At 60.7% G+C, this 55,837-nt stretch carries 56 protein-coding genes and 2 tRNA genes (1 of these 58 cut by a window edge); 43 read left to right on the forward strand and 15 right to left on the reverse strand.

Annotated elements, in window-relative coordinates; genetic code table 11:
* The 15 genes from MAMT_RS09835 to argH form a co-directional block, all read left to right on the forward strand.
* Positions 1–220 (forward strand): roadblock/LC7 domain-containing protein (locus MAMT_RS09835; RefSeq protein WP_178087068.1); only part of this gene is annotated, 220 nt, incomplete at its 5' end.
* Positions 221–240: 20 nt separating this feature from the next.
* Positions 241–828 (forward strand): protoglobin domain-containing protein, encoded by a 588-nt coding sequence (locus MAMT_RS09840; protein ID WP_142660862.1) that lies wholly within the window; start codon positions 241–243, stop codon positions 826–828.
* Positions 829–1,047: 219 nt separating this feature from the next.
* The gene (locus tag MAMT_RS09845; RefSeq protein ID WP_142660863.1) at positions 1,048–1,635 is read left to right on the forward strand and encodes a protoglobin domain-containing protein; all 588 of its coding nucleotides are present in this window, start codon (positions 1,048–1,050) and stop codon (positions 1,633–1,635) included.
* 97 nt (positions 1,636–1,732) lie between these two features.
* A complete protein-coding gene (locus MAMT_RS09850; protein WP_142660864.1) occupies positions 1,733–2,572 on the forward strand; it encodes a F0F1 ATP synthase subunit A in 840 nt (279 codons plus the stop codon).
* Between the two features lie 78 nt (positions 2,573–2,650).
* Positions 2,651–2,860 (forward strand): ATP synthase subunit C-like protein, encoded by a 210-nt coding sequence (locus tag MAMT_RS09855; protein ID WP_024808426.1) that lies wholly within the window; start codon positions 2,651–2,653, stop codon positions 2,858–2,860.
* A 6-nt stretch (positions 2,861–2,866) separates the two neighbouring features.
* The gene (gene atpF, locus MAMT_RS09860) at positions 2,867–3,412 is read left to right on the forward strand and encodes a F0F1 ATP synthase subunit B (RefSeq protein WP_142660865.1); all 546 of its coding nucleotides are present in this window, start codon (positions 2,867–2,869) and stop codon (positions 3,410–3,412) included.
* 16 nt (positions 3,413–3,428) lie between these two features.
* Positions 3,429–3,821 carry a F0F1 ATP synthase subunit delta gene (locus tag MAMT_RS09865; protein ID WP_142660866.1) on the forward strand — a complete coding sequence of 131 codons (393 nt, stop codon included), beginning with the start codon at positions 3,429–3,431 and terminating at the stop codon, positions 3,819–3,821.
* Between the two features lie 45 nt (positions 3,822–3,866).
* Entirely contained in the window at positions 3,867–5,417 is a 1,551-nt protein-coding gene (atpA, locus tag MAMT_RS09870) for a F0F1 ATP synthase subunit alpha (protein ID WP_142660867.1), read from the forward strand.
* Positions 5,418–5,447: 30 nt separating this feature from the next.
* Positions 5,448–6,320, forward strand: a complete 873-nt coding sequence (atpG, locus tag MAMT_RS09875) for an ATP synthase F1 subunit gamma (protein WP_142660868.1) — start codon at positions 5,448–5,450, stop codon at positions 6,318–6,320.
* A 28-nt stretch (positions 6,321–6,348) separates the two neighbouring features.
* Positions 6,349–7,761 (forward strand): F0F1 ATP synthase subunit beta, encoded by a 1,413-nt coding sequence (gene atpD / locus MAMT_RS09880; RefSeq protein WP_142660869.1) that lies wholly within the window; start codon positions 6,349–6,351, stop codon positions 7,759–7,761.
* Positions 7,758–8,171, forward strand: a complete 414-nt coding sequence (gene atpC / locus MAMT_RS09885; RefSeq protein WP_142660870.1) for an ATP synthase F1 subunit epsilon — start codon at positions 7,758–7,760, stop codon at positions 8,169–8,171. Before atpD ends, atpC begins: the two co-directional genes overlap by 4 nt.
* Before the next feature lie 6 nt (positions 8,172–8,177).
* Entirely contained in the window at positions 8,178–8,501 is a 324-nt protein-coding gene (locus tag MAMT_RS09890) for a DUF971 domain-containing protein (RefSeq protein ID WP_142660871.1), read from the forward strand.
* A gap of 81 nt (positions 8,502–8,582) precedes the next feature.
* Positions 8,583–9,545, forward strand: coding sequence for a tRNA lysidine(34) synthetase TilS (gene tilS, locus MAMT_RS09895; protein WP_178087069.1), 963 nt, complete (start codon positions 8,583–8,585; stop codon positions 9,543–9,545).
* A 29-nt stretch (positions 9,546–9,574) separates the two neighbouring features.
* On the forward strand, positions 9,575–10,264 hold the full coding sequence (locus MAMT_RS09900) for a pseudouridine synthase (RefSeq protein WP_246186641.1): 690 nt from the start codon (positions 9,575–9,577) through the stop codon (positions 10,262–10,264).
* On the forward strand, positions 10,261–11,646 hold the full coding sequence (argH, locus tag MAMT_RS09905; protein ID WP_142660874.1) for an argininosuccinate lyase: 1,386 nt from the start codon (positions 10,261–10,263) through the stop codon (positions 11,644–11,646). Before MAMT_RS09900 ends, argH begins: the two co-directional genes overlap by 4 nt.
* Positions 11,647–11,684: 38 nt before the next feature.
* Here the strand turns inward: argH and MAMT_RS09910 are convergent, their stop codons facing one another.
* Positions 11,685–13,400, reverse strand: a complete 1,716-nt coding sequence (locus MAMT_RS09910) for a cytochrome c biogenesis protein (RefSeq protein ID WP_142660875.1) — start codon at positions 13,398–13,400, stop codon at positions 11,685–11,687.
* A gap of 197 nt (positions 13,401–13,597) precedes the next feature.
* On the opposite strand from MAMT_RS09910, the gene MAMT_RS09915 reads away from it, so the two are divergent.
* Genes MAMT_RS09915 through MAMT_RS09925 form a run of 3 tightly spaced genes read left to right on the forward strand, consistent with a single transcriptional unit; the run spans position 13,598 to position 16,252 of the window.
* Positions 13,598–14,857: a bifunctional 3,4-dihydroxy-2-butanone-4-phosphate synthase/GTP cyclohydrolase II gene (locus MAMT_RS09915; protein WP_142660876.1), complete on the forward strand. Its 1,260-nt coding sequence runs from the start codon at positions 13,598–13,600 to the stop codon at positions 14,855–14,857.
* The gene (locus MAMT_RS09920) at positions 14,850–15,614 is read left to right on the forward strand and encodes a hypothetical protein (RefSeq protein WP_142660877.1); all 765 of its coding nucleotides are present in this window, start codon (positions 14,850–14,852) and stop codon (positions 15,612–15,614) included. Before MAMT_RS09915 ends, MAMT_RS09920 begins: the two co-directional genes overlap by 8 nt.
* The gene (locus MAMT_RS09925) at positions 15,602–16,252 is read left to right on the forward strand and encodes a hypothetical protein (RefSeq protein WP_246186642.1); all 651 of its coding nucleotides are present in this window, start codon (positions 15,602–15,604) and stop codon (positions 16,250–16,252) included. The genes MAMT_RS09920 and MAMT_RS09925 overlap by 13 nt, the downstream gene beginning before the upstream one ends.
* A 21-nt stretch (positions 16,253–16,273) precedes the next feature.
* On the opposite strand, the gene MAMT_RS09930 is transcribed toward MAMT_RS09925, so the two are convergent.
* The 4 genes from MAMT_RS09930 to MAMT_RS09945 form a co-directional block, all read right to left on the reverse strand.
* Positions 16,274–16,765, reverse strand: a complete 492-nt coding sequence (locus MAMT_RS09930) for a DUF1318 domain-containing protein (RefSeq protein ID WP_142660878.1) — start codon at positions 16,763–16,765, stop codon at positions 16,274–16,276.
* A 41-nt stretch (positions 16,766–16,806) separates the two neighbouring features.
* Positions 16,807–17,370: an NUDIX hydrolase gene (locus MAMT_RS09935; RefSeq protein ID WP_142660879.1), complete on the reverse strand. Its 564-nt coding sequence runs from the start codon at positions 17,368–17,370 to the stop codon at positions 16,807–16,809.
* A 90-nt stretch (positions 17,371–17,460) separates the two neighbouring features.
* Positions 17,461–18,987, reverse strand: a complete 1,527-nt coding sequence (locus MAMT_RS09940) for a CHASE2 domain-containing protein (protein WP_142660880.1) — start codon at positions 18,985–18,987, stop codon at positions 17,461–17,463.
* Positions 18,977–19,606 (reverse strand): J domain-containing protein, encoded by a 630-nt coding sequence (locus MAMT_RS09945; RefSeq protein ID WP_178087070.1) that lies wholly within the window; start codon positions 19,604–19,606, stop codon positions 18,977–18,979. The genes MAMT_RS09940 and MAMT_RS09945 overlap by 11 nt, the downstream gene beginning before the upstream one ends.
* Positions 19,607–20,148: 542 nt before the next feature.
* Here MAMT_RS09945 and MAMT_RS09950 point away from each other — a divergent pair.
* The 8 genes from MAMT_RS09950 to MAMT_RS09985 all read left to right on the forward strand — a co-directional run bounded on the left by MAMT_RS09950 (position 20,149) and on the right by MAMT_RS09985 (position 29,793).
* Positions 20,149–20,889: a MotA/TolQ/ExbB proton channel family protein gene (locus MAMT_RS09950; RefSeq protein ID WP_142660882.1), complete on the forward strand. Its 741-nt coding sequence runs from the start codon at positions 20,149–20,151 to the stop codon at positions 20,887–20,889.
* Complete coding sequence (locus MAMT_RS09955; RefSeq protein ID WP_142660883.1) at positions 20,886–21,323, forward strand: ExbD/TolR family protein; 438 nt, start codon at positions 20,886–20,888, stop codon at positions 21,321–21,323. The genes MAMT_RS09950 and MAMT_RS09955 overlap by 4 nt, the downstream gene beginning before the upstream one ends.
* 35 nt (positions 21,324–21,358) lie before the next feature.
* Positions 21,359–22,216 carry a TonB family protein gene (locus tag MAMT_RS09960; RefSeq protein ID WP_178087071.1) on the forward strand — a complete coding sequence of 286 codons (858 nt, stop codon included), beginning with the start codon at positions 21,359–21,361 and terminating at the stop codon, positions 22,214–22,216.
* A gap of 61 nt (positions 22,217–22,277) precedes the next feature.
* The gene (locus MAMT_RS09965; protein ID WP_246186643.1) at positions 22,278–23,384 is read left to right on the forward strand and encodes a beta-propeller domain-containing protein; all 1,107 of its coding nucleotides are present in this window, start codon (positions 22,278–22,280) and stop codon (positions 23,382–23,384) included.
* A 6-nt stretch (positions 23,385–23,390) separates the two neighbouring features.
* Complete coding sequence (locus tag MAMT_RS09970) at positions 23,391–23,936, forward strand: OmpA family protein (RefSeq protein ID WP_142660885.1); 546 nt, start codon at positions 23,391–23,393, stop codon at positions 23,934–23,936.
* An 82-nt stretch (positions 23,937–24,018) separates the two neighbouring features.
* On the forward strand, positions 24,019–25,392 hold the full coding sequence (locus MAMT_RS09975) for a replication-associated recombination protein A (RefSeq protein ID WP_246186644.1): 1,374 nt from the start codon (positions 24,019–24,021) through the stop codon (positions 25,390–25,392).
* A gap of 187 nt (positions 25,393–25,579) precedes the next feature.
* Positions 25,580–27,232, forward strand: a complete 1,653-nt coding sequence (locus tag MAMT_RS09980; protein ID WP_178087072.1) for a VWA domain-containing protein — start codon at positions 25,580–25,582, stop codon at positions 27,230–27,232.
* 2 nt (positions 27,233–27,234) lie between these two features.
* Entirely contained in the window at positions 27,235–29,793 is a 2,559-nt protein-coding gene (locus tag MAMT_RS09985) for a BatD family protein (protein WP_178087073.1), read from the forward strand.
* 29 nt (positions 29,794–29,822) lie between these two features.
* Here MAMT_RS09985 and MAMT_RS09990 read toward each other — a convergent pair whose 3' ends face one another.
* Positions 29,823–30,956 carry a hypothetical protein gene (locus MAMT_RS09990; protein WP_142660888.1) on the reverse strand — a complete coding sequence of 378 codons (1,134 nt, stop codon included), beginning with the start codon at positions 30,954–30,956 and terminating at the stop codon, positions 29,823–29,825.
* 91 nt (positions 30,957–31,047) lie between these two features.
* On the opposite strand from MAMT_RS09990, the gene MAMT_RS09995 reads away from it, so the two are divergent.
* The gene (locus MAMT_RS09995; protein ID WP_142660889.1) at positions 31,048–31,899 is read left to right on the forward strand and encodes a L,D-transpeptidase; all 852 of its coding nucleotides are present in this window, start codon (positions 31,048–31,050) and stop codon (positions 31,897–31,899) included.
* 134 nt (positions 31,900–32,033) lie between these two features.
* A complete protein-coding gene (locus MAMT_RS10000; RefSeq protein WP_142660890.1) occupies positions 32,034–32,186 on the forward strand; it encodes a small basic protein in 153 nt (50 codons plus the stop codon).
* 114 nt (positions 32,187–32,300) lie between these two features.
* Here MAMT_RS10000 and MAMT_RS10005 read toward each other — a convergent pair whose 3' ends face one another.
* Both MAMT_RS10005 and MAMT_RS10010 read right to left on the reverse strand, forming a co-directional pair.
* Complete coding sequence (locus tag MAMT_RS10005) at positions 32,301–33,278, reverse strand: ChaN family lipoprotein (RefSeq protein WP_142660891.1); 978 nt, start codon at positions 33,276–33,278, stop codon at positions 32,301–32,303.
* Positions 33,275–34,420 (reverse strand): hypothetical protein, encoded by a 1,146-nt coding sequence (locus MAMT_RS10010; protein WP_142660892.1) that lies wholly within the window; start codon positions 34,418–34,420, stop codon positions 33,275–33,277. Before MAMT_RS10010 ends, MAMT_RS10005 begins: the two co-directional genes overlap by 4 nt.
* 164 nt (positions 34,421–34,584) lie before the next feature.
* Between MAMT_RS10010 and MAMT_RS10015 the strand changes: the two genes are divergently transcribed.
* The 3 genes from MAMT_RS10015 to MAMT_RS10025 all read left to right on the forward strand — a co-directional run bounded on the left by MAMT_RS10015 (position 34,585) and on the right by MAMT_RS10025 (position 39,169).
* Positions 34,585–37,812 carry an efflux RND transporter permease subunit gene (locus MAMT_RS10015; protein ID WP_142660893.1) on the forward strand — a complete coding sequence of 1,076 codons (3,228 nt, stop codon included), beginning with the start codon at positions 34,585–34,587 and terminating at the stop codon, positions 37,810–37,812.
* Between the two features lie 17 nt (positions 37,813–37,829).
* On the forward strand, positions 37,830–39,065 hold the full coding sequence (locus tag MAMT_RS10020) for an efflux RND transporter periplasmic adaptor subunit (protein ID WP_142660894.1): 1,236 nt from the start codon (positions 37,830–37,832) through the stop codon (positions 39,063–39,065).
* Positions 39,066–39,095: 30 nt separating this feature from the next.
* Positions 39,096–39,169: transfer RNA gene (locus tag MAMT_RS10025), tRNA-Ile, on the forward strand.
* Positions 39,170–39,234: 65 nt separating this feature from the next.
* Here the strand turns inward: MAMT_RS10025 and MAMT_RS10030 are convergent.
* Entirely contained in the window at positions 39,235–39,813 is a 579-nt protein-coding gene (locus MAMT_RS10030; protein ID WP_142660895.1) for a BsuPI-related putative proteinase inhibitor, read from the reverse strand.
* A 109-nt stretch (positions 39,814–39,922) separates the two neighbouring features.
* Here MAMT_RS10030 and pgsA point away from each other — a divergent pair, with 109 nt between their 5' ends.
* The 3 genes from pgsA (at position 39,923) to MAMT_RS10045 (ending at position 41,605) form a co-directional block, all read left to right on the forward strand.
* A complete protein-coding gene (gene pgsA, locus MAMT_RS10035) occupies positions 39,923–40,591 on the forward strand; it encodes a CDP-diacylglycerol--glycerol-3-phosphate 3-phosphatidyltransferase (RefSeq protein ID WP_142660896.1) in 669 nt (222 codons plus the stop codon).
* The gene (locus tag MAMT_RS10040) at positions 40,539–41,126 is read left to right on the forward strand and encodes a DUF1802 family protein (RefSeq protein ID WP_178087074.1); all 588 of its coding nucleotides are present in this window, start codon (positions 40,539–40,541) and stop codon (positions 41,124–41,126) included. The genes pgsA and MAMT_RS10040 overlap by 53 nt, the downstream gene beginning before the upstream one ends.
* 104 nt (positions 41,127–41,230) lie before the next feature.
* Complete coding sequence (locus MAMT_RS10045) at positions 41,231–41,605, forward strand: lipid-A-disaccharide synthase N-terminal domain-containing protein (RefSeq protein WP_142660898.1); 375 nt, start codon at positions 41,231–41,233, stop codon at positions 41,603–41,605.
* A gap of 34 nt (positions 41,606–41,639) precedes the next feature.
* Here the strand turns inward: MAMT_RS10045 and MAMT_RS10050 are convergent, their stop codons facing one another.
* The gene (locus MAMT_RS10050; protein WP_142660899.1) at positions 41,640–42,659 is read right to left on the reverse strand and encodes an aldo/keto reductase; all 1,020 of its coding nucleotides are present in this window, start codon (positions 42,657–42,659) and stop codon (positions 41,640–41,642) included.
* 79 nt (positions 42,660–42,738) lie between these two features.
* On the opposite strand from MAMT_RS10050, the gene MAMT_RS10055 reads away from it, so the two are divergent.
* The 9 genes from MAMT_RS10055 to tal all read left to right on the forward strand — a co-directional run bounded on the left by MAMT_RS10055 (position 42,739) and on the right by tal (position 52,431).
* On the forward strand, positions 42,739–43,260 hold the full coding sequence (locus MAMT_RS10055) for a NuoI/complex I 23 kDa subunit family protein (RefSeq protein ID WP_142660900.1): 522 nt from the start codon (positions 42,739–42,741) through the stop codon (positions 43,258–43,260).
* Positions 43,261–43,358: 98 nt separating this feature from the next.
* Positions 43,359–43,850, forward strand: a complete 492-nt coding sequence (locus MAMT_RS10060) for an NADH-quinone oxidoreductase subunit J (RefSeq protein WP_142660901.1) — start codon at positions 43,359–43,361, stop codon at positions 43,848–43,850.
* Between the two features lie 19 nt (positions 43,851–43,869).
* Positions 43,870–44,178 carry an NADH-quinone oxidoreductase subunit NuoK gene (gene nuoK, locus MAMT_RS10065; RefSeq protein ID WP_142660902.1) on the forward strand — a complete coding sequence of 103 codons (309 nt, stop codon included), beginning with the start codon at positions 43,870–43,872 and terminating at the stop codon, positions 44,176–44,178.
* A 6-nt stretch (positions 44,179–44,184) separates the two neighbouring features.
* Positions 44,185–45,960 (forward strand): NADH-quinone oxidoreductase subunit L, encoded by a 1,776-nt coding sequence (gene nuoL / locus MAMT_RS10070; protein WP_142660903.1) that lies wholly within the window; start codon positions 44,185–44,187, stop codon positions 45,958–45,960.
* Between the two features lie 50 nt (positions 45,961–46,010).
* Complete coding sequence (locus MAMT_RS10075; RefSeq protein ID WP_142660904.1) at positions 46,011–47,474, forward strand: complex I subunit 4 family protein; 1,464 nt, start codon at positions 46,011–46,013, stop codon at positions 47,472–47,474.
* A gap of 31 nt (positions 47,475–47,505) precedes the next feature.
* Positions 47,506–48,942, forward strand: coding sequence for an NADH-quinone oxidoreductase subunit N (locus MAMT_RS10080; RefSeq protein WP_142660905.1), 1,437 nt, complete (start codon positions 47,506–47,508; stop codon positions 48,940–48,942).
* 28 nt (positions 48,943–48,970) lie between these two features.
* Positions 48,971–49,042 (forward strand) — tRNA-Val (locus MAMT_RS10085).
* Between the two features lie 87 nt (positions 49,043–49,129).
* Positions 49,130–51,169, forward strand: coding sequence for a sodium-translocating pyrophosphatase (locus tag MAMT_RS10090; protein WP_178087077.1), 2,040 nt, complete (start codon positions 49,130–49,132; stop codon positions 51,167–51,169).
* A gap of 176 nt (positions 51,170–51,345) precedes the next feature.
* Positions 51,346–52,431, forward strand: coding sequence for a transaldolase (gene tal / locus MAMT_RS10095; RefSeq protein ID WP_142660907.1), 1,086 nt, complete (start codon positions 51,346–51,348; stop codon positions 52,429–52,431).
* 39 nt (positions 52,432–52,470) lie between these two features.
* Here tal and MAMT_RS10100 read toward each other — a convergent pair whose 3' ends face one another.
* The 5 genes from MAMT_RS10100 to MAMT_RS10120 form a co-directional block, all read right to left on the reverse strand.
* Positions 52,471–53,295, reverse strand: coding sequence for an inositol monophosphatase family protein (locus MAMT_RS10100; RefSeq protein WP_246186645.1), 825 nt, complete (start codon positions 53,293–53,295; stop codon positions 52,471–52,473).
* Between the two features lie 279 nt (positions 53,296–53,574).
* The gene (locus MAMT_RS10105) at positions 53,575–54,120 is read right to left on the reverse strand and encodes a hypothetical protein (protein WP_142660909.1); all 546 of its coding nucleotides are present in this window, start codon (positions 54,118–54,120) and stop codon (positions 53,575–53,577) included.
* Positions 54,121–54,197: 77 nt separating this feature from the next.
* On the reverse strand, positions 54,198–54,992 hold the full coding sequence (locus MAMT_RS10110; RefSeq protein WP_142660910.1) for a hypothetical protein: 795 nt from the start codon (positions 54,990–54,992) through the stop codon (positions 54,198–54,200).
* A gap of 5 nt (positions 54,993–54,997) precedes the next feature.
* On the reverse strand, positions 54,998–55,777 hold the full coding sequence (locus tag MAMT_RS10115) for a TIGR00282 family metallophosphoesterase (RefSeq protein WP_142660911.1): 780 nt from the start codon (positions 55,775–55,777) through the stop codon (positions 54,998–55,000).
* Positions 55,774–55,837, reverse strand: the 3' end of a protein-coding gene (locus tag MAMT_RS10120; RefSeq protein WP_142660912.1) for an RNA recognition motif domain-containing protein. Its footprint extends 296 nt past the window's final position; the window shows 64 of its 360 coding nt (coding positions 297–360); its start codon lies beyond the right edge, outside the window — the gene reads right to left on this strand; it ends in the stop codon at positions 55,774–55,776. Before MAMT_RS10120 ends, MAMT_RS10115 begins: the two co-directional genes overlap by 4 nt.

The raw sequence follows: 55,837 nt of genomic DNA on the forward strand, positions 1-55,837 counted from the left end.
AACCGCCCTGGGGCTCGGGCGGCGGATTTGCGAAACGTTCGGTGGCGGGGAATTCCGGGAAACGAGCGTCTCGGGAGATCAGGGCCAGATGTATATCTACTCGGCGGGCTCCAAAGCGGTCCTGGGAGTGGTGGCGCGCCTCGGAGCTAATGTCGGGCTGATCCACCTCGAGGCGCGGGATGTAGCCAGCCAGGTCAGCCAGGTCCTGGAGCACCGATAGGTCGGGCTGGAGGGCATCGAATGGCCGCTAACCTCACTGGCGTCACCGATGCGGTTTTCGCGCATCTTCCTCCGGCCGCTCGGTTTTCGAACGAGGATGGAGCCTTCCTCATCGGGCATGCATCGGAGTTGGCCGCTCTCGAAGACCAGTTGGTTCAAGGATTCTACGACATCCTGTTTGCCCATTCCGAAACCGCCCGCATTCTCAGCGGAGGCGAGCGGACGGAACGGGAGATGGCTCTCCGCCATTGGTGGCGACGCACGCTCGAAGGTCCCTTCGACGCGCACTACTGGGAATGGCAGGCGGCGGTGGGCTTGATTCACGTTCGCGTCGGGGTGACCAACCCGATGATGATCGGCATGTGGGGCTGGCTCTTGAATGCTCTCCAAGGAGCCCTTGTCGAGAAGCTCAATCTTCCGCCTGAGGAGGCCGGCCGTCTGATGGAAGTCTTTCACCGTCTGGCGGCCACCGTGCAGGCTGTGATTGCCGAGAGCTACCTCCAGAATTATCTGGCCGTCCTTGCTAATTCGACCGGGATGTCCCCGGAGCTCATCCATCGCCTGGTCGCGGTCGAGCTCGCCGGGCTCGACCCGTCCGCGCGGGGATAGAAACGCCCAGGCGCTTCCGGCATGGAGGCTGCCGGTATTCTCTTGAAGTTTTCTTTGCGCCGGTGGCGTGGCTCCGCTACAAGACGAACCGTGATGCTGTTTCTACGATTGCAGCCGGGGCCTGCCTCGGGAACGCCGTCCCCCTCCATCGGGCAGAGTAGCGGTGTAGCGCCTTCCCTGGACTCGAAGAGCGCTCGGCATGTCTCGGGAGACTGATCGATGTCGACCTCCCTCGCGGAAATCACCGAATCGATCTTAGCGCAACTTCCGCCCTCCACCCGTTTTTCGAGCGAGGACGAGGCTCTCCTTTTGCGTCTGGCGCCCGCCTTGGCTCCCCTGGAAGACCTTCTGGCGAAGGGATTCTACGACACCCTCTTCGCCCATCCTCCAACCTCCGCCGTCTTCAGTTCAGGCGAGCGGGCGGAGCGGGAGATGGCTCTCCGGCGCTGGTGGCGGCGTACGCTCGAAGGTCCTTTCGATGCCCGCTACTGGCAGTGGCAGGCAGCCGTGGGCTTGATCCACATTCGGCGCGGCGTGAGCAATCCGATGATGTTGGCCATGTGGGGCTGGATCCTCAATGCCTTGCAGGGTGCTCTCCTCGAGAGGGTCAAGCTCCCTCCGCAGGAGGTGGCCCGCCCGATGGAAGCCCTGCATCGACTGGCCGCGACCGTGCAGGCCCTGACGGCCGAAAGCTACCTTCATCACTATCTGCTCGCGCTCTCTCACTCCACGGGGGTCTCGATCGACCTAGTCCACCGGCTGGTCGCCGTCGAGCTCGCCTCATTCGACCCTTCCGCTCACGGGTAGAAAGGAACTTCTCGCAGCCTCTGGATCTTCGCTTGCCCATTTTTGTCTCATTTTTTCTTTGCATCGACTCCTCTCCTCCCCTAAAGGAGGAAGCTCAATGTTTTTCCTAGCGACGGCCGAGGCTAGCAGCCATCCACCGCTTGTTCATCCTGCGGCTCCCACCCTTTTCTCTCTGGGTCCGCTCCCGATCACGGCATCAATGGTGCAGTGCTGGGTGATTCTTCTGCTTCTTTTTCTCGTGATCCGCCTGGGAACCACCCGCCTGCAGATGGTGCCTTCGGGCCTGCAGAACGCGATCGAGGCTTCCGTCGAGGGCTTGGAGCGTCTCACGCGAGGTCTGCTGGAGCCCAAGGTTGCCGACTGGTGCTTTCCCCTCGTCGCCACCTACTTCATCTTTATCGCCGTCTCGAATCTGACCGGCTTAATTCCCGGCGTCGGCACGATCGGCTTTGGGCTAGCGAAGCCGGGCTCGCACCTGCCGTACTCCGTCGAGCACCCCCACATCTCCCTTCTTCGTCCTCCGACCTCGGATGCCAACATGACGAGTGCCATGGCCGTGATCTACTTCTTTGTGAGTCTCTACTGGGCTCTCAAGTATCACCACGGCCCTTGGGGGCTTCTCGTTCATATCTTCGGGGTGAAGGGCGGCATGAAGGGGTGGATTCTGATCCCGCTCGCCGTCCTCTTTTTCGCGGTCGGCCTGATGGAAGCGCTGTCGATCGTGATTCGTTCGATTGCCCTGGCCATGCGACTCTACGGCAACATCTACGGGGGCGAGTCGGTGCTTGTGCTCATGACCGGTATGTTGGGGGGCCTTGCGGCCGTTCCGTTTTACTTCTTCGAATTCGCGGTGGCGCTGATCCAAGCCTTGATCTTTACGCTTCTTGCGATCGTCTTCACGGGCACTCTTTGCTCCCACGAGGAGTCCCACAAGTGAGATGCTTTCAGGCCGCGGCGTCGGCCCGAATCCTGAACCAGACAAAACCAGGCAGTAGAAACTAGGAGAGTGACTCGTATGATGTTCCTTGCGGAAATGAGTGGAAATATCGCAGTAGGTCTTGCGGCCACCGGTGGGGCGATCGGGGTCGGCTTGGCCGCCTTGGGCGCAGCCGGTGCGATCGGCCGCAATCCCGGCTCGTTCGGCCTCGTCTTTACGACCGCGCTTCTGGGCATGGCGCTTTCGGAAGGGTTGGCGATTCTGGTCTTCTTCGTCGTGGGAAGGTAATCATCGATGGGGGACGCACTCGTTCAGCTCGGAATCGACTGGCCCAGGTTCATCGCCCAGACGATCAACTTCGCGATCGTTCTCTGGGTCTTGAACCGGTTCGCCTTTCGACCGGTTCTGCGGCTTCTCGAAGAGCGCCGGGCGCGCATCGCGGAAAGCCTGCAAAACGCCGAGCGCATCCAGAAGGAGCTTGCGGCGGCCGAAGAGGCGCGAAGGGAGATCCTGCAAAAAGCGAATGCGCAGGCTTCCCAACTCATCGCCGATGCCGAGCAGACGGCTCGGCTGCAGGGAGAGAGGCTGCTCAAGGAAGCGACAGAGGAATCCGAGCGCATTTTGGAGAAGGCTCGGGCGCGGACGGAGCAGGAGCAGCGGGAGAGCCGTGCCGTCGTTCGCCGTGAGGTAGGAGAGCTCGTGCTCGCCCTTACCGCGAAGGTCTCCGGGAAAGTGCTTTCCGCCGAGGACCAGGAGCGGCTCCGAGCAGAGACCGTGGCGCAACTTTCTTCTCCCAATCGCGGCGACACTCTGCCCGCCGCGGACGCCCAAAGGAACTGAAGGGAAGCGTTTCGACGTGAAGATTTCCCGGCAGGCGCGACGCAAAGCAAAGATCCTCTTCCGGCTCTGCCTGGATGGCGAGGCCCTGGATCCGGGGCGGGTGCGGCAAGTCGTGGCGGCGCTTCTCGATCAGAAGCCGCGCGGCTATCTTCCGATCCTGCAGCGCCTTCGCCGGTTGATCGCCTACCGGGTCGCCGAAAACACCCTCTCCATCGAGAGCGCGGCCCCTCTGCCGGACGAGGGCCGCTCGCTCTTTTCCGAGCTGGAAGCCCGCTACGGCGCCGCGCTCGAAAAGCGCTACTCGGTCCGTCCGCAGCTGATCGGCGGCATGCGCATCCAGAAAGGGAGCACAGTCTGGGACGGTTCCATCTTCCAGAGGTTGCAAAGATTGGAATCTTCGTTAGCCTAAGAATCGTTCCGTTTCTATCACCCAACCCACATCACTTTCACTACCATGAGCACCTTACTCGAAGAGATCGAAAATCGGATCGCCGACCTGCGGCGGGAAGTCGCCAAGACCGATGTGGGCACCGTCCGGGAAACGGGCGACGGCGTCGTGAAAATTGAAGGGCTCGGCAATGTGGGCATGAACGAGATCCTGGAATTCCCCGAGCGGCGGGACTCCTTCGGCCAGCCGATCCGCGCCCTGGCTCTTAATCTCGAGGAGACGGAGGTCGGCGGGGTGATTCTCGGGGAGTTCACCGAGATCCGCGAGGGAGACCCGGTGCGCTCGACAGGGAAGCTGCTTCATGTCCCTGTGGGAAAGGAACTTCTTGGGCGGGTGCTCAGCCCCTTGGGCCAGCCCCTGGACGGAAAGGGCCCTATCGAGTCGGCGACCTTCTATCCGGTGGAGAGGATTGCGCCCGGAATCATCCGGCGCCGCTCCGTCAGTCAGCCCGTCCAGACCGGGATTGCCGCAATTGACAGCATGATCCCCATCGGCCGCGGGCAGCGGGAGCTGATCATTGGCGATCGCGCCACGGGCAAAACCACGATCGCGGTCGACACGATCCTCAATCAGGCCCGGATCAATCGCGCCAATGAGGGAAATCCCGGCTACCGGCCGCTCTACTCGATCTATGTCGCCATCGGCCAGAAAAACGCCAACGTCGCGCGTGTGCTCGATGTCCTCGATTCCCATGACGCCCTTGCCCATACGATCGTCGTCGTCGCGGCGGCTTCCGAGCCGGTGACGCTCCAATATCTCGCGCCCTTCGCGGGTGCGTCCATGGGCGAGTGGTTCATGGAGAACGGCATGGATGCCCTCGTCGTCTTCGACGATCTCTCGAAGCATGCGGTCGCCTATCGCCAGCTTTCCCTGGTCCTGAAGCGTCCTTCCGGGCGTGAAGCCTATCCGGGCGATGTCTTTTACCTCCACTCCCGCCTTTTGGAGAGAGCGGCGCGCACGAGCGAGCGGTACGGCAATGGAAGCTTGACGGCCCTACCGATCATCGAGACCCAGGCCGGAGATGTCTCCGCTTATATCCCGACGAATGTCATCTCGATCACCGACGGTCAGATCTATCTGGAGACCGATCTCTTCTATCAAGGCATTCGGCCGGCGATCAGCGTGGGGCTTTCCGTCTCGCGGGTCGGCTCGGCGGCGCAGATCAAAGCGATCAAGCAGGTGGCCGGCAAAGTGAAGCTCGAACTCGCCCAGTTCCGCGAACTGGCCGCCTTTGCTCAATTTGCCTCGGACCTGGATCCCGCGACCAAGGCCAAGCTCGACCGCGGCGCGAGGATCGTGGAAATCTTCAAGCAACCCCAGTACAACCCTATCTCAATCGAAGTCCAGGCGGCCACTCTCTGGGGCGTGCAGAACAACTTCTTCGATGCGGTGCCGGTGCCGCAGCTCAAGGCGTTTCAGGAAAAGCTCGTCCAATTTCTCCAAAGCCGGTATCCGGCGGTCCTCGAGGAGATTCGTCAAAAAGGCGCCTTCGATGAGGGGATCACGAAGTCGCTCAAGGGGGCATTCGAAAACTTCACGCAAACCTATACCGCGTAGGCGCTCGACCCGCTTTCCGCCACTCTCCCCATGGCCAGCACCCGCGAAATTCGAAGAAGAATCCGGTCGGTCAAGAACACCGCCCAGATCACGAAAGCGATGCAGATGGTCGCCGCCTCCAAGATGCGACGAGCCCAGCTACGTGCTCTCGAAGGCAGGCCCTATCATAAGCTTCTGGAGGAGATCGCGCAGAGCCTCGTTCCGCAGGCGAATCAACTCCGGCATCCTCTGCTCAACCCGCGTCCGGTCCGCCGGCGCGCGGTGCTCGTGATCGCGACCGATAAGGGACTTTGCGGCTCACTGAATACCAACCTCTTCCGAGAGATTTTCCATCGGCATGCACCCGACCGGGTTTATGTCAGCGTCGGCCGAAAGGCGAGGAGCTTTCTTGCCAACTTGCCGAACCCCACGGGGGCGACGCTGCTTGCCGCCGATTTCGAGTTGCGCGACAACCTGACGTTCCGGGAAAGCAAGCGGATCAGCCGCTTCCTTCTGGACAAATTTGCGAGCGGAGAGATCGATGCAATCGAGATCGCGCATTCCCACTTCGTCAACGCCCTGGTGCAGACGACCGAGATTCGCCCGCTGGTCCCACTTGCGCGGGAAAGCCTCTCCCAGGGCCAGCCTGCAGCGGCGGCGCCGGCGGTGCCGGACAATTTCGAGCCTTCGCCGGAAGAGCTCCTCGATGCGCTTTTGCCCTTTTTCGTCGACTGGAACATCTATCTGGCGATTCTGGATAGCCTTGCCTCGGAGCATAGCGCCCGCATGATCGCGATGAAGAATGCGACCGAAAACGCGAAGCAGTTGGTTGGCGATCTGACGCTCGAGTACAATCGGGCGCGCCAAGAAGGAATCACCCGCGAGCTCTTAGAAATCGCCACGGCGCAGATTGCGCTCGAGTGAGGCTCTGCGCGGAGAGGAGAAATCGTTCATGAGTACAGGTAAAATTGTCCAAGTCATCGGTCCGGTCGTGGACCTCGAATTCCCGGAAGCGGAGGTTCCCGCGATTTACAACGCCCTGTTGGTCCGCTTCACACGGGAGGATGCTCCCGTCGAGCTCACGCTCGAAACGCAGCAGCATCTGGGCGAAGGGTGGGTTCGGGCCGTGGCTATGTCGAGCACCGATGGGCTCCGTCGGGGCATGGAAGCGGAAGACACGGGAGCGCCCATTTCGGTGCCTGTGGGACCTGCGGTCCTCGGGCGGATTTTCAACGTGCTGGGGGAGCCGGTCGATGAGCGCGGTCCCGTGGCCGCGACGAAGCATTACCCGATTCATCGACGAGCACCCGATCTGGCGGCCCAGAGCACCAAGGCTGCGATTTTGGAGACCGGGATCAAGGTCATCGACTTGATCTGCCCCTTTCTTCGGGGCGGGAAGGCGGGCGCCTTCGGGGGCGCAGGCGTCGGCAAGACCGTCGTGATCATGGAGTTGATCAATAACATCGCTAAGGCGCACGGAGGCTTTTCGGTCTTTGCCGGCGTGGGCGAAAGGACTCGTGAGGGAAACGACCTCTACAACGAGATGGCGGAGGCGAAGGTCATCAACTTGGAAAATCTCTCCGAATCCAAGGTTGCCCTGGTTTACGGGCAGATGAACGAGCCGCCCGGAGCCCGGCTGCGGGTCGGTCTCTCCGCTCTCTCGATGGCGGAATATTTCCGGGACGAGATGAATCAAGACGTCCTTCTCTTCATCGACAACATCTTCCGATTCTCCCAGGCCGGCTCCGAGGTCTCCGCTCTCTTGGGCCGCACGCCGAGCGCCGTCGGCTACCAGCCGACTCTCGCCTCGGAAATGGGAGCGCTGCAGGAGCGCATCACTTCGACCCGAAGCGGCTCGATCACCTCGTTTCAAGCGGTCTACGTCCCTGCGGACGACCTCACCGACCCCGCGCCGGCGAATACGTTCGCTCACCTCGATTCGACGATCGTCCTGGAGCGGTCGATCGCCGAGCAGGGGATTTATCCTGCCGTCGATCCGCTTGCCTCGACCTCGAAGGCGCTTACGGCGGACATCGTGGGAGAGGACCATTATGGTGTGGCCCGAGGCGTGCAGCGCGTTCTTCAACGCTATAAGGACTTGCAGGACATCATTGCGATCCTTGGCATGGACGAACTCTCCCCCGAGGACAAGCAGACGGTCTTCCGGGCCCGCAAGATTCAGCGTTTCCTAAGCCAGCCCTTCCATGTCGCGGAGATCTTCACCGGGACCAAGGGGGAATATGTTCCCGTAGCCGAAACCATTCGGGGGTTTCGCGAAATTCTCGACGGAAAGCACGACGAGGTGCCCGAGGGGAATTTCTACATGAAGGGCACGATGGACCAGGTTGTGGCGAGCGGGAAATGAGTCAGCTCCAGGTCCATATCGTCACTCCGGAAGGGGTGCGCTTTGCGCAGGACGCAGAAATGGTAACTCTTCCCGGAGTGGAAGGAGAAATGGGCGTCTTTGCGAATCACGAGCCCTTGATCACGCGCATCGTGCCGGGAGAGCTTGTGCTTCAAACGGGGGAAGAGCGAAAGGTCCTCGCGGTCGGAGAAGGCTTTGTCCGGATTTCCGCGGACCGCGTCGTGCTTCTGTGCGACATGGCCCTTTACGAAGAGGAGATCGAGGAGGCCAAAGTCGCGGAAGCGGTCGAGCGGGCGCAGCAGGCCTTGCGCCAAAAAGAGCTTGGCGAAGAGGAGCAAGCGGCCACGGCTGCTCTCCTGGCCCGGTCTCTCGCTCAACTCAAGGTGAAACGCCGGCGCCGCCCGGCCTAACTGCTCGTGCCCTCCTCGCTCGCTCTTGCGGATGCTCAGACCATCGGCACCGAACTGGCGATCCGATGGGTGGATGGCAGGGAAAGTTACCTCCCTTTGGAGCTTCTTCGGCGCAACTGTCCTTGCGCCCTTTGTCAGGGGGAAAGCACCGCGACGGCGACCTTTGCTCCCAAGCAGACGAACTATTCCCCGGCAAGCTTTGTCGTGCGCTCCCTCCAGCCGGTCGGAGGATATGCGCTCCAGATCGTCTGGGCGGACGGCCACGCAACGGGCATTTATCCCTACTCCTATCTACTCTCGCTTGCCGAAGAAGAGCCTCCCTCGGGATGAAGGTTTCCCGGGGCCTTCGCCCGACCTGGGGCGTTGCCTTGCGTCCTTTCCCGACTCCCTCTATGCTGCTCTCTACAATCCGTGCACCCGGCTAATCCTGCCTCTCCCGTTCTCGATCGGATTCACTCCGCCGTAGCAGAGCTTCCCGTCCGGCTTCTCGCCGCGGTTTCCGGAGGGCTCGACTCCTGTGTACTCCTTGATTCGCTGGTTCTAGCCGGGAAGAAGCCGATCGTTCTTCACCTGGACCACGGGTGGCGTCCAGAGAGTGGGGAGGATGCGGTCTTCGTCGGGCGGCTTGCGGCCTCCTACGGGCTTCCTTTCCTGGAAGAAAAGGCCGCCTCGGGCGGATTGGGTTCGGAGGCGATGGCGAGGAAGCGGCGATATGACTTTTTCGCGCGAGCCGCCCGCTCGGTGGAATGCCGCGATCTCGCCTTGGCCCATCATGCAGGCGATCAAGTGGAAACCCTTCTTCTGCAACTGCTGCGCGGTGCAGGCTCCCATGGGCGGGGAATGCGGGAAACCGAAGCGTACGGCAGTCTATGCCTTCGCCGGCCTTTTCTCTGGGTCGAACGGAGCCTGCTTCGGGAGTACGCAAAAGTTCGCAAACTTTCATGGCGTGAGGATCGCTCGAACCAGGATCGCCGCTACCTTCGAAACCGAGTTCGCCACGAGCTTCTCCCCTATCTGGAGGAGCGCTTTTCTCCCCATATTCGTCGCTCCTTGCTCCGCTTCTGCCGAGTGAGGGTGGCCGAAGAGGAGTGGATGACCGAGCTTGTCCGTGAAAGGGCCGAGAGAAGCAGACTCTCGATCGCGGAACTTCAGGACTCTCCCCTGGGCCGGCAGCGGCGGCTGATCCATCTCTGGCTTCGCCGGCGAGGCGTCCCGGACCTTTCCCTGGACGACGTCGAGTCGGTCCGGCGGATCGCCCACGGACGGCGCAGCGCCAGCCAGTTCACCCTAGCCGGCGGGTGGAATGCGGTTCGGGAGGATGGGGAGATCTGTCTGAAGCACCAGCCACTGCCATGCGTCTCAATCAATACTTAGCCCGCTGCGGCCTCGGATCCCGCAGGGGTGTGGAACCGCTCATCTTCGAAGGCAGGGTGACGGTCAACGGGCTGGTCCAAAGCGGCCTCGCCGTTCAAGTCGAGGAGGGGGACGCAGTTGCCATTGATGGTCGTCCGGTGCATCCCGCGTCGACCCTTACGGTTCTTCTCCACAAGCCGAGAGGATTTCTCTGCACCTCCTCCGATCCCCGGGGACGCCAGACCGTTTACGAACTTCTGCCTCCGCGCTGGAGAAGCCTCCGTTATATCGGCCGTCTCGATCGAGACAGCGAAGGGCTCCTGCTATTCACCAGCGATGGTCTCCTGATCCAACGGCTGGCCCACCCGCGACACAAAGTTTCGAAGGTCTACGAGGTGGAATGCGATCATCCTTTGGAGGCAACTCGTGTCGCTACCCTTCTCCGCGGATGCCGCATCCAGGGGCGAACGGCCTCCCTCGACTCCTTCCATCTCCTTGGCTCGCGGCGCGTTCGCGTCGTGGTCCATCAGGGAATGAAGCGTCAAATCCGGCTGATGTTCCAAGGTCTCGGCTATAAGGTCATTCGGCTTGTCCGCGTGGCTTTAGGCCCGCTCACTCTCGGCTCGCTTGCGGCCGGTCAATACCGGCTCCTTTCCAGAAGCGAGACCGAAGCGCTTCTGCACGCAGCGGCTCCGTCTTCTCCAGCCGCCCCAGGGAGGCATCGCGCCCGCTCTTTATGAATCCCTCCATTTCGCCTTGGGGAGGCCGTTTCCACGAAACACCCGATATCCTGTTCCGACGTTTTTCCGAATCGGTCAGCTTCGACCAGCGTCTCTATCGGCACGATATTCTCGGAAGCATCGCTCATGCGACCATGTTGCACGAAGCGGGTCTGCTGGGCGCCGAAGAACGCGAAGAGATCGTCCGCGGATTGGAAGCCATTCAAGAAGAGATTGCTAAAGGCGTTTTCCCCTGGTCGACCGATTGGGAAGATCTCCACATGAATATCGAGCGGGCGCTGATCGCCCGCACTCCGTGCGGAGCAAAGCTGCACACCGGCCGAAGCCGGAACGATCAGGTCGCCACGGCCCTGCGGCTTTGGGTGAAGGAAGAGATCGATTCCGACAGGGAAGCCATTCGCGCCGTCCAGTCGGCCTTGGTCGATTGGGCGGAGCGGGACGTCGATGTCCTGATTCCGGGCTACACGCATCTCCAGCGGGCGCAGCCGGTTCTGCTTGCCCACCATCTGCTGGCCTATGTGGAAATGCTTTCCCGCGATTCCGACCGGCTCCGTGAGGGCCGGAAGCGGGCGGACGTTCTACCCCTTGGGAGCGGAGCGCTCGCCGGGAGCACGCTTCCTCTGGATCGCCATCGGGTCGCGGAACTTCTCCATTTCTCGCAAGTGGCGCGCAACTCCATGGATGCGGTGAGCGACCGGGACTTCGTGGTGGAATACCTGGCTTCTTTGGCACTGCTTGGAACGCATCTCTCCCGCTTTGCGGAAGACTTGATTCTCTGGTCGAGCAGCGAGTTTGGACTCGCGTCGCTTCCGGAAGGCTTCACGACGGGATCGAGCCTGATGCCCCAAAAGAAGAATCCGGATGCACTCGAGCTGGTTCGCGGGAAGACGGGTCGCCTCTCTGGCAATCTTCTTTCGATCCTGATCCTGCTCAAGGGGCTGCCTCTGACCTACAACCGTGACCTACAGGAGGATAAAGAAGCCCTGTTTGATAGTGCCGACACCGCACTCGGCTGTTTGCGGATCCTGGCGGCACTGATCCCCGGCGTCGTCGTCCATCGGGACCGGTGCGAGCAGGCCGCTTCCGATCCCATGCTGCTCGCCACGGATCTTGTCGATTGGCTTGTCAATCATGGGATGGCTTTTCGGGAGGCCCATCACGCGGTCGGCCGGCTGGTCGCTCTCGCCGAATCGAGGGAAGTCTCCCTTGCCGAGCTTCCCGCCGAAGACGTTGCTCCTCTGCACCCCAAGCTTCCTAGCGAATGGAACGAGATTTGGAGCCCTCGAGCGGCGATCGAGAGAAGGCAGACGGAGGGTTCTTCCCGCCCTATCTTCGTGCGAGCCGAGATCGAGCGGTGGCGAAGAGAGCTGCGCTCGGCATAGACGTCGCCCCCTTGCCGAAGCGCTGAGGGGAAGCAGGCTTACGAACGGCTGATTTGCGAGGCGGAGACCGGGGCGACTCTCCCACGTTCGTCCGCCCGCCGCTTCCACCAAGCCCAGGAACACCAGAGGGCGAAGAGGAGTTGGGCCAGAGCAAAGCCGGCTACGGGGCCGACCGCACCGCTGCCGAAGCCATAGCTGTGCAGACCCTTGCCCAGCACATAGTTGACTCCGTACCAGGCCATCAGAACGCTCAGGAAGCAGAGGACGGAGCCGATGGCGAGGCCGAACTCGCCCCACCAGCCGGCGATGCGTCCGTGAAGCAGGGCCAGGTAGCAGAGGAGCGACACCAGAGCCCAAGTCTCTTTCGGATCCCAATCCCAAAAGCGGCCCCAGGAATAATTGGCCCAAACCGCCCCAAGCACGACCCCGGCCGCAAGGAAGAAGACGCCGATCTGCAGACAGCGGTAGATATATTGTGTGAGAATGGGCTCCTGCCGCTTTTTGTCCGGAGCTTGCCGCAACCATCTCCATAGATAGAGATCTCCCAATCCGAGCGCCAAGCCGAAGGCAGCGTAGCTCAACGTGACGCTCAGGACGTGGACCGTGAGCCAAAAGTTATTCCGGAGAACCGGGACCAAGGGCTGGAGAGAGGGATCGAAAATCAGGGGCTGGGTTTGAACGAAAAGAAGGCAGAGAACCGCAATCGGCATCGCGGCCAGAAGAAGATAGCGGGAGCGGTAGACCGCTTCGAGCAGGAGCGCGAACAGGACGACTCCGAAGGCCACCCAGATCACCGACTCGTACATGTTCGTGACCGGCGGCCGGCCGGCCAGCAAGATTCGACAGGCAAAGCCGTAGATCTGGAAGAGAAGACCGGTCAAAGCCAAGCCCCATCCAGCGAAATAGCCGAGCCGGCGCCCCCATGCGCTGGTCAAAGCAAGACAAATCGCCGCCGCGGCGTAGCAGATCCAGGCCCATCGCCAAGGTTGGAGTTCGCGATAGGCTTCCTCGAAGCGGAGCTTCCCCGCCTCGGGGTAGCGGGCAGGGCTTAGGCTCCGCAGCTCCTCTGCCAGGGCCAAGGCGGCGGTGCCGGCTTCCGCATGTTTGCCGGAGAGCACGGCGGCCCGCATCTTGTCCCAAGACTCCTCCAATTTCGTCGTGACCTCGACCGGGTAGACCGCCTTCGCTTCGGCGAGCGTAAGCCACTTCTTCTCTGTTCCCGCCGGCTCGGGAACGATCGTCAAGGCGCTACCGGAAACAATACGCGAGAAAAGATCCATTCGATCCGTCAGCCCGCGCACGGCTCGTTCGATCTGAGCCTGGGATGAGTCCTCCCCCTCGGCCGATCTCCCACTGGCTCCTAAGCGGAGCACGAGAGCCCGCAAGGCCGGATTGCTGCTCAATTCGTCATAGGAAAAGCGTGTCCGCGAGGGGGGAAGGCCGAGGGCCTCCCGCAGGATCGGCTCGCCGACCAGAAGGATGGGCTCCTTTTCCCATCCATCGGGGGAGAGCCAAAGGGAGAGCAGGAGAGGCAGCGCCTCCATCTTCCCCCGATCGGGTAGGGCGACACTCTGTTTGCCGGTGAGCAGAAGACAGCTTTCGCTGGCAAAACTCGTCAGCGGTTTCTTTCTTCCATGATCTTGAACGGCGATTTGCGCGAAGTCCCGTTCCCAGGCGGTCTTGGCCCCCGCCGAGGAGGAGCAAATCGCCCAGAAAGAGAGAAAACAAGAAAAAGAGAGGAGAACGGCACGCATCGGTTTGCGCCGAGATTAATCATCGAATATATAGTAAGCAATCTCGCGATAGAGAGAAAAATCTCCTTGTCATGGGCAATTCTTTCGGCTGCTCCGTCTTTTTGTCTCCCTTATTATGCAATACGCGGTCGACTGCCCGAAGGGCGTTTTCGGCACCTTGACCGCCGGCTCAAGCCTGGTCGATCCCCTTATCCCCTATGACCCATTCCTCCTTCTCTTCGATTGAACAAGTGCTCGACGATCTTCGCCAAGGAAAGTTGGTGATCGTCGTCGACGATGAGGATCGAGAGAACGAAGGAGACTTCGTCGCATCCGCACAGCTCTGCTCGCCGGAGACGATCAATTTCATGGCCCAGCATGGCAGGGGGTTGATTTGCGTGCCCATCACCCGGGAACGGGCGGACGAGCTCAGCCTGGCTTGGATGGTTGCTCCGCAGCAGAACACGGCTCTCCAGGGGACTCCCTTCACCGTTTCGGTCGACTACACGATCGGTACCCGAACCGGGATTTCAGCGGCCGACCGGGCCCAGACGGTTCGTGCCTTGGCCGATCCCCATGCGGTGCCTGCCCACTTTTGCCGGCCGGGCCATATCTTTCCGCTCCGGGCAGCCGAGGGAGGGGTGCTCCGGCGCGCAGGGCATACCGAGGCGGCCGTGGATCTCATGCGGTTGGCTGGGCTTTTCCCTGCGGGAGTGCTGGTCGAAATTTTGAACGCAGACGGAACGATGGCCCGAGTACCCGACCTCCTTCGCGTGGCTTCCGAGTTCCATCTGAACATTGTCACGATCAAGAGTCTGATCGCCTACCGATTGCGGACAGAGTCGCTGGTAGAAAAGGCCATTACCGTGTCTCTACCGACCGTCTTCGGCCATTTTTCCCTGACCGCCTTTCGGGACGTACTGACCGGGCAGGAACATCTGGCGCTCACGAAGGGGACTTGGTCTCCGGAGGAAGCCGTGCTGACTCGGGTCCACTCGGAGTGCCTGACCGGAGACGTGTTTCATTCGTTGCGCTGCGATTGCGGGGAGCAGCTCGCGCTTGCATTAGCGCGAATCGAGCAGGAGGGGAAAGGGGCTCTCCTTTATTTGCGACAAGAGGGCAGGGGGATCGGCCTGCTGAACAAGCTGATGAGCTATAAGCTTCAGGAGGCGGGGCTCGACACCGTGGAGGCGAACGTCGCCCTTGCTTTCGCCCCGGACAACCGGGATTACGGGATCGGCTGCCAGATTCTTCGCGCCTTAGGCGTGCATCGCCTGCGGCTTCTGACGAATAATCCAATCAAGCGGATCGGGATCGAAGGGTATGGGCTGGAAATCGTGGAGCGCATTCCTCTCCATGGGGAGCCGAACCAGTACAACCGGCGCTATTTGCAAGCCAAGGTGGACAAGCTCGGTCATCTCATCCCGAATGCGCTCTTCGAGGGGCTTCCTCCCGACGCAAAACTCACCGATGGTTGAGTTTCCTTCCGTGGATTCTTTCTATTCCTTCCGGAGCCGTTGGTCCGGCTGGCTGGGCCCGGCGCTACTCTCGGCCCTCCTGCTCCTAAGCGGAATTCCTCAACTGCCGGCGCAGGAACCCACGCAACAGGAGTGGATCGTGATCAGCGGTGGACCGGCGCTTCGATTTTTCGAACACGGCAAAACCGATTCACACGACAAGTATTGGGGCAACTTCATTCGGGCGGCCGTTGCCCGACTCGAGCAGTTGCAGTTGCAGGCGCAAGGAAGGTCGGGAATCACCATAACATGGCTCGTCTATCGACCGGCCTACGCCTCTCGCGGCCAGGAAGAGAAGCTCGACATCCTCCGCAACATCGTCGACCAGGCAAATGAATTGAAACTCGCTCTCCTCTGGTTCGACAGCACCGAGCAGCTCGTCAACTACATGAATGCCGGACATGATCGGAAAGTCATGCCGATTGGGAGCCTGGATTATTTCGGCCATGCGAATCGAGCCTGCTTGATGTTCGACTACAGCACCTATTTTGACAACATGTCGAAGGGATACCTTCATGAGAAGGATCTGCGTCAGATCGAGCGGAAGGCGTTTCTCCGGCGGGCAACGGTGAAAAGCTGGGGCTGCCACACAGGGGAGGACTTTTCTCTCTGGTGGAAGCGACGGTTCGGGCTTCCCATGGTCGGCGCCGTGGGGCGCACGGACTATGCCACGGCAAGCCTGCCGTATCTGTCCAAGGGAGCGAAGTGGACCCAGTGATCCTCGCCCGCCGCTCTCTCTCGCTGGGCGGCCTTCTCTCCTCTCTCCTTTTGCTTTCCTTGGCGCACGGAGAGGAGCTCCCTTCGCAAGCGACTCCACCACCCGCGCCGGTTCTCCCTTCGGCAAATCCGAGCGATGCGTCCGCCACTCCGGCCGGCGAAGCCGTCGCATCCGCGCAACCCGTCCTGCCGCCTCCGCAGCAGGCCCCGGAACCATTGACTCCACCAGCGGGCGTGCAGGTCGAGGAGTTTGTCGGACACCGTTCGTACGACAAGGATGGAAGTGGATGGGGTTGGGTAAAACGTGCCAATGAGCCCTGGTCGGCCGCCAAATGGGTCGTATTCGAGGAGACTCCCGGAGGCGTTGTCGCGCCGTGGAGACTGCTGAATAAAAAACGGACCGCTGATCAGGACTTTGACTATCGCCTGCGCGGCTATGTCGCTCCGTTCTCCGTATACGACCCCCATACCGACGAATTTTTGGCCGTGTTCGTTCCCGAGCGCGTGGAACCGATCGGCCGGGCGGCAGCTCCGCCGGAGCACCCTGGACCTCCCTTCCATCGAGTACGGGTTCCCGACTTAACCTCCTCAGTATTCGTGACCGACCCGAACATTCAAGCGCCCACCCCCTTTCGCTGATGGGCGAGCCCTGCAGGCTCGCTATCCCCGTTTCCCTTCCCCCGGCTCTTCTTTCTTGCTCCAGCTTCCATCGGGCATCTGGACATATTCCCCGGGGAAAGCGTCGTCCTGCCACCGCTCTCCGTAGTGCGCCTCCACCCGGGATAGGCTTTCGCCCTGCTTTCTGGCCTCGGCCGAATAGAAAAGATAGCGGGATCGATTCTCTTCCTCGACGATTCGCACCGCATAGGAGCGGTAGGCGCTTTCCTGCGGTTCGGCGACGAATTGGAGATACCCGTTTCTGGTCTCCCCGATGATGCGGGCGTTCTTCAAGGACTGCACCTCCGCCATCCGCATTCGTCTTCTCTGCTGCAGATTGCTCGCCGGGGCTCGGGCCCCGGATTGCAGAGGCGGACTCCGGATCTCCGTATCCAAGTCGACGTCGAAGAACAGAGGCTGGGAAGATCGGAGCTGGAGCTGAGCGCAAGCGCTCAACGCGACGAGCAGGGGAAGGGTGAAGAGCAGCTTGCTCAACCTCGCCGGATCGCTTCGTTCACGACGCGTCCGACAACGCCTTACCTCGCCGCACGGAGGAGAAATTGGTGTCGTAGTCGGCTCCACAGGTGAACGAACACCGGGGAAAAAAGATCCGGGCCAACACGAATTTCCCTTTCCAGATCGGGGATCCCGAGGAATCGCCCTTCGGAGATCTCCTCCGGATCCAGACGGAAAGGTCCGTCGGATTCCCCAAGATAGACCCAGACAAACTCGTTGCCGGTTTCTCGCTGCGCGTCGAGCTTGCAGACCGGCCGAAGAGAAATCGGGTGGGTGAGACCGAGTTCCTCGCCGAGCTCTCTCCTGGCGGCCTGCTCGTAGGTCTCCCCCGCGTGGAGATGGCCGCTGCAGGAAGAATCCCAAACCCCGGGATTGAGATCCTTCGCAAGCGAGCGTTTTTGCAAAAAGATCTCTCCTCGCGCATTGAAGAGGAGCGCGTGAACCGCGCGGTGGCGCAGTCCGTCCCGGTGAACACACGCACGGGTCTTTTGTCCGACGACGCGGTCTGCGGCATCCACAATATCGAAAAGCTCCGGGAGACCGTTCAACCTTTCACCCTTTCGTCCGCCGTTCCCTCCTTCCATGCCCCTTTTTCCCCTTCAAGGCAAGATCCTCCCCTTGGGCGACCCGGTTTTTGCTTCCTCCGGTTCCCGGAAGGCAGAATGTCCGCCTGCTTATCCTTTGCCAAGATCGCCATTTTGATCGGAAAGGCCCTCGATTCGACGGCGCTCTTCCAGGCGCCGTAAGGCGCCTTGCAGGCGAGATCGGGACGGGGAGGGGGGACTGCCGCCCGCGCTAGGAGCGGAAGGGCTTCTTACCGGATTCTCCTGCACTGGGTCGGAAAAGCCGGTGCGGGAGGGGGGCGGGGAAGCGGACACTTCCAAGACAAGCGTCTGCGCCTCGGAAGATCGGGTCTGCCGCAAGGGAGAAAAGTTCCACAGACGCACCGCCATTCCGCAAAGGACAGCACCCAGGGCGGAGAGCAGGAGGGTACAGAGAGGAAGGGTGAGACCCACGAAGAAAAAGGTGACGACGGAGACGGCGACCAGAGAAGCGAAGAGAATGGCAATGGCCGAGATGGCGCCGAGGACAGGAAGCCTGACGAAAAGTCGCGCCCCCCAAAGGCAGAAGGCAAAAGCCATCACGGCGGCGAGAAACCAGGGAAGCGGACGGATCAGATCTCCTTCGACGATCTGTCGGGTAATCTGCATCTGGAGTTCCACGGGCGTCATGGGCCCCAACGGAGTCACCATTTTCGGAACGATTGCTCCATCGGTCACGCCGATCCAGACCTGCCTCCCGCGAAGAAGGGGAAGCTCGTCTTCGCTCAACCGTCCTCGGGATGCCTGATTGGCAGAAACGAGATAACTATCGTAATCCACGCGCGGGATGGTCTTCGGGGAGTGGCGATAGCGCAGGGCGATCCGCCCCTCGGCATCCACGGGAATCGTCCGGAGTCGCTTCCCATGCCGGTCGCGAAGGATGATGGCGTGACCCAAGCGCACGGTCGCCTGGGCCAGATCCGCCCCGAGGTAGACGGCCCCCGCCTGCAGCGCCAGAGAGGGAACCAGTGCCTCCTTGACTCGGAAGACCAACGGGAGAGAGCGGACCTCCTCGGAGCCGACATCGAGATTGGCTAACCCGACGGGGCTTGCGCCGGCAAAGGTTGCTCCCGGCCAGATCACGGAGCGATACTCTGTCAAGTCGCTGAGCTTGGCCGCGCCCGGAAGGCGCATCGCCCTGGGGGGGAGCGGTTCCCCCTGCTGCTCGCCCAACAGCGCATCCGCCGCGAAACAGACATGCTCCATGCGCCGGACAAGAGAGGCAAACGTCTGATCGAAGGAGCTCATCTTCGTCCCGTTTTCACTCAAGAGAACCTCGAAGACGACGCTCTGAGGAATCTGTTCCAGCAGTCCGCGCAGGCAAAGGGCGTATTCGAGCCGAGGCCATGGCCAGGGCCGGTCGGCCGGAATGTGGTCGATGGCGATGAGAGCGAAGTGGCTGCTCTTCGAATCGGAAGCGGGAATCTCTTCCCAGCGGGCGACCTTCTCCTCCCATCCTGACAGGATGCCCTGATAGGCAAAGAGCGTCAGAAGAACGCACCAGAGGGAGGCCAGCAGCCCCGCAACCCGAAGGCTCCTTTTCTCGTGCGGCGGCAATCCGGACCTTGCCGGAGACGGAGAACCCTGGTCAGTTTGCATCGGGCAGTTTTTCCCATCCACGATCCCGCTTCGCAGGAAACATCCGTTCCAACTCTCGTTCCCACCGCCGGACTCGATATTTCAGGGTGCGTGCTTCCTTCTTTGCCTCGGCGATTCGCGTCCGAAGCCAGGCCTCGACTTTCGGTCCCGTCGTCTTCTCCCACGCGCCTCGTCCGCAGCCCCATGCCAAATCTTTTCGATAATTTCCGAGTTCTTGAAGCAAGCGTGCCAGGGTCTTCTCCGCTTGCGAGACCCTTTCGGCCAGCCAGGAAAGCGTTTCTCCTTCGACCATGGCGCTGTCGTCCTGGAGGCACATGGACTCCAATAGCTCGAGGTCACCCGCCTGATAGGCGAGTTGTACGGCCCTCCACTGCTCCATCTGCTTCCCATCTCCCGCCCCATTCACGTCCGGATGGAGTCTTCTGGCCATGATCCGGTATGCCTTTTTCAGCCGCCTCCGCCTCTCCCCGGTCTCCCCGGCCTCTCGGATTGCCCAATCGAGGCACCCGCCCTTCGAATCCTTCGGCGATTCGGGTGTCTGCGACGGGCGCCCGGAGGAGCGCCTCTCCAACAGATGACGATAAGCCAAGGCAGGACCTTGCTCTTTGAGGCAGCTCATCGACTCGACCTCGAAGACAAGCCGTCGGAGTGCATGGAGACATTCTTCCGCTCGCGCAAGTTCCCGCGCCAATCGGGGAAACTGCTTTTGGGTCCAGCAACGGAAGCGCTCTCGTTCGCCGGATAGAAACGCATGGATGCGCGCGCGTACCCGGCCAAGCCGTTTCTGGATCCGCCGATAGCGCCTTTCCCAGTCTTTGCGGATCGATGCCTCCTCTATGAGCAAGAGGGAGCGACAGGGCGGGGAGAGCGGCCGGGAAGACCGAATTCGGAAGCGGGACCGTCGCAAAGAGGAGCCGCCGTTGTACAAGTTTGCTGGATCCTCCGTCTGCCAGCCTAAGCCGAAGAGGTCCCTCCACAAGGAAGTGGATTCGCTCGGACGGCTGCTCGGCGCTGGGAAAGAAGCCGCCTCCGCCTGAGTTCGAGGCGCCAGAGACCGCTAGGCGTACGTTCTAAACAGTGCCATCCTGCCATGAGAGCCACGGTCGACATGCTCGGTCCGTTTGACGCCGAAGCGCCAAACGCGCATGCTCTTCCCAGCTTATGGAAAGCTTGGGTTTGGTCAACTGTTTTGCCGCCGGCGGGCTGGTCTACGCCTTCGAAAAGGCGACTCTGGCGAGCAAGTTGATCCTCTTCCTGCTCCTCCTGGCTTCCTCGCTGAGCTGGACGGTTATCTTTGTTAAGTTCGGACAGCTTCGTTTCGCGCGGCGCCAGACCCAGCGTTTTCTCGAGAGACTTCGTCCCGGTTCCTGGTACGTGCCCTATGCCAACCGGGAGCGATTCCCGGGCTCTCCGGAGCACGCCGTCTATGCGGTCGCCTTTCAAGAACTCCTGCACCAAGCCCATTTCCCCTCGGTCGTAGGAGGACCTCCTCCGGAAAAGCTCCTTCCCGATATCCTGGTGAAGCCGCCTGCGGTCAAGGCGGTGCAGGGAGCGATCGAGCGCGAGCTCGGCATCCAGGGCCTGTTCCTGGAAGAGCAGATGGTGCTCCTGGCGACCGCTGCGTCCGGAGCGCCCTTCCTCGGCCTTTTAGGAACCGTGTGGGGGGTGATGGACGCGTTCAGCGACATTGCGATCGTGGGAAAGGCATCCCTCGCCGCCATGGCGCCGGGAGTCTCGGGCTCCTTGATCTGCACGGTGACCGGTCTTCTGGTGGCGATCCCGGCCCTTTTTGCGTACAATTTTCTCATTGCGACGATTCGTTCGCATACGATCCGAATGGAGAATTTTGCAGCGGAGTTGCAGAGCGAGTTGGAGCGCTCCTTTCTGGAGCCTGACTCATGAAGCGCTTTTCCCAGAGAATGTCGGCGCGAGGCTTTGCCGAGCTGAACGTGACTCCCATGCTCGATTTTGCTTTCACCCTGCTGGTCATCTTTTTGATTACGACGCCGCTCCTGGAAAGCGGAATCGACGTCTCCCTTCCGCAAGCCGCCGCCAACCGTCGGCCTCCCAACCCCCACTCGGTCCAGACGGTCACGGTCACTCGGGCGGGCGGTCTCTTTTGGAATCGTGAGCCGATCACGATCGCTCAGCTTCCCGGCCGGGTTGCGGAAGCACTCCGGCTTCATCCGGATCTGGCGGTTGCAGTCCGGGCCGACAAAGATCTCCGATACCAGGAACTGGTCAGCGTTTTCGACACGCTCCAAGCCGGGGGAGTTCCCCAAGTGGCTCTCGTCCATGCCGAGGAAGCTGCGGGCCTTCCTCCCGCTACCCCTTGACGCCCCTCTCCTTCCGCCATCAGAATGGAACTGCCGTGACGCGAGACTCGATCTCCCGCAAGCCATCCCTTCCGAAGGAGCAGCCTTCCCATGCCCGGGCCTTCCGGCGAACCTATCCGCTGGTCGCCGCCGGCCATCTTCTCGCCCTGCTTCTTCTCCTCGTGCTCGCCAAGTTCGTAGCGAGCCGCCCTGCTCCTGCGGCTTTCTTCTCCCCCGTTTCTGTGGACAAGACGGGGGCCGGCAACCATTCTCCGCCGCAAGCTCGTGCCGATTCTTCACCCTCCCCTGCCGAACCTACCGAAAGGAGAACTCCTTCTCCGGCTGCCCGCGCGGAGAAGGCGGCGAAGCCCGCCTCGTCCTCGATCCACCCCGCTCCCGTTCCCGTGAAGCCGGCGCCCTCCGTCCCGGTGGTGAAAAAGCATGTCGAGCCTCCCCGGAAGCCTTCCATTCGTCCCAACCTGGTCGAAGTGAGCCGCACTCTCCCGGCGGAGGCAACCCCTTCGAAGCCGCCTCCGGTCACCCACCGCAGCGTCGAGCCCTCGACGAAACCGAGCGAGCCCAAAACCGGGCCGCCCGGCAATGGAGAGGGGGGTGGCTCCTCCTCGAATGCTCCCTCGCTTGGGCCGAACTGGTACTATGCTCTCATTCGAGACCGTCTCTACGCCGCTTGGGATCAACCTCTCCACCTTTCGAGCCAAAACCTTGTCGCAAGGGTACGGATTTTCGTTGCCAAGGATGGTCGCATCTCTAAACCTGTCCTCCTTAACTCATCGGATAATGAGGAGTTCGACCGCACCGTTTTGGCTGCAGCTCACCAGGTGGAAACGGTGGGAGAGCCCCGTCCCCAGGACGTGGCCGAAGCCGTTACGGTCACCTTCCGCATGGTACACTGATTGGGTCCGTATCGGAAAGTCGAGAGCTGCGCGGGGAGTCCTCTTCCTCCTCCTGTTGGTTTTGCCTCTTTCTTCATCCTGGAGTCAGGTCGAGGTCACCGGGGGCAAGGCAGCGGTCGCCCTGCTTCCCTTTAGCGGCCCGGAAGGGGCCAAAGCGCATGCCATCGTGAGCGCCGATTTGACCCGGACCCTCCTGATTCAGGTGACTTCGGGCGCTCACGAGCGTTTCGAAGCATCCGCCACGGTGAGCGGCGGATCACTCACCGGCCGCCTCGTCGACCGGCATCAAAAAACTCCGCCGGTAGAGCGCACCTTTGCCGGAGATCTGCGCCGGATCGCCCATGAATTTGCCGATATGGTCACGCAGCAGGTCACCGGCGTCGCCGGGTTCGCGACCAGCCGCGTCGCCTTCATTTCACAGGAAACAGGCTATAAGGAGCTCTACGTCATGGATATAGACGGAGCGAACGTTCAGCGCATCACCGCAGACCGCTCGATCAGCGCCCATCCTCGCTGGAGTCACGACGGCGCCCTTCTCGTTTACACCTCTTATCGGAGCGGCTATCCTGATGTCTACATCGTGAAACTCGGCAAACGGACGCGGAGCCGAGTCGCATTTTTCCCCGGCATCAATTCGGGCGCCGCCTTCTCCCCGGATGACCTGACCTTGGCGCTGACCCTGAGTAAAGACGGCAATCCGGAAATCTACCTCATGCCGGTGGACGGTGGGGCGCCTCATCGACTGACGCGCAATCGGGCAACCAATACCTCTCCCTGCTGGTCTCCCGACGGCCAGGAGATTGTCTACACTTCGGACGAGCGGGGAAGTGTGCAGCTCTTCGTGATTTCCGCCCAGGGAGGATCGGCTCGCCGTCTGTTGACGGGGAATGCCTATAGCTCCGAGCCCGACTGGTCTCCCGACGGCAAAAACATCGCCTATGCCGCCCGGATCGCCGGCGAATTTCAAATCGGCGAGTATGCCCTCTCGTCAGCGACAGCGGTCGTGTTGAGTAGCGGCGGAGGGGAGGATCCATCCTGGACGAGGAACTCTCGCCACCTGGTGTTTGCCCGCGGGGGGTCCCTCTATCTCATGGATTCGGTTTCCAGACAGACCGCTCCTCTTCCGAACAGCCTTTCCCGTTGTTCCGAACCATCCGTCTCCCCTTGAACGCACATGAATTCCTTACCGCTCCTTCGCCGCTCGGGTTCGATCCGCCACTTCACCGGACTCTTTCTTTCGCTGGTGCTCCTCGTCTCTCTTGCGAGCTGCGCCAAGCCTAAGAAGAACGGCGGAGTCTCCGCTCCGGAGGAGGAATCCCTCACCACCTCTCCGCTGCCTAGCCGCGGGGACTTTAATCCGGAAACCGATGTCAACTATGCTCCGCTTCGCGCCGAGACCGTCTATTTTTCCTTCGACAGCTCGGCCATTCCGAGCGGAGAGCGAGGAAAGCTGGAAAAGGCAGCTCAGTGGATGGCCGAAAACCCGGATAGGTTGCTTCTCTTGGCAGGCCATTGCGACGAGCGGGGGACCGAGGAATACAATCGAGGTCTCGGAGAACGGCGGGCCCTCGCCGTCCGCGAATATCTCATCGGCCTCGGCATTTCGCCCCAGCGACTTCATACGATCAGCTATGGAAAAGACCGACCGGTAGCCCGCGGCCACAGCGAAGCAGATTATATCCGGAATCGGCGGGTGGAGCTGGGAGTCATCGAAAAGTAGCGGCTCCTCCTGACCGCTCTCCTCGCGGCGGCCGGATGCCGCAATCTTTGTCGTCGGCGCCGACTTACGGTATCCTACGAGGGTGGACGAACTCTTCCCGATCGCAAGCGTCACCGCATCACCCGTTTCGGAGGTCGCACCTTTGGCGGTACGACTGCGGCCGCGCGGCCTTGAGGAAATCGTGGGGCAGGAGTCTCTGCTCGCCCCGGGGAAGCCGCTGCGCCGCCTTGTCGATGCCGACCGGCTGGGCTCGGTGATTCTCTTCGGCCCTCCCGGCAGCGGTAAAACGTCTTTCGCCGAAGCGGTTGCCTGCGCGACGAAGCGGCCTTTCACGAGGCTCAACGCCGCTGATTCGGGCGTGCCCGAGCTGCGAAAGATCCTGGAGCGTGCTTCCGTCCATTTCTCGAGGCGGGGAGAGCCGACGATCTTGTTTCTGGATGAAATCCATCGTTTCAATCGTGCGCAGCAGGACTCTCTGCTTTCCGGAGTGGAAGAGGGGGTCATTCGCCTGATCGGGGCGACGACGCACAACCCATGCTTCGCTCTGAGCGCTCCTCTTCTTTCCCGATCGCAAGTCTTCGAGTTTACTCCCCTGTCTGCGACTCAACTGGATCAGATCCTCTCCCGCGCCCTGGAGGATTCCGAGCGCGGTCTCGGCCGCTTCCAGTGCCGACTCGATCCGCTGGCCCGACAACACCTTCTTGCCGCGGCACAGGGGGACGCCCGCCGGCTCCTCAACGCCTTGGAGGTGGCCGTTCTTTCCACCCCGCCTTCTCCGGACGGGAACATCGAGATCGACCGGGAAGCCGCCGAGAATTCGTGTCGGAGGAAGATGCCTCGCTACGATCGGGACCAGGATGAGCACTACGACACGATTTCGGCATTCATCAAGTCGGTTCGGGGGGGAGACCCGGATTCGAGCCTCTACTGGCTTGCGAAGATGCTCGTCGCCGGAGAAGATCCACGATTCATCGCCCGCAGGCTCGTGATCCTGGCGTCGGAAGACGTCGGACTTGCCGAACCATCGGCTCTTCCTCTCGCCGTCGCTGCGTGCCAGGCGGTGGAGCAGATTGGGATGCCGGAAGGCCGAATCCCCCTGGCGGAAGCGGTGATCTATCTCGCCACGCTGCCGAAGAGCAACTCTGCCTATGCGGCGATCAATCGGGCGATCGAGGCGGTGGAGAAAGGAGAGACCGTTTCCGTTCCCCCCTCTCTCCGTGACGCTCACTACGCCGGCGCAGCCCGTTTGGGCCGCGGAGTGGGCTACCAATACAGTCATGACTATCCCGAGGCGATCTCTCCACAAGACTATGGAATCGTTCCCGGCCGCTTCTACGAGCCGATCCATCGTGGCGAGGAGAAGGAAATGGCCGAGAGGCTGAAACGGTGGCGGGCCCTTCGCTCATCAACGACTCGGGAGCCGGAGGGGAGGCCCTCTTCCCCCGAAAAACAGTAGTCCGCATGCGTCCATTCATTCCCGGCTCGACATTTTTCTTGGTGGAGTGGGCCATGTTCGCCAAAGTTATTCGAATCTGTCTGCATTTGCGCCTATGAGCTGGCGCTCTCCTTCCTGGTTCATCCTTGGACTTCCGCTCCTGGCTGCTGCGGCGATTCTCCTCCGGCGCTCGAGAGAGAACTCCCCGATGCGGAGACCCTTCCTCTGTCTGATTCCGACAGACGGGCGCTGGATGATCCGCGCCGGCACAAGCGGTCTCCATCGCCGCCCCTGGTTTTTTTTTCTGGCCGGCTTTTTGGCCATCTTAGCGTTGGCAGGCCCCCAATGGGGGAAAAGCTCGCGGCAGCTGCTTCGTCCGTCCACCGACCTAGTCATCGCCTTGGATCTCTCCCGGAGCATGACCGCGCAGGATCTGGCCCCCTCTCGGCTCGATCGGGCCAAGTTGCTGATTCGCGCCTTTCTCCAGGAAGCCGCGGGACAACGGATTGGCCTCCTCGTCTTCTCCAACTCAGCTCAGCTTGCGGTGCCCCTGACCACGGATTACGGCGCTCTCGAGGAGCTATTGGCCGAGCTCACTCCTGCCAGCCTTCCCGAGGCGGGAACCGATTTCGGCGCTCTCCTGGACGAGACATTCGATACTTTTTCCCAGAGGGATTCCGCTCATCGGATTCTTCTCATTCTTAGCGATGGCGAAGATCACGGAAGCGGATGGAAGGAAAGAGTTCCTCGGCTGGTGAGGATGGGCGTCCGCATCTGCGCGATCGGCCTTGGCACGGATCGGGGAGGGTTGGTTCCGGATCCGCGAGGGGGATTCCTCAAGACCGACGGAGGACATCCGGTTCTCTCGCATCTGCAGCCGGAAGCCTTGCGCGCCTTGGCGTCGGCAACCGGCGGGCGATATTTTCGGGGGGACCGGTGGGTGACCTTGGCGGAGATCCTTGAGGTGGATTCCGCCGCCAATGCAACTCGATTGGAGCAGATTGCAGGTCAGGCGGAACGTTTCACCTATTTCCTCCTTCCCGCCGTTCTCTGCTGGTGTGTAAGCCTTCTTTGGGAACTGCCGGCCTTCCGCTCCTCCCCCAAAACCCCCGTTTCGTCTCGTCCCCTTGCCACAGGCTCGAAGGTTCCCCTTCTGCTGCTTTTCGGACTGGGGGGGCTGTTCTCCGCGGTCTCTTTCTCCCATGCGAAATCGGATGCGGCTTCGGCTTCCGCCGGCGAAGGAAAGGATGCGCTGATCCCCTGCGTTCAGGCTCTTGCTCGAAAAGATCAACTCTTTGCGTCCGATTACGGCACGCTGGCTCAGGAGACGATTTCTTGGTGCCGAAATCGGCAGGAGTCCGGCTTATCCGCCGGGGTGATTCAGGATGGGCTGGTTGCCGTCGACCGAGGCGAGCGGCTGGATCCCCGCCTTCTTCCCTGGAAGCAGTTGCGCAAGGAGCTTGAGGGCTTCCTCAAAGCGAGCCGCCCCCCGGACGCTCCCTTGGAAGACTCCCATTCGTCTTCTCAGCATCAAGGCTCGTCCTCCGGTCCCCCCTCCCGGTTCCGATCGGCGGCGGGCGCTCGCCCGCAACCGTCGGGAAGCGGGCAGCGGCAACGCTCTTCTCCTGGATCTCCCGAGGGGAAGGCTCCGGCTTCGCCTTCCCCGTCTTTGTCGGATTCCTCGAAGCAGAAGGATGGCGCGGATTCGCATGCGGGGCAGTCGTCTCCGGAAGGGCGGAATGGAACCAAGGCGCGCTTGCGTCAGGTGGAGCGTTTAGATCGCCCAGCCCTCCTCTTCGAGCGGATGCGGCAAAAGGAGGCAGAACAGGCGGATGTCCCGCCCGAACCAATGGATTGGTGAAGGTGAAACGCTTTTTGGCTCTGCTTTTCTTGGCTGCTTGCTTTCCTTCTGCTCTTCTCCACGCCCAGAGCGCTCATTGGCTTCCTCTGGAAAGCAGCGCAATCCTCGGTTTGCCTTATCGAGTGGAGCTGGTCGTCGAAGGCGGAATTCCGCGGACGGATCCCGAGCTTCCCCCGATCCCTTATGTCGAGACCAGTTCTGCAAAGAGGGAGCCTTCCGCCAATTCCGGGAACGCGAGAAGCCCTTCCGTTGCGTATGTCTACACCCTCCGCCTGCTTCGATCCGGCCCTCATGCGATTCCCGGATTTTCCTTGGCTACGGATCATGGCATCGCCTCCGTTCCGGCATTCACGTTTTGGGTCGGCGAGCCGTCCTTTTCTCCTTCCTTTACCTCGTCGGCAGATGCTTCGCTGACTCTTTTCCGCGATGAAGTCTGGCAGGGGGAGCCCTTCCCCGTGGAGTATCGGCTTCTGGCCCATGCCGGCGCTTTTCTAGAGATTACCGGACAGCCGGAATGGACGCCCGCAGATCTGCTGGTCGACCGCTGGAGCCGCCCGGAAAGAGTCAGCGGGGAGTGGCGCGGAGCTTTCTTCAGCGGCCTTCGCTACTCTGCGCTCGCGATCGCCCTGAATCCGGGAAAGATCTCCCTTCCTCCCGTCAGCCAACATGTGAGCATGGAGACGAGCAAGTTCGGGCAAGGCCTTTTTTCGCAAGCCGTCATTCGTCCGCTGGTGCTTCACTCCGCGGCGCTTGCCCTGTCCGTGAGGCCATTGCCGGCACCAGCCAAGGACGGTTTCAGCCAGGCCGTGGGCACATTCGGCCTGACCAGCCAGATTTCTCCTTCGGATACGCAAGTGGGGGAACCCGCCACATGGACGCTTCGAATCGAGGGGACGGGCAACTGGACAACCCCTTGGAATCTCCTACCCCCGGAGATTCCAAGCGGCCTGCGCGTCATCGAGCCGGCACCGCAACAGCAGAGCGATCCGGATTCCCTCTTTTGCGGCTCTTTGAAGGTCGAACGCATCTTGGTTGCCGAACGGCCGGGCCGGTATCTGATCCCTCCTTATCGCTTCACCTACTTCGACCCTCTAGCCGGCATCTACCGGACGGCTCTGGCCCCCTCCACGGTCCTGACTGTAAATCCTCGCTCTTCTCCCGTCGGTTCTCTCTCCGATCATTCTTCCTCCGGCCGACCAATGCCCCTTCCTGCGGAAGCGGCTGCTCCCAAAAAGCGGTTGCCGCAAGCCCCGCTTTCCGGCTCTGCCCGTGGCCTCGTCCCGCTGGAGAACCGCTGGCTTCTTGCCGGAGCAGGCGGTGCCGGCGTGGTGCTTCTTGCCCTTTGGCTCATTCTGGCGCGAGGGCATGCGTGCCTGACGGATCCCTTGCAACGCAGACGAGCCGGATTGCGCCGCCTCCGCCGGATTCATCGAGAGATCCGCCATTCGGGCTCGGAAGGGGAGCGGCAGCAACAACTGTTTCGCTGGCAATCGGCGATTCGGGATGCCTGGCTCGTCGGCCCTGTCACACCGGAACTGGCGGAGCTTCAGGCTGCTCTGGAACGGGCTCAGGTCGACCAGGCAGCCTTCCAGACTTGGACCGCTCTCTGGCGGGAGGCAGAAGTTCATCTCTACGCGCGAGAGGTGAGTCTTCCTGCGGATTGGGTGGAACGATCCGAGGAACAGGCACGCCGCATTTCCATTCCGCGACCGTCGTGGAGAAAGACCTTCGCCCTTCCTCACTTCTTTCCCGTCTTGACGATCTTAGGCTTGCTCCTCTCTTCGTCCTGGGGCCTCAATGCCTTGGATCTCTATCGCTCAGGCCGATTTACAGAGTCCGGGTGCCTGTGGGAGAGGAGCTTGCGGAGGTCTCCCACTGACTGGATCGCGCGCAGCAACTATGGCGCGGCACTCTCCCAGGAAGGGCGTTGGCCGGAGGCGCTCGCCCAATGGTCTTCCGCCTTCCTGCTCGCTCCCCGAGACTCGGCTGTCCGCTGGAACTTCGCGCTCGCAATCTCCCAGTGTCCCGGCGTCGATGCGCGGCTCTCTGCCTTGACGAACGGGCCACTCTGGTTCCGCTGGATCGCCGTCGGCTCCCCTGCGGAATGGCAGATCCTTCTTGCGGGCGGTCTCTTGGATCTTTTCCTCTGTGCGCTCCTCCTGCTCCTCTCGCGCTACCGCTTGGCTCAACTGGCCCCCTCGCTGCGTAAGGCCCTGCTTGCGCTCGGCCTGGGCGTCTCCGGGATCGCTGCAACCGCGGTAATCCTCTACGGTCCGATGGCGGATCCTCGGGCTGGTCTCGCGACCGAAGGGGCGCTTCTTCGATCCATGCCAACAGATGCCCAGCAGCAGAACAGTCCGCTCCTCGCCCCAACCCTGGTGGTCGTCGGCAAGCCGTTCCTCCATTGGGTCCAGGCATGCCTTTCGGATTCACGATCGGGGTGGCTGCGCGCGGAGACGATCGTCCCCTTTTTTCGCCCCCCATACGTCCCGCGTCCGTCCGCTGTTTCTTCCACGACTGCCGACGCAGAGACAGCGCTTCCCTCGGCTTCTGGTCCATAGCCAGCATGGACCTTTTTGAGACAGGCAGGTCAGAGCCGTCCCAAGAGGTGGCCGACCACCTTCCTGGCATCCAGCACTTCTTCCGCAAAGGCTCGCGCTCCCGCGGCTTCTGCGTCGTAGTGGCTTTCCACTCTTTCGATCGCGCGAGCCGCCTCCTCCACCGAGGAAAAGGCGTGGAGGCCGTGCGGAGGCCTAAGCAGCGTACTCCAGCCGGTGTCCTGGAGAACCACCGGTTTGCCCAGAGAGAGGTAGCAAGCGCTTCGATCGCTGAACCAACCGCAGCGGGAGACGCGATATCCCCCCTTCACCACGGAGAACTCCCCGCGGCTCTCCCGCAAAAAATTGCGATACTGTTTCCAATCGTCCGCCATGCCGCTGCTGGGAAGCAGCTCCCAGCCCGCGGAGCGAAATCTTTCGGAGACCTCTTCTTCTTGCAGATCGCTGGCGATGCGAAAGGGGATGCCGGTGATCCGAGGCAGATCGATGAACTTTTCCCATTCCGGAGCCTTGTTCGTAAAGGTCCATCTGCCCCAACGGACTTCCGGATAGGCGCGCCAATGGGTTACGGTGGTCCAGCTTTTCCCGCTTCCCGGGAGTCCAGTCCAATATTCGAGAGCAACCGGGGGCAGGGTGGGCAGCCAGCGTACCCCCAGGGGCGGAGCGTGAACTCCGGCTCCGTCCATGCGGAGTCCCACGGTCAGAAAAAGATCATGGCCGCCGAGGCCGAGATCACAGCCGTACTTCGCCGCCCAGACCGACGTGAAGCCCGGATCGAGGTCGAGGTAGATTCGCCGTCGCGGCAGATTCAAAAGTTCTCGACGGCGCAAAATGCCCGAGATGTTCAAAAGCAGGTCGGCTTCTCGGGCATAATCGCGCAAGTCGTCCCACTTCTCTTCCATGCCTTCCTGCAGAAGGGTTGCTTTCCCACTCCATCCGAACTCCTGCACCGCCTTTTGCCAGTGGACCCCATTGACAGCTCGATCCGGAGAAGTTCGATGGCCGGCGGCATCCACGCAAGCCGAGGCCGGCAGCTCTTCCACAAGCCAAGTATCCCATCCCGACAGACGAAAGCCGAGTGCCCACTGGAGGAATGCCCAGGTGACCCCCGCCGAGTTCCGTGGATAGCGGGCAAACGCCGTCGTGATGATCGCCTTGCCGCCCATCCCTTGTCTCCTTCTACGCCGAATCGAGTCGCTGGTATCGAAAAAAGGCTTTTCCCAGAGGCTTACTTCTCGCTAGAGTTGCCCGAATTTCATGCGACCCGTAGGCCTGGGCGGCAAGCTTTGTGTCGGCGCCCTAGCAATCCTTCTCTCGAGCTGTGTCACCCAGACGAACTACAAGCCGACGACTCTCGTGAGAGTCAGCGTACACGACCAGGCTCTTGAAGTCGTCAAGAACGGAACTTCGACACACCGTTTCCCCGTTTCCACCTCTCGGTTCGGCTTAGGGGACGAGACGAACAGCTTTCGAACGCCGCTGGGCCGATTCGTCGTCCAGAGTAAGATTGGCGACGGCGTCCCGTTGGGGGGCAAGTTCTACCATCGGCAGTATACCGGGGAACGGGTCGACCTGGAACATGGATCGGCGTGCGGCCACGACAGCCTGCTGACTCGGATCCTCTGGCTGCGCGGCTTGGAAGAGAGTAATCGCAACGCCTATAGCCGGGGAATCTACATTCACGGCACCAACCAGGAAGCCCTGATCGGCCAGCCCGCAAGCTATGGTTGCATCCGCATGCGGAATCGGGACGTCCTTGCTCTTTACGATATCGTGCCGCAAGGGAGCCTGGTCGTCATCCAGCTCGATCCGCTTTCTCCGGCGCCCCGCGCTGTCGCCGCGGCCGCAGTGAGGAGGCCGGCCACTTCCAGCCCACAATCCCGAGCGACCCCTGATCCTGCCCCGGTTCCTCCGAAAGCGCTCCCGGTCCAGGCCAGCCCGGCCCCGCGCCCTTCTTCTCCTCCCACGTCCCGGCGACCGGCCGTTTCCTCCCCACACGCTCCAAGCCGCACGGTCGCCCACCACGCCCGAGGTCGACGGCATCCTCACCGGCCTCATGCCCTCCGAGGCAAGCATCTTGCCAAGGCCTCCCCTCGCAAAACCGGGTAGGCGTTTTCTTGCCGGCACCTTGCCGGCCCGCGGTAGATTCCCCGGGAAAGCTCTTCCTTCAATCGGTTTTTTCGTGACAAACGCTCTCCTCTTTGCGATGAAGCCATCCTCAAACTTCCTACAGGGAGAAGTGCATGTCGCAACATCGGAGTCTTCGCAGAGGTATGCTACTCACAGCAAAGAGGAATGTGCTGAAACGCTTTGAGCGGATCGCGCTTCTCAAAAAGCGGGGGCGATGGAAAGAAGGGATGCGCCTCTTCGGTCTTCCGAAGACCCGACCATTGTAAGTGACTTGGGATAAGAGGCTGTTGAGGGATAAGCCTCTCAGTAGACAGGACGATCGATATTGGGTGCAAGCCTGCTGAACGCTTTTCGATCGCAAGGCGGATCCACTCGGCGGGTCAGGGCTCCCTTGGGAGCGGAAACGCTTTGGGAGGAAGCCAGAGGTAATGGGCGAGCGGACGGTCGACGAATTCAAGCGAGGCGTGGGGGACGGACAGAAACTGCCCCGGACTACGCTTGAGGGCAAGGCCGGAGTTTCTTTCCTTCTCTGGAGGAGAAGCCAGGAGAAGAATCCTCCGAGGGAGCGGCAGTCGCCAAGCCACATGTTCCGGTAAGCCCAGGCCGAAGCGCAGATGACCCGCGCCGCAAACGACCAGGGCACGATCCTCTTTTCGTCCCCTCCCGTGCAGAGCCCGCACGATGCGCTGGGCCATCCATTCGTCACGGACTTCTTGCGCTTCCGCGGCCTGACGGAGCCACGTGCGCCCCATTCCCGGATGGATCGGCAAGAAAAGTTGGAGCAGGCGCTGGTACATTGGATCAAACTGAACGTGATCCAAGCGCAAGCGCGTCCGTTCGGCGGTCGGAACCGATTGCCACCCTAGCCGGGCGATCCGGCGAAAAAGGGGGGCAGGGCCGTCGAGGCCAAAGATCCGAATCCGTCTTTCGCGGGCCAAAAGGCAGAGGCCCCGATAGTCCTGATAGTTGCTCCATCTCGCGGACCAGTGAATGGCTCGGGCGAATTCTTCAAAGGAAAGTTCGCCGGCCAGGAAGCGGGAGACCCACGGTTCATCCTCTGATTCCAGGGCCTCAAGAAAAAGGGAGAGCGGATCTTCTCCGGTGCCGAGCAAGGAGAGGAGTTGTGCTTCGAGCCGGTGGTGGGAGCGGGCGGTGTGCATCTCCCCAAGGTAGATGATGCGAACTCTCCGCAGGTCGGAAAGGAGAGCCGTTTGTGAAATCGGCTCTCCGGCCAGGAGATCGATCCAGCCTTGGCTGTGCGCTCCGCAGCCGGAAAAGAGAAAGGAGAGCGCAAGGATGACGACCGCTTCTCGAATCAGACCCAGACGGGCGATCTTCCCACGAATGCTTCCGCTCAAGAGGACGAATGCGATCCTTCTTCCGGTGCGGAAAGGCGCTGCGTTCGGATTGCGGCGATCCGCTCCGTAGTCCGAAAGGGATCGCCAAGCTGGCAGACGAAGCGTTCCGCGTCATCTAGCAAGCTGTCGGAAAACGCGCGCCACTCCCATTTGAGTAAGAGAACCAATAATCGGCGTATGCCGAAAAGAGCGAGAGAATCTCCCGAGAGGCCGGCCTGGGCGGCAGCCAATCCTTCGGAGAGAGATCCCATTCCAAACAGGACCAAAAGAATCAGGTAGGCAATCGCTCCGTATCCCCGCTGCGTCTGAAGCCGCTGGCAGAGGGCTGCCCGGAAAGAGGCCCGCTCTTCTTCGGTGCTTAGGCGCGAGTAGAGGCCGAGCAGGGCCTCCGCGTTGGGGGAGACGACCTGTTGACTGGGCAACTGGCCGGGCTCTCGATCCTTCGAAACCGCGCCGGCTTCTCCATTCTCGCGAGGTGCCGAAACCGTGCCGAGCTGCCCAGGCCCCCGCGTGCGAAGCTCGACCAGCTCAAATTGCAGCACCGATGCTACATTCTTTTCCGTCGGGTCCGAAATTTGAAATCCGGGTTCCTGCGGGAGCTCGATCTCACCGAAGACCGTCGCCAGGGGGCGAAGAACCAGATGAACGGGAACGGAGAGCTTCCCCTCGCTTCGGAGAGAAAAAGCCACCCAGAAGTCGGTGGATGCCGTCGGCGGCGGACCCGGGATGCCGATCTCCAAGGAAAGGTCGAGGGCTCCTTGGGGCGGAACCTCGATGTCTCGGTTGGCTGGTTCTTGCGGGGAGAGGATCGAGCGATAGCAGAGATCGGTCCCGGCCAGAGAGGAAATCAGCCGAACATCGAGCAGGCGAAAGGGTTTTCGCGTGTGGTTGAGAAGCGAGCCGGCCGCGCAAAGATAGGAGAACTCCCTTCTTTTCGGGAAGAGCGCGACCCACCAGCAGTGGTCTTTTTTCCATTGTACCTCGACGCCGGACCGTGCGGTCAGAGGGTAGAGTCGGTAGACCCAATCTCGGGCCGAATGGGAGGCCATGCCGAGGGTTTCCGGGGAGATCCACTTGTCGATCCATGCGAACGGATCGGATGGAGCGGGCTTTTCCGGTGGCGCCGATTGGGAATCAGCCATGACTAGAATGTCTATCCGATCGGCACGCCACTGTCGAGAGCGGTGCAGGCTCACTCCGGGGATCGGAAGCCTGAGCCGATGGCGCCGTTGTTGCTTGTGCTAATGACGGGTTCGCATACGATGCAGAGACGGGGCAACAGCCTCAATGAGGTATAGAATCGGGTATGTGGCTTGTTCGGACGGCCCTCAAGAAGCCTTATTCGGTTGCGGTGCTGGCGATCCTGATCCTCTTTCTGGGGTTCTTCTCTGTCCAGAAAACGCCCACCGACATCTTTCCGGAAATCGACATTCCGGTCGTGATCGTGGCTTGGCAGTACCTCGGCTTGGTGCCGACCGACATGACCAACTACATCACGACTTACAGCGACTATCAGATCGCCAACTTTGTCGATGGCGTCAAGCGGGTCGAGTCGAACGCCTTTTTCGGCTTCTCGGTCACCAAGGTTTACTTTCAGCCCAACGTCGATATTCCCATGTCCGTCGCGGAGATCACGGCGGTTCTCCAACCGATCATCAAGCGAATGCCGCCGGGGACGACACCTCCGTTGATCTTTCGCTTCAATGCCTCATCGGTGCCGGTCGTTCAGATCGCCGTCTCGAGCCCCGTCCTTTCGGAATCGAAACTCTACGATTACACGGTCTGGCAACTCCGTCGGGACCTCTTGGCGGTGCGCGGAACGCTTCTGGCTCCGCCGTGGGGAGGGATCGTGCGCTGGATGACCGTAAACTGCGATCCCAACCAGCTCTTGGCTCGGGGGTTGACGGCCCAGGACCTGTTGAACGTCGTCAACAGCCAGGTGATCGACTATCCGTCGGGTGACGTGAAGATCGGGGATCGAGATTATCTCGTCACCCTGAACAACGTCCCGAAGGACGTCTTTGAGGTGAACAACTTTCCGGTGAAGTTGGTGCCCGATCCCAATACGTCGACCGTACGAAAAAACGTCAACGACCGTGTCGTCTATGTCCGCGATGTCGCCAATGTTCAGGATGGCGGCGTGCCGCAATGGAACCTGGTCCGTCTCAATGGGCGGCACGGAGTCCTGATGACGGCGCTCAAGACGGGAAGAGGCTCCACGATCCAGATCGTCGACCAGATTAAAGAACTTCTGCCCGAAATTCGGCGGGCGAATCCCAAGATCGAGATCCGAGAGCTTTTCGACCAATCCGTCTACGTCAAGGCGGCGATCAAAGGGGTGCTGAGCGAGGCAGGGAGCGCGGCTTTGCTGACCGGGGCCATGATCTTTCTCTTTCTGGGCAGCTTCCGAACCACCTTGATCGTCCTGACATCCATCCCGCTCTGTATTCTGGTTGCTTTGTTCGTGCTCGGCAGCCTCGGAAATACCCTAAACCTCATGACGCTGGGAGGGCTGGCGCTCGCCGTTGGCATCCTGGTGGACGACGCGACCGTGGCGATCGAGAATATTCATCGCAATCTCCAGTTGGGGAAGCCGTTCCGGCAGGCGATCCTGGACGGGAGCCAGGAGATCGCCGCACCCGCTTTCATGGCGACCCTTTCCATTTCCGTCGTATTCACCTCGGTCATCTTCCTCGAAGGTCCGCCCCGCTTCCTCTTCATCCCCATGGCGTTGGCTGTCGTCTTTTCGATGCTTTTTTCCTATTTTCTTTCCCGGACTCTCGTTCCCGCCATGGCCGTTCTCCTGCTGCGCGGGGAATCCGAAGGCGCAAAGGAGGAACGGAACTCGATCCTGGAACGGTTCAACGAGAGGTTCAACCGAGCATTCGATGCGTTCCGTGAACGATACGCCCGCATTCTCGGTTTCTTTCTCGCTCATCGCCGGCGCGTTTTCGAGATCGCAGGCATTCTGCTCCTCGCCAGTCTGGTCGCGGCGCTCTGGGTCGGTCGTGATTTCTTCCCGGTCGCCGACGCAGGGATCATGCGGCTCCACGTCTATGCTCCTACCGGAACTCGGATCGAGGTCACGGAAACAATTTTTGCCGACGTCGAAAAGACGATTCGAGAAGTCATTCCCCCCGAAGAGGTGCAGACGATCGTGGACAACATGGGTCTTCCGATCTATTTCATGGCGACCTTGGCGCTTTCCGATTCAATGAACGAAGGGGTATTCGATGGCGAGATCATGATCCAGCTCCAGGAGCGCCACCGTCCGACCGCCCAATACGCAAAGCGCCTGCGAGAGTTGCTCCCGCAGCGGTTTCCCAGTTGCGAGTTCTTTTTTCAGCCGGCGGATATGGTGAACGAGGTGCTCAATTTCGGGATCGCCGCTCCGATCGACATCCACGTCAGCGGCCTGGATCTCAACCTCGCCTATCAATTCGCCAGGGAAATCCGCGATCGGATCCGATCGGTGCCCGGGGCAGTCGACGTCCATATCCACCAGCGGATCGATTATCCCACCTTGCATCTCGAAGTCGACCGAGTGCGGGCGATCGAGATGGGATTGAAACAGGTGGATATCTCCAACAACGTCCTCAACAATCTCTCTTCCAGCTTCATGGTCAGCCCGACCTATTGGGTCGATACGCGAACGACCATCAACTATCCGTTTCTGGTCTTTACCCCACAGCGAAGGATTTCCTCGATCAACGATCTTCTCAACATGACGCTGGCTCCCACGACGACGGGGACCGTTCCCTTCCCGGAGTCGACGCAGACCCTTCTGGGCAATGTGCAGAATGCGGAGTTGCTGGCAAACGTGGTGCAGCTCAAAGAAGAATCCCAGCCGGCCATGATGAGCCGTTCCACGATGAAGCCGGTCTTCGACGTTCTGGCGAACGCGCAAGGCCGGGACTTGGCGGGAGTGGCAGGGGACGTCGAACGCATTCTCCGAGACGTGCGGCAGAAGCTTCCTCCCCTTTATCGAGCCGAGGTCATGGGCCAAGTGGTCAGCATGCACGACGCCTTCGCCCAACTCGGGTTCGGTGTCCTCTTTGCGATTGCGCTGGTCTACCTGCTGCTCGTCACGAATTTTCAATCGTGGCGGGAGCCCTTCATCATCCTCTCCGTATTGCCGATCGGAGCCTGTGGGATCATCTGGATGCTCTTCTTGACGGGGACCACCTTTAGCGTTCCTGCCTTGATGGGCGCCCTGATGACCGTCGGGGTTGCGAGTTCCAACAGTATCCTTTTGATCACCTTTGCGAATCAGCGCATGGCGGAGGGGCTGACGGCCGCCTCCGCAGCCGTCGAGGCCGGCAGGATTCGGCTTCGCCCTGTCTTGATGACAGCCGGAGCGATGATCGTGGGCATGCTTCCCATGGCTTTGGGAGTGGCGGAAGGAGGGGAGCAGTATGCGCCCTTGGGCCGTGCGGTGATCGGAGGGCTTCTCCTGGCGACCGTGGGCACCCTCTTCTTCGTGCCCGCCGTGTTTGCTTCCATTCGAAGCCGTGGGGCGGCGAGGGGACGGTAGACGGAAAGGACGGAAAGGTGCGAAAAGAGCCAGCTTCCGCTCGCCGGATCTTCTTGCGGTTGGTGCCTCGGTTGCGACCGGAAGGGCTTCCGGGGCTTTGGAGCCGGATCAAGAAATCCGCATGGGCCTTTGCGCGGAAGCGGCATCCCGCTTGGATTGCTGGAGGAGTTCTGGCCCTTTGTTTGGCTCTGGGTCTGGTCAAGCGCGCATTCGACTGGGCGGCCTTGCAACACCTGATCCAGGAAAGCAGACAGATCTACGTGGAGCTCGTCAGTCCCGAGCCGACGCCCGCATCGATCCCGCTGGCCTTGCCGGGCACGACGCAGGGCTTCTACGAGACGCCCATTTGGTCGCGGGTCAGCGGATATGTGAAAAGCTGGTATCGAGATATTGGCGAGCGAGTGAAGGAAGGAGACCTGCTCTGTACGATCGATGCGCCGGAAGTCGATCAGACCGTAGTGAGCTTGCGAGCAAAGGCGGAGATTGCCCGGATCAACTACGAGCGCTGGAAGGCGCTCGTGCGAACCCGGGCGGTATCCCAGGAGGAGTACGACGTGCAGAGGACCGGGTATGATTCGGCGCTGGCTGAGCTCAACCGGTGGGTCGAGTGGCAGAAGTTCGAAAAGGTGACCGCCCCCTTTTCGGGCGTAATTACCGCTCGAAACATCGATGTAGGAACCCTCGTCGCGGGCCAAGGCGAATTTCCGTTCGGGGCGCTCCGGCAACTCTATCGGATGGCAGAAATCTCCCTTTTACGCATCTACGTCGCGGTGCCGCAGTCCTACTCCTTCGCGGTCAAGGAAGGGATGACGGCGAAGGTGATGGTTCCGGAGATGCCGAACGAGATTCGGGATGCTCGTGTGGTTCGGACCGCGATGGGCCTTGAGTCGGCGTCGCGGACTCTTTTGACTGAAGTCGACCTGCCGAATCCCGACCAGAAGCTCTTGCCCGGGCTCTACGTGCTGGTCACGTTTCAAGTACCGAGCCGCGCTCCCTTTATCCTACCCGTCAACACGGTTTTCGATCGCGCCGATGGTCATTATGTCGTCGTCGTCGATGCCTCCGATCGATGTCATCTGAGGAAGGTTGATCTAGGGAACAACGACGGATACAAGGTAGAGATTCTATCCGGCATTCAGGCGGGAGAGCGAGTGGCCTTAAGTCCCCCCGACCGCGCGAAAGCGGAAGGGGCCGCCGTCACGGTTGTCTCGGTGCGGGAAAGCGCCCAGCCAAAGTCCGATGGGAAAAAGTAAGGGACCCCGAGCGTGCGCCGTCCGGGAAGGGGGTCTGTAGCTCAATCGGTTAGAGCAGGGGACTCATAATCCCTTGGATGCGGGTTCGACTCCCGCCGGACCCACTGCTATTCCTCGAGGGTAGAGGCTGGCGCCGGGGCCGCGTGACGGACGACGGACAAGCCGCGGCCTACGGAATCACGGTGAGGGACGTGGCCGCCGTGACCTCCGGGTAGCCGGCCAGCGTCATCTCAATACGGTAGGCTCCCGGAGAAAGAGGATGGTCCAGGTCTTGGATCGGTAAAACGTCGGTAAAGGTGAGGCAATCGCCCGGGTTGAGCATCGACATCCCCTCGATCGCGAGGAACTCTTTGTCCGCTGACCAGACGTAGATCGGCTGATTGGCGGCATCCCGCAAGACAAAATCGTAACGCTGCGCATTGGTAAAGTTGAACGAATAGGTTCGCTTTCCCTTGTTGAGCACCTGAAACGTGAGCCGAAGCGTGGCCGAGTCGAGCCGATCGTGAAGCGAAGCAAGGGAGAACGGGTTGCGCTCCACCTGTAGGCGGGCTTCCACGTTGTGCAGGTTGACCTGGTTGGCCTTATCAATCCTCTTCGGATCACCAAAGCGAAGGGAAAAGAGGCTCCAATGTTGTCGCGGCGTGTCATCGATGATGTTGGGATGCGTGTTTTTGCTCGGGCTCACATCGATGGCCCAGGCCGGAAAGATGCCGAGCAGCGAGACGAGCAGGATCCAAGCGCGTTTCACCAACCGAAAGTTTAGCGCATCCGACGCGGTCGTCTACCCCTTTCTCCCGGGCTTCCTCGCAGGTTTCTCTTGCTCGATCGGGTAGGTTGAGGGCTTATTGCCGAAAGCGGTGGCGACTGCCAAACAGTGGAACCTCCCGAATAAGATCAGCCTGGGAAGGCTCTGCATTTGCGGACTCTTTGTGGGGGATGTCAGCTTGCCGTGGGCTTACTCCGCCACGACCGCGCTCCTTCTTTTCGCCGTCGGAAGCCTGACGGACTGGGTGGATGGCTGGGTCGCACGCAGGCACAACCTCGTGAGCGACTTGGGGAAACTGCTCGACCCTCTCGCGGATAAGATCCTGATCTGTGCGGCCTTCTTGGTTTTGCTCGAGCGCGGAGTCGTCCCCCTATGGGCAGTGGTTGTCATCATGGCTCGTGAATTCCTGGTGACGGGACTCCGTGCGTTGACCGCCGCGCGCGGGGCGGTTTTGGCTGCCGCATCGTCTGGGAAGTGGAAGACGTTGGCACAAATGCTTTACGTTCTGCTGATGCTGACGCAGATGGCCCTGGCCGAAATCGGAGGGGGAGGAAAGGAAGGGGCTGGGCGTCTCCTGGAAGCTCCGGCCACCGCTCTCCTTTGGCTCGCGGTAGGAATCACCTTTGCATCCGGCGTGCTCTATTTTTATCGTTGCCGTGCCCTGGTTTTTTCGGGAGAAGGCACGGAGAAAGGAGGGGAAAAGGATCTTGAGCGCCAGCCATACTCATCCGGCTCAGGCAATCGAATGGCCCGCCCTTAAAGAGGCGGAGCCGATCGTCCGAGCTCTGGGAAAAGGATTGCAGTCCCTGATTCTCCGGAAAGGGGGCATTGCGGAGGGCCGCGGCGGCTTCGCAGCGAGCCACGCCGACTTCTGGCTTTTACCCACCCGCTTTCATGCTCAGGCGGACAAGATTCGACCGGAGTTCCGCTTCCTGGCCGAAGAGCGGGAAGGCGCGGAACCGGATGCCGTGGAACTGCAATATGTGGCTAAGCTCGCTTGGTCGCGATGGATCGCCGATTGGACTCTGATTCGCCGGCTCATTCCTCTGCAGCTCTGGGAAGAAGAGTTGCTGCGGGAGAGATTTGCGTACGGAGGGAAAGAAGGGTTACATCTGTTGATGGTGCGAGTCTACCGGAGCGAGAAAGTGGTCTGTCCTTGGGAGCGCAACTTAGGCGGATGTCGCTCCTGGGTGTCGGTGCGCTCCCCATGGAGCGAGGCATTGCTCCCCGTGCTCTCCGATGGGCAATTCGACTCGTGCGTGCGGGAGGCCGTCGCCGCCGCCGAGGGCGGGTGAGGGAGACGATCTAGGGGCGGGGAAGCGAAGGCTAGCGAAGAGTTGGCCCTCTACCTCTGCTTTCGACGAGATCAGAAAACCGGAGGAGGAGAGGGAGAGAAGGAATGAGTGGGCTTTTCTTGGCAGACGGCTCGTGGTTGGGAATTCACTGGGGACTCATGAAGGTCATCGGTTGGGCCGGCAATCTCCTCTTCTTCTCGCGGTTCGTCATTCAGTGGCTGGCTTCGGAGCGGAAGAAGGCGGTCGTTGTCCCACTCGCCTTTTGGTATTGCAGCCTGGCAGGCTCGCTGCTGCTTTTGATCTACGCGCTTTCGCGCCGGGACTCGGTCTTTGTCTTTGCCTACCTCTTCACATGGATCCCCTATATCCGGAACCTCTATTTTGCCCATCGGGAGCGTCGATTGGAAATCGCTACACCAGAGGATACGCGCGTCTCTTCTTCCAAAGTCGAGACGGCCGCTCCTCCGAGCGGACGATAAGAAAGAGCAGGCTGGCGCTTGTTTTCCGGTAGCGCTACGCCGACGCCGCCGAAATCATCGTCCCCTTGTAGGCTTCTGGGGGTTCTTCGATTCCGAAGTTTCCGGCGATCAGCTGCTCGATTCGGTCGAGTTCCACCCGCGAGAGGGAGGGCGCTTCGGGCGCCGCCGCAAACTCCTCGAGCTGCTCCATAGTGTAGATGTTGGGGAGGCAAGAGAGGATGCGCGGCTCGCAGAGGATCCACTGCAAGGCGGCTTGTCCAAGGGTTCTTCCCGGTTCTTCGAGAAAGCGGAGCTGCTCGACCTTTTTGAGCCCGTTGGGAAGCCAATGGGTCGGCCGATGGTTGCGATGATCCCCCTTCGGGAACGTCGTCTCAGCGGTGTATTTCCCCTCGAGCAGGCCGCTCGAATGAGGAACACGGACCAGGAAGCGCGGGTTCTGATCCGGAGCTGCGTCCATGAGCGGCCTCCCCGGGAATGGCTCGAGGAGGTTATAGATATGCTGGACCACGGAAGGACGACGGAGGCGGAGAGCCGTGATCCCTTCGTAAAGCCAGCCGATCGCAGGCCCGAGGGCGATTCCGTAGGAACGAATTTTCCCCTCCTGACGGAGGGCTTCGAGGAGCGCCCAGAGGGCATCGTCCTCGACATGTTCCATGCGGATGTTATGGAGCTGGAGATTGTCGATCGTCTCACGGCGGAGGCGGCGCAGGGAGTCGTCCACGGCCTTTCGGAGGAATCCCTCTGAAAAATCCTGAGGGAGCTCGCGCTGGCCGCGACCGCGCGAGGTTCCGGAAAAATCGTACCCGACCTTGGTGGCGATCACCACTTCTTCCGATGCGTCACCGAAAGCCTTGCCGAGCAAGAGCTCTCCGTAGCCGTCGCCGTAGACGTCCGCCGTATCGAAAAAGTTGATTCCCAAGTCGCGGGCGCGGTGCAAAAACTCCAAGGCTTGCTTTTCGGTGTATTCTCCCCACCAGCCGGTCGAAAGCGTCCAGACGCCGAAGCCAACCTCCGAAACTTTTTGTCCCGTCTCGGGCAGCAGCCGATACTTCATGTTTCCATTTTGGAGGAGGCGTCTGCAGGAGTAAAAGAAAAAAGGCTGACAGCGAATCCGTTGCCGGTAGAGTAGGAACATGATTGTTGTCCGTCGGCCGGAGCTCTCTTGGGTGGAACAGCTCTACCTCCCTGGCTTCTGGGAGGGATTGAAGATCACTTGGCGCCACTTTGTGGCCCATCTGACGGGAAAAACGCGCATCACCCTGCAATATCCCGAGGAGCGCCCGGCGATCCCTCCCGGCTACCGGGGGGCGCCTGTCCTGGTGAAGGATGAGGAGGGCCGAGAAAAATGCGTGAGTTGCCAGCTCTGTGAGTTTATTTGTCCGCCGCGGGCAATTCGGATCGAACCCGGAGAAATTCCGGAGGATTCGCCTTACGCCAAGGTGGAGAAGGCGCCGAAGGAGTTTTGGATCGACATGACGCGCTGCATCTTCTGCGGCTATTGCGAGGAGGTCTGTCCGGAAGAGGCGATCTTCCTTCTGCCGCAGAACTACTCCCTGAACGGTCGGAGCCGGGAGGAGCTTCTTCACGATAAAGGTAAGCTCTACCAAATGGGAGGCATACTCCCTCGGCCGATTCGGAAGTGGGCCAATAAATAGGCCGGCACACGCGAACATCTGGAAAGCGCAGGGTTTTTCAGAATCGCTCTTGATTTTCTGTGGGGAGTCGCTAACCACGGAACAGTCGGAAGGAGGAGATGGAGGGATTTTTGTTCTGGTTTTTGGCCGTTGTGCTGTTGGGCAGCGCCGTGGCCGTCGTTGTCAATCGCAGCCCCGTGGCTTCGGCTTTAAGCCTTGTCACGACGATTCTGGCGCTGGCCGGGCTCTTTGGGCTTTTGGGAGCCTATTTCCTGGCCGCCGTCCAAGTGTGGGTCTACGCAGGGGCGGTCATGGTGCTCTTCCTCTTCATTGTCATGTTGCTTGACCTGAAGGCCGAAGAGGCGGCTCCAATTCGCACACTCGGGATGGGAGCGGGCCTGCTCACGGTGATCCTCCTCGGAGCCGGTTTCTGGCATGCGATCCCGGCCTCCGCCTGGGAGGCAAACGGGGCGCGAGCGGAGGAGGCAAATAATGCCGCGAGCATCGGGCATCTCCTGTTTGGCGCCTACCTTCTCCCGTTCGAGGCGGTTGGGCTTCTCCTGCTCGTCGCCATGGTCGGAGTGATCGTCTTGAGCAAGAGGGATGTGTAGGAAACCGGACGCGTAGCAGATGGGAACTCCAACTCTCGGTCATTACCTGGTTCTTAGCGGGTTGCTCTTCGCCATCGGCCTTGCGGGGGTGATCGCTCGGCGAGATCTGTTGATCATGTACATGTGTTTGGAGATCATGCTCAACGCCGCGAATCTCTCCCTGGTCGCCTTCAGCCGGTTCACGCAACAGGTGCGAGGCGAAGTATTTGTCTTCTTCGTGATTACCGTGGCCGCGGTCGAGGTGGCGGTCGGATTGGCTCTCCTGGTTTCGCTCTATCGGATGAAGCGCACGACAAAGGCGGAAGAGATCACCGCTCTGAAATTCTAACTGCTTATGGCCTGGCTCCTCCTTCTCGCTCCGCTCTCTTCCGCCTTCCTGGTCTGGGTAGCCCTCCGTCGTCATCCGCGGGCCAGTCAAGCGGTCTCGATCACGGCGAGCCTCATCACCTTTTTGACGGCTCTCGGGATTGCTCTCGGTAGGATCGAGGCTCCCGCCTCGCTGGCGTGGATCGACCTTCCCGGGCTTCGGGTAGAGATTGGGATGACTTTGGATGCTTTAGCACGGCTCATGCTGCTCATGGTCACCGGGGTTGCCTTTCTCATTCATGTCTACTCGCTGGGCTATATGGCGGAAGACCCCGGCCGGGGCCGGTTTTTCGGAGAGCTCTCCCTCTTCCTTGCTTCGATGATCGGGATCATCGTGGCGACCAACTTCGTCATGATGTACATTTTTTGGGAGCTCGTGGGCGTAAGCTCCTATCTGCTCATCGGCTTCTGGTTTGAGAAAAATTCGGCTGCGGACGCCGCCCGAAAGGCATTTCTGGCGAACCGCGTCGGAGATTTTGGCTTTCTCCTGGGAATCTTGACCTTCTGGGCAACTTGCGGAACGGTTGCGTTTCATCCCGAGGCGGCCCGAGCACTGGCCGGGAACTGGCTCGCTCCGATCGTGGGGCTGCTCCTCTTCTGCGGCTGTGTGGGGAAGTCGGCCCAGATTCCCCTCCATGTCTGGCTCCCGGACGCGATGGAGGGCCCAACGCCGGTTTCCGCTCTCATCCATGCCGCCACGATGGTTGCTGCAGGGGTCTACATGCTCTGCCGCATCTTCTTTGTGCTGGAACTTTCGCCGGAGGCTCTCTCGGTCATCGCCTGGACTGGCGGAATCACCGCTCTCGTGGCGGCTTTGATTGCGACGCAGCAGAATGACATCAAGCGGGTGCTTGCCTATTCCACGATGTCGCAGCTCGGGTACATGGTCCTCGCCGTAGGATGCTCCGGAACGACGGCAGCCATGTTTCACCTGACGACTCATGGCTTCTTCAAGGCTCTCCTCTTCATGGGGGCGGGTTCGGTGCTTCATGCCCTCCACCACGAGCAGGACATCTGGCGAATGGGCGGAGTCGGACGAAAGATGCCGCTTACGTTCGTCACCTTCGGGATCGGGGCGGCGGCGCTTTCGGGAATTCCGGGACTCGCGGGCTTCTTCAGCAAGGAGGAGATCCTGCAGGTAGCGGCCCGCAGCCAGCCGGTGCTCTTCTGGATGGCGGCTTTCACCGCAGCGTTGACGGCCTTTTACATGACGCGGATCACCTTGGTGGCTTTTCTCGGACAGCCGAGGACCGATGTGGTGAGGCATGCGAAGGAATCGCCCCTTGTCATGGGGTTGCCGTTGATCGTGCTGGCGGGGCTCGCCATCGTCGCGGGCTATCCCTTCTTCGGGATTGTACGCTACCTCGGCGGGCAGGAAGCCGGGGAAAACAGCCTCCTGGTTCCTGCAGCTTCCCTGACCGCCGTGATTTTGGGCCTCGTCGCGGGGGCGATCGGCTATGGACGGGCGAGCAGGGAACCGATCGCGATTCCGCTATTTCAAAGGAAGTTCTATTTCGACGAGATCTATGATTGGACTGTTCTCAAGTTGCAGGAGGAATCAGCTCGGCTCCTGTCCTGGATCGACCAGTGGATCATCGGGTTTGTTCTGGTACGTGGAGGGGCCTTTGTCGTGAGCTTGGGCGGGGAAGTGCTGCGACTTGTCCAAGCGGGAAACCTGCGGGAGTACGCCTTTGTCTTCGCCCTGGGGGCAGGGGGACTCCTCTTCTTGTTGTTCGGCCGCTGAAGAAGCGAGCAGCCAAATCGGAATATCGAAGGATCACCACCAACCCGCTTATGTCACCCTTGACGATCTTGCTTGTCGTCGAAGCATCCGCCATCGGGCTGATCCTCCTCGGCGCTCCTGCCAGAAGGGTTTCTCTGGTCGCGGCGGGAGTCAACTTCCTCCTGAGCCTCTGGATCTACGCGCAATTTCCCTCGGGAATCGGCGGCTGGCACTTCGTGGAGAACCACTCCTGGATCGCGCTCGGTGCGCTGCCCGAGATTCGGTATCATGTCGGAGTGGATGGCATCAGCCTGCCGCTGGTGCTCCTCACAACCCTCGTCACGCTCGCTGCGATCTGGGTCTCCCCCACTCAGATCAAGAGGGCCGGGGAGTTTTATAGCTATCTTCTCCTCCTCTCCCTGGGTGCGTTGGGCGCCTTTGTTTCCCTCGACCTGTTCTTCTTTTATGCCTTTCACGAATTTGCGCTGATCCCGACCTTTCTCCTGATCGGGATTTGGGGAACCGAGAATCGCCAATTCGTCAGTCTCCAACTCACTCTCTATCTTGGATTAGGCAGCCTCGTTCTCCTCGCCGGAATCATTGCGCTCCTGGGCGTATTGCCGGCGGAAGCGCGCACCTTCGACATTCCCCGGCTGACGGAATACCTGCGGGACAATCCGATCTCGCCCCGCCAGCAGCTGGTTCCCTTCGCCCTCTTGGCCGCGGGCTTCGGCACTCTTGTTTCGCTCTTCCCCTTCCATTCCTGGGCTCCCTTCGGATATGCCTCGGCTCCGGCTCCGGCCGCGATGCTTCACGCGGGGGTGCTGAAGAAGTTTGGTCTCTACGGGCTGCTCCGCATTGCGATCCCGCTGCTTCCCGGAGGAGCGGAAGCATGGAAGCCGTGGATTCTCGCCCTGCTGCTGGGCAACGTTCTCTTTGTCGGACTCACCACGATCGCCCAGAAGGAGCTTCCCGCCATGCTCGGATTCTCGAGCGTGATGCACATGGGCTACCTTTTCCTTGGGTTGATGTGCTGGAATGCGTTAGGGGTCAGCGGAGTCGTCCTCCTCATGGTTGCCCACGGCTTGAGCGCCGCTCTACTCTTCGCCGTGGCGGGCGAGGTGCGGGAGAGAGCAGGAGAGATCAGCTTCGCCGAGCTCGGCGGTCTCGCGCGCCGGATGCCGTTCGTCGCGGTCGCGTTCCTGGTCGGCTCTTTTGCCTCGGTCGGTGTGCCTGGGCTGGCAAACTTCCCCGGCGAGCTTCTGATCTTCTTCGGGGCATGGAAAAGCCAGCCGCTGATCACCGCTGTGGTGATCTGGGGAATCGTGATCTCGGCCGTCTACCAGCTCCGGGCGGTGCGATCGGTGTTTTACGGCGATCTACCGCAACATCTGGCTGAAACAGTAGACGTGGAAGGCTCGAAGCGGATTCCTTACGCATTGCTGATGGCCGCATTATTGATTCTCGGCATATGGCCCGGAACGCTCCTCGGAGTCGTCGGGCCGGGGGTAAAAGAATTTCTCTCGCTCTACTAGCGAGGAAACCGGAAGGAGCGGGAGGGACGCCATGCAGGAAGGGTTGTGGATCATTGGTGCACCGGAAGTGACCTTGGCGGTCGGTGGAGTGCTCCTCTTGCTGGCGGAGTCGGTCACGAAGCTCCAACCCAGGGCCGTCGGCGTCCTGGTCCTTGGCGTCTACTTGATCGCCGGGCTCTGTTTGCTGCCCTTCGCAATGAGCGGAGCGGTGCTTTGGGGCGGGATCTACACATGGGACCGGTTCGCGGTTTCGGGGAAGGCCTTCTTTCTGTTGACCGGCATGCTGGTCACTTACCTAAGCCTGGAAGGAGAGGGTGAGGTCCCCGCAGCACGCGCGGAATTTTACATTCTACCCCTCTTTTGCACCGCTGGGATGGCTCTTCTCTGCTCCGTGCGGGATTTCGTGCTTCTTTTTGTCGCCCTTGAGCTCGTCACCGTCACCCTCTTGGTTTTGGTCGCCTATCGGCGGTCTGACACTGCATCCTTGGAAGCGGGGGCGAAGTACCTCATTGTCGGCGGGCTGGCGACGGCCTTTCTGGTGATGGGGATCGCTTACCTCTTTGGAGCAACGGGATCAACCCAGTTTGACGGGGTGGCGCGATACGCCGAAAAAGAGGGGGTCGGCCCCGTACTGATTCTGGGCTTGGCCTTCCTCTTGGTGGGATTAGGCTTCAAAGCGGCGGCCGTCCCCTTTCATATTTGGGCACCCGACGTCTATCAAGGGGCGCCGACTCCGATCACGGCCTATCTTTCCGTCGGTTCCAAGGCTGCGGGCTTCGTAGTGCTGCTTCGGGTGCTCCTCTTGCCCTTTTGGAATACCGACTTTCAGCGTCACTGGGTGCCTTTGATTGTTCTGATGGCGGCCTTTTCCGTAGTCCTGGGGAACTTGGCTGCGCTTCCTCAGCGGAACATGAAGCGGCTTCTGGGATACTCGAGCATCAGCCACGCGGGTTTTCTTTTGATCGGGTTGGCCTCGCACAGCTTCCTTGGATTTGCCTCGATGCTCTATTATCTTTTGGCCTACTTGGTTGCTACCTTCACCGCATTCCTGGTGCTTGTCCTGCTGGAGCGGGAGAAAGAGGGGAAGACCATTACCGATCTGTCCGGCCTCGTCCAGAGGAGTCCGCTCTTGGCATGGTCCATGGCGTTGGCGATGATTTCGCTCGCCGGGCTTCCGCCGCTCATGGGGTTTTTCGGCAAGCTTCTCGTCTTCCTCGCCGCTTGGGAGAGCGGGTTTCATGCTCTGGTGATGATCGGGGTGGCGGCGGCGGCGGCCGGGATCTACTATTATATATCGGTCGTCCGGGCGATGTTTTGGAGCGATCCTGTTCACCAGGCGCCGATTGTCGTCCATCCGGCCACCCAAGGGCTGCTCATGGCATTAAATGTCGGGAGCGTCCTTTTCGGTTTCTATGCGAAACCGATTCTCGCCCTGGCCGCCGGGGCAGTGTCCGGGATCGGGGGGTAGATCTTTCGCTCGAACCGGCGCAAGCAGCGGGCAGTTAGCTCAGTGGTAGAGCGTCTCGCTTACACCGAGAGGGCCGGGGGTTCGAATCCCTCACTGCCCAATCGATGAGACGAGAGCCGAGAGAAGAAAAAAGGACTTACTCTTCATTTCGAGCGGATTATGGTGAGCGAGCGCCATGCAGCAGTTTTTGATCGATCATGCGCTCCTCCTCGCCATCGGTTTTGCGCTCGTCGGGGTCATTGCGGCGGTTGCCTTAGCATACCAAGTACGCGGCATGGACGCCGGCGACGGGAAGATGCGCTCGATCGCCAGTGCCATCGAAGAAGGCGCTGCCGCGTATCTTAGCCGGCAGATGCGGGCGGTGGCCGCCATCGCCCTCCTCCTTTTTCTTCTCATCGGGATCTTCAAAAGCTGGTGGGCGGGCGGTGGATTCCTCCTGGGTGCAGGTTGTTCTTTCTTGGCAGGATTCATCGGCATGCGCGTTGCCGTGCTGGCAAACGTTCGGACGGCGCAGGCGGCCACGATTGGATCCCAGCGGGCCATGCACGTCGCCTTCCGGGGCGGGGCGGTTACCGGATTGCTGGTCGTAGGACTGGCTCTCTTCTCGGTGGGGACATTTTACTTCCTCTCGTTCACCCACCAAGGACTCAGGGAAACGGTCTCATCCCTGGTTGGCCTAGCTCTGGGAGCGAGTCTGATCAGCGTCTTCGCGCGCCTGGGCGGAGGAATCTATACGAAAGCGGCCGATGTGGGCGCCGATCTCACCGGGAAGATCGAGCAGCGCCTGGAAGAGGACGATCCCCGGAATCCGGCCACGATCGCGGACAACGTCGGTGACAACGTCGGAGACTGTGCGGGAATGGCCGCGGACGTCTTCGAAACCTATGTCGTCAGTCTCATCGGCGCTGTCCTCGTTGCGGCAATCAGCCTGGGAGGAGATCCCGCCGCGACGATGTACCCATTCCTCGTCGGTTGCATCACCGTTGTGGGTGCCCTCTGCGGGATCGGATACGTGAGCTACTCGAAGGCCCCGGCGGACAGAGCCCTGCTCCAGGGGGTCATCGCCAATGGCGTCGTAGCGGCCATCCTTTTTCTTCCGCTCTGTCTCTGGCTCTTTCCAGACCGGTGGGCTCAGGAATATAGCTGCTCCGTCATCGGGCTGCTCATGACGGCCGCCATGGTCATGATCACCGATCACTATACGAAGATCACGGGAAAGCCGGTGCAGCGGATCGCGCGAGCATCCCAGACGGGTCATGCCACAAACATCATTGCAGGCTTGGCCCTGGGGATGGAGGCGACCGCGCTTCCGGTGCTTTTCATCGCGCTGGCCGTGCTCGTCACGTTCTGGCTCGATCAGCTCTACGGGGTGGCCATCGCGGTTCGCTGTATGTTGAGCATGGCGGGGGTGGTCATTTCATTAGACAGCTTTGGCCCCATTACGGATAACGCCGGCGGAATCGCCGTGATGAGCGGGCTGCCAAAGCAGACGCGCCAGGTGACCGATGAGCTCGACGCGGTGGGCAACACGATGAAGGCCGTCACCAAGGGATACGCGATCGGATCGGCGGGGCTCGCCGCCCTCGTCCTTTTCGGTTCCTACGTGGAAGAACTCCGTCACTACAGTTCACAGGCAACGGCGGAGGGATTACAGTTCCGACTCCAGGATCCCAAGGTGATCGTGGGTCTCTTCCTCGGAGCCCTCCTCCCCTATGTTTTTGCTGCCCGAAGCATGGCGGCGGTGGGAAATGCCGCAGGAGCCGTCGTCGAAGAAGTACGGAAGCAGATCGTGGAGATCCCCGGGTTGCTCCAGGGAACCGCGAAGCCGCTCTACGGCCGATGTGTCGATATCGTGACAAAGGCCGCTTTGCACGAAATGGTCTTACCGGCCCTCTTGCCTCTGATCCTTGTCGTCGCGATTGCAGTGATCCCCGGGCTTGGCCCCGTCGTTCTCGGGGGCGCCCTCATCGGGACGATCGTGACCGGTCTCTTTGTCGCGATCTCCATGACCTCCGGTGGAGGCGCATGGGATAATGCGAAGAAATACATCGAGGAAGGACACTACGGGGGCAAGGGATCGGAGACGCATGCGGCAGCGGTCACGGGCGACACCGTCGGCGACCCTTACAAGGATACCGCCGGACCGGCCATCAACCCCATGATCAAGGTCGTAAACGTTTTGGCGATTCTGGTCATCGGGATTTTCGCCCGGTACTGGAATCTTTAGGGCGGGCTTTTTGAAGAATGGGAGGCTCCGGTAAAGCGCGGAGCGAAGCAAGCCGACGAAGCTCGGGATTGACCCGCATCCCAATCCGGGCTAACCTTAACAAGCAAGTTCCTCGTTCTGGAATGGACGAAACGGAACTCCACTTCCCGAAAATAACCCGCCGAACGGAAAGTCCCATGAAAGCGACGCAAAAACTACACGATCTTGGACAAAGCCTCTGGGTAGACAACATCTCGCGGCAGATGCTCGATGAGGGGCTCCTGGAAAAGTATATCCGGGACTATTCGGTCACCGGATTGACCTCCAACCCGACGATCTTCGACCATGCGATCGCCAAGAGCCATCGGTACGACGAGTCTATTGCAGCAGGCGTGTCACGGGGCCTCGAGGGGGAAGCCCTCTTCTTCGAGTTGGCCATGGAAGATCTTCGGAGAGCAGCCGACCTCTTCCGGCCTATTTACGATTCGACCAAGGGGCTCGACGGTCAGGTCTCGCTCGAAGTCTCACCGTTGCTCGCTTACGAGACGGATCGCACTCTAAAGGAAGCGAAGCGGATTTATGGCGCGATGGATTGCCCCAACTTACTGATCAAAATCCCGGGTACCAAGGAAGGCCTGCCGGCAATCGCCGGTTCGATTGCCGATGGGGTTTCCGTCAACGTCACCCTGCTTTTCTCGGCTCATCAGTATGCCGCGGCAGCGGACGCCTACATGAACGGGCTGGAGCGTCGGAAAGCGGCAGGGTTGCCCTTGGATGCGGTTTCTTCGGTCGCCTCCATATTCATCAGCCGGTGGGATAAGGCGACCACGGGCAAAGTGCCCGCACGCCTCCAAAACAAGCTGGGGATTGCCGTGGCCAAGCAGGCCTATCGGGCCTATTGCGAGATCCTCGCGTCCGATCGCTGGCGCTCGCTCGAGAAGTCGGGAGCGAAGCCGCAGCGGCTTCTCTGGGCCAGCACGGGCACGAAGGATCCGAAGGCCTCCGACATCCTCTACGTTCGCTCTCTTGCTGCCCCCAAAACCATCAACACGATGCCGGAGGAGACCCTTCTGGCTTTTGCCGATCATGGCGAGTTCGGAGAGCTGCTTCCGGCCGACGGAGGCGATGCCGCCACGTTGCTTGCCGAATTCCGCGAGGCGGGAATCGATGATCACGCGCTGGCGGAGCAACTCCAACGAGACGGGGCCGACTCCTTCATCGCTTCCTGGAAGGATCTCCTCCGCTCGATTGCGGAACGGGGCACTCTCCTGCAGCGCGCATAGAGAAGGGCATTCCGGTTAAGGGCCGGGCAATGCCGGTTCCTAAGATGGCCAAGGGACTTGTCCGGGGTCGCCTGATTCGGCAACGGGCAGGCCGCTCAAGTCGAGCAGTCCGTTGGTCGCCGTGACGCGCAGTGTATTGGTGCCTGCGTTAGGGAATTGGTGGATCCGGCCTCCAGCCTGCTGCAGAAGCAGGACGCCGGCCGCGATGTCCCAGAGGTGGATCTCCTGCTCCAAGTAGGCGTCGATCCTGCCGGAGGCTACGTAGGCTAGATCCAGAGCAGCCGAACCCGTTAGTCGAATCTTTCGGACGCGGGGCACGAGGTATTGAAAGAGGCGCAGCCCCTGTTCGATTCCCGCTCGGCTTCGAGAAAAGCCAACCACGCAGACCGCCTCGGAGAGGCGAGCCCGACTGCTCGCCCTAACGGGGCTACCGTTGAGACGGGAAGATCGATCCCTTTCGGTGGTGAAAAGTTCCTGTCGGATTGGATCGTAGATCACCCCAGCGAGAGTCTGGCCTTCTACCCGGACGGCAATCGAGGTGCAAAAATGGGGAATTCCATAGGTGAAGTTCACCGTGCCATCGAGTGGATCGACGATCCATTCGACCTCTCCGGTCGGCGAACCATCCGTACCCTCTTCCCCTAAGATCCGATGATCGGGGAAGTCGCGGAGGATCGTTCGGCAGATCAACTCTTGGCACTGCCGATCGGTCTGGATCTTGATGTCGTAGGCGGTCTCTTCGGCAATGATGACCGGCCGTCCGAAGCTCCGCCGGAGGAGATCTCCGGCAACCAGGGCGGCGTCGACCGCCGTCCGAACGCATCGGGCGGAGAGCGTAGCAAGCTCGGGAGAAAGAGGGTTCATCGGAAGGCTAGAGAAAAGCCGGCAAGCGGAAGTTGGACCGGACTCCTCCCAACTCGTTTCGCTGCGGCTGCTCGGCAGGCTCGCGGAGCGAATAGATTCGAGAAACATCTTGTTCCGGCATCGTCACCCTGTAGACCGTATCGGCTGACGCCACGGTAGGGCGATTGTGGGTGAGGATCAAGAACTCTGGAGAGTTCCTGGAAAACAGAGGAGAGCCCGGGACAAAAAGACTGCCCGACTCCTCTGGCGGCCTGAAAAAGCGGCGTGGGAGCTTTTCTTCTAGGGGCAAGCAATTCCGAGCAGGCGGTAGGCCGTTCTCTGGAGTGGCAGAGAATGAAATTGGCTGCTCGCGACCATGGCGTCAAGGGCATTGCGTCCTTCGGAGCGCAACTCATGTTGTGCCCAGAGAAGAGCCACGCAGAGCGCTTCTTCCTTGGAAAGATCGATTTTGGGCAGCTCGGCGTAAGGAGCGGCGAAGGAGAAATAGTGGAGAAAGCGGAACTCCTTACCGCTAGCGACGAAGAGGAGGTTGCCACGCCGCTCGTTTCCCCGCTCGATCACGAAAAAGAAGGCGCGCTTTTCGCACGCCGATGGTCCTACGAGATCATGGGTACAGTCGAATGCCAAGTAACTGCGAATCAGGAGTTGATTGCCCTCCGGCAAGGTATCCAAGAAGCGGGCCAGCCGTTCCGTCAAAAATGGGGTCATCGCCGCCCGGCGACCCTGCACACAGACCGGCGTCGCGAGAACCAGCAATCCAAAGGAGGCAACGATCGACGCGAAAACGCAGGCCCGGCAACGCAGGGAGCGAAGCCGTTGCAACAAGGGCTCTCCTCTGGAAGGGGTGGGAAAGGCAAGATCGCTCAGAGAAGAGGATGATGTTTTTATAAGAACAACCCCGTTTATGGTCTGGCCGGACTCTCGTCCGGCTTGGCTTGGCGATAGTCGACGATCTCAATACGCTGGCGTTCATGGCGTGAAGCAAACGGAATCCGCACCCGGTAATGAAAGAGGACCGTCTTAGGTGCGTAGCCGAGCGGGATGCGCTGGGCGGCGTAGGAGAAATCGAGATGCTCGAATCGGACAAAAAACCAAGCGACGTTGACCGGCTCTTCTAGAAAAGCGTGCGTTTCCAGGATCGAGTAGTCTCGGGCGCTGACCTGCATCTGCCCGCGAACATGGTTCAGCAGCTTCTCCAGCGGAGTCCGATAGGGCTCGTTCGGCTTGCCGGAGAAGGCAAGGTGATAGGCGGGCTCGCCGTGCCAATCTTCTTGACCCAGCAGGATCACGCGAAATCGGGGAACGGCCTTCCGAAAGGAATAGACGGTCTCGATGCCTCGTCTTGCCTGTTTCACCTCCGCCTCGGCTACCGCGCGGTTGGCGTTCTGGTCACCCGCGGCATTCGTGAGAATCAAGGCATGGCTATTCGGGCGGATTTGAACCACGAGATGGGAATGACTCCGCGGCGCATTGTCCTTCCCCAGCGCCTCGATGTCGATCTTCTCGAGGAATTGATAGGCATCCAGCTCATGTGCGAGAGCCTCCTGCTTGTCGACCATCCGAGTGAGGATCGAAGAGAGAGGCGGGGTCTGGGTGGGAGGAGAGGAAGGTTCCGCCATCAAGCTCGTGCGCGCGAGCAGCCACCCGAGCAGCACGACTACGCAACCCGGAAACGGCTTCAAAAAGGGAAGCCCCATGCCTCCTAAATCGCGAGTTGGATCGGCTCGATTTCGAGCGCTCTCCCGGAGAGGTCGTCTAGGGTGAGTAGGACGCCGTCAGCCTGAAGGCCCTTCGTCGCCAGACCAAACCGCTGGGGAAGGATAGTCACATACCGCTGGATGACCGGCGCGACGTCCCGACCGATGACCGAATCATGCGCCCCGCAGAATCCGGCATCGGTCAGGTAGGCCGTGCCTCCCGGAAGAATCTTTCCGTCAGCCGTCTGCACATGCGTGTGTGTGCCCACGACTGCGGAGACCTGTCCGTCGAGGTATCGTCCGAAAGCGATCTTTTCCGAAGTGGCTTCCGAATGGAAATCCACAAGAATGCAAGGAGTCTCCCGCCGAATTGCTTCCAAGACGGGGCGAACCGTCAGAAAAGGGTTATCCGTTTGGGGCGTCATGAATGTACGTCCCAGCGCGCAAAGCACTCCTAGCTTCTTTCCATTCCCTTGGACGACGATCGAGCCAGCCCCTGGCGTATTCGGTGGAAAGTTGAGTGGACGGAGCAGGCGGGGCTCGTCGGCGAGGAATGGGACGATTTCTCGTTGATCCCAGGCGTGATCACCCAGGGTGATCACATCGGCGCCATACCGAAGCAACTCGTAGGTGATCTTGGGCGTGATCCCATTGCCGCCAGCGGCGTTTTCTCCGTTGACGACGACAAAATCAATCTGCGCCTTCTGACGCAAACGGCCGATCGCAATGCGAGACGTCTCTCGTCCGGCCTCACCGACGACGTCGCCTAGAAATAGTACCTTCACCGAGCCAGCGCTGTTCCTCGCTGACCCCACCGAAAGGAGAAGAACGAGAAGAGCGACTTT

The organism is Methylacidimicrobium tartarophylax (genome assembly GCF_902143375.2).
GTDB lineage: Bacteria > Verrucomicrobiota > Verrucomicrobiia > Methylacidiphilales > Methylacidiphilaceae > Methylacidimicrobium > Methylacidimicrobium tartarophylax.

What these genes read in the sequence shown, in the direction of transcription:
- MAMT_RS09840 (WP_142660862.1), top strand. Translation starts at nt 241, where the DNA reads ATGGCCGCTAACCTCACTGGCGTCACCGATGCGGTTTTCGCGCATCTT.
- MAMT_RS09950 (WP_142660882.1), top strand. Translation starts at nt 20,149, where the DNA reads ATGGAAAGCTTGGGTTTGGTCAACTGTTTTGCCGCCGGCGGGCTGGTC.
- MAMT_RS09935 (WP_142660879.1), bottom strand. Translation starts at nt 17,370, where the DNA reads ATGGAAGGAGGGAACGGCGGACGAAAGGGTGAAAGGTTGAACGGTCTC.
- MAMT_RS09945 (WP_178087070.1), bottom strand. Translation starts at nt 19,606, where the DNA reads ATGAGCTGCCTCAAAGAGCAAGGTCCTGCCTTGGCTTATCGTCATCTG.
- MAMT_RS10055 (WP_142660900.1), top strand. Translation starts at nt 42,739, where the DNA reads ATGATTGTTGTCCGTCGGCCGGAGCTCTCTTGGGTGGAACAGCTCTAC.
- MAMT_RS09855 (WP_024808426.1), top strand. Translation starts at nt 2,651, where the DNA reads ATGATGTTCCTTGCGGAAATGAGTGGAAATATCGCAGTAGGTCTTGCG.
- argH (WP_142660874.1), top strand. Translation starts at nt 10,261, where the DNA reads ATGAATCCCTCCATTTCGCCTTGGGGAGGCCGTTTCCACGAAACACCC.
- MAMT_RS10080 (WP_142660905.1), top strand. Translation starts at nt 47,506, where the DNA reads ATGCAGGAAGGGTTGTGGATCATTGGTGCACCGGAAGTGACCTTGGCG.
- MAMT_RS09915 (WP_142660876.1), top strand. Translation starts at nt 13,598, where the DNA reads ATGACCCATTCCTCCTTCTCTTCGATTGAACAAGTGCTCGACGATCTT.
- MAMT_RS10100 (WP_246186645.1), bottom strand. Translation starts at nt 53,295, where the DNA reads ATGAACCCTCTTTCTCCCGAGCTTGCTACGCTCTCCGCCCGATGCGTT.
- atpA (WP_142660867.1), top strand. Translation starts at nt 3,867, where the DNA reads ATGAGCACCTTACTCGAAGAGATCGAAAATCGGATCGCCGACCTGCGG.
- atpC (WP_142660870.1), top strand. Translation starts at nt 7,758, where the DNA reads ATGAGTCAGCTCCAGGTCCATATCGTCACTCCGGAAGGGGTGCGCTTT.
- MAMT_RS09970 (WP_142660885.1), top strand. Translation starts at nt 23,391, where the DNA reads ATGAATTCCTTACCGCTCCTTCGCCGCTCGGGTTCGATCCGCCACTTC.
- MAMT_RS10045 (WP_142660898.1), top strand. Translation starts at nt 41,231, where the DNA reads ATGAGTGGGCTTTTCTTGGCAGACGGCTCGTGGTTGGGAATTCACTGG.
- MAMT_RS09990 (WP_142660888.1), bottom strand. Translation starts at nt 30,956, where the DNA reads ATGGGCGGCAAGGCGATCATCACGACGGCGTTTGCCCGCTATCCACGG.
- nuoL (WP_142660903.1), top strand. Translation starts at nt 44,185, where the DNA reads ATGGCCTGGCTCCTCCTTCTCGCTCCGCTCTCTTCCGCCTTCCTGGTC.
- MAMT_RS09920 (WP_142660877.1), top strand. Translation starts at nt 14,850, where the DNA reads ATGGTTGAGTTTCCTTCCGTGGATTCTTTCTATTCCTTCCGGAGCCGT.
- MAMT_RS10010 (WP_142660892.1), bottom strand. Translation starts at nt 34,420, where the DNA reads ATGGCTGATTCCCAATCGGCGCCACCGGAAAAGCCCGCTCCATCCGAT.
- MAMT_RS09940 (WP_142660880.1), bottom strand. Translation starts at nt 18,987, where the DNA reads ATGCAAACTGACCAGGGTTCTCCGTCTCCGGCAAGGTCCGGATTGCCG.
- MAMT_RS10015 (WP_142660893.1), top strand. Translation starts at nt 34,585, where the DNA reads ATGTGGCTTGTTCGGACGGCCCTCAAGAAGCCTTATTCGGTTGCGGTG.
- atpG (WP_142660868.1), top strand. Translation starts at nt 5,448, where the DNA reads ATGGCCAGCACCCGCGAAATTCGAAGAAGAATCCGGTCGGTCAAGAAC.
- atpF (WP_142660865.1), top strand. Translation starts at nt 2,867, where the DNA reads ATGGGGGACGCACTCGTTCAGCTCGGAATCGACTGGCCCAGGTTCATC.
- MAMT_RS09910 (WP_142660875.1), bottom strand. Translation starts at nt 13,400, where the DNA reads ATGCGTGCCGTTCTCCTCTCTTTTTCTTGTTTTCTCTCTTTCTGGGCG.
- MAMT_RS09955 (WP_142660883.1), top strand. Translation starts at nt 20,886, where the DNA reads ATGAAGCGCTTTTCCCAGAGAATGTCGGCGCGAGGCTTTGCCGAGCTG.
- MAMT_RS09995 (WP_142660889.1), top strand. Translation starts at nt 31,048, where the DNA reads ATGCGACCCGTAGGCCTGGGCGGCAAGCTTTGTGTCGGCGCCCTAGCA.
- MAMT_RS10075 (WP_142660904.1), top strand. Translation starts at nt 46,011, where the DNA reads ATGTCACCCTTGACGATCTTGCTTGTCGTCGAAGCATCCGCCATCGGG.
- MAMT_RS10050 (WP_142660899.1), bottom strand. Translation starts at nt 42,659, where the DNA reads ATGAAGTATCGGCTGCTGCCCGAGACGGGACAAAAAGTTTCGGAGGTT.
- MAMT_RS09850 (WP_142660864.1), top strand. Translation starts at nt 1,733, where the DNA reads ATGTTTTTCCTAGCGACGGCCGAGGCTAGCAGCCATCCACCGCTTGTT.
- MAMT_RS09980 (WP_178087072.1), top strand. Translation starts at nt 25,580, where the DNA reads ATGCGGAGACCCTTCCTCTGTCTGATTCCGACAGACGGGCGCTGGATG.
- tal (WP_142660907.1), top strand. Translation starts at nt 51,346, where the DNA reads ATGAAAGCGACGCAAAAACTACACGATCTTGGACAAAGCCTCTGGGTA.
- nuoK (WP_142660902.1), top strand. Translation starts at nt 43,870, where the DNA reads ATGGGAACTCCAACTCTCGGTCATTACCTGGTTCTTAGCGGGTTGCTC.
- MAMT_RS10060 (WP_142660901.1), top strand. Translation starts at nt 43,359, where the DNA reads ATGGAGGGATTTTTGTTCTGGTTTTTGGCCGTTGTGCTGTTGGGCAGC.
- atpD (WP_142660869.1), top strand. Translation starts at nt 6,349, where the DNA reads ATGAGTACAGGTAAAATTGTCCAAGTCATCGGTCCGGTCGTGGACCTC.
- MAMT_RS09845 (WP_142660863.1), top strand. Translation starts at nt 1,048, where the DNA reads ATGTCGACCTCCCTCGCGGAAATCACCGAATCGATCTTAGCGCAACTT.
- MAMT_RS10000 (WP_142660890.1), top strand. Translation starts at nt 32,034, where the DNA reads ATGTCGCAACATCGGAGTCTTCGCAGAGGTATGCTACTCACAGCAAAG.
- MAMT_RS10110 (WP_142660910.1), bottom strand. Translation starts at nt 54,992, where the DNA reads ATGGGGCTTCCCTTTTTGAAGCCGTTTCCGGGTTGCGTAGTCGTGCTG.